This is a genomic window from Nocardioides zeicaulis, assembly GCF_042432345.1.
Taxonomy (GTDB): Bacteria; Actinomycetota; Actinomycetes; order Propionibacteriales; family Nocardioidaceae; genus Nocardioides; species Nocardioides zeicaulis.
The window spans coordinates 1-55,914 of record NZ_JBHLXH010000002.1; the positions used below are offsets into that span (position 1 = coordinate 1).

Genomic DNA, 55,914 nt, shown 5'->3' on the forward strand with positions numbered 1-55,914 from the left:
AGCGCCCCGGACCGGGGTCCGGGGCGCTCGTGGAGCGGGTGGGTCAGTGGGTGGCGGCGGGCTCGCGGGCGGGGGCGCCGTGGTCGTCGACCATGGTCGCCTCGTCGAAGCGGTCCTCGCCGGCCAGCACCCGGTCGAGCTGGGCGCGGTCGAGGGTGCCGGTCCAGTGGCCGACCAGGATGGTGGCGACCGAGTTGCCGGCGAAGTTGGTGACCGCGCGGGCCTCGGACATGAAGCGGTCGATGCCGACGATGAGGCCGACGCCGTCCAGCAGCTCGGGGCGGTGGGAGGACAGGCCGCCGGCAAGGGTGGCCAGGCCGGCGCCGGTGACGCCGGCAGCGCCCTTCGAGGCGATGATCATGAACAGGAGCAGGGAGATCTGCTCGCCGATCGACAGCGGCTTGTCGAGGGCGTCGGCGATGAAGATCGAGGCCATCGTCAGGTAGATCGCGGTGCCGTCGAGGTTGAAGGAGTAGCCGGTCGGCACGACGACGCCCACCGTGGTCTTCTCGACGCCGGCGTGGTTCATCTTGGCGATGAGGCGCGGCAGGGCCGACTCGGACGACGAGGTCGACACGATCAGCAGGAACTCGCGGCCGAGGTACTTCAGCAGGCTCCAGATGTTGATGCCCGTGACCAGCTTGAGGATCGCGCCGAGGACGACGAACACGAACAGGAAGCAGGTGAGGTAGAAGGCGACCATGATCGTGAGCAGGCTCTTGATCGCGTCGACGCCCGTCTCGCCGACGACGGCGGCGATCGCCGCGAACGCGCCGACCGGGGCGGCCCACATGATCATCGCGAGCACCCGGAACACCAGCCGCTGGACGTGCCCGATGCCGTTCAGGATCGGCTCACCCGAGCGGCCCATCGCCTGGAGCGCGAAGCCGACGAGCAGCGCGACCAGCAGGGTCTGCAGCACCTCGCCGGAGGTCAGCGAGGACAGCAGCGAGTCCGGCACGATGCCCTGGATGAACTCCGTCGTGGAGCCGTGCGCCTCAGCGGCCTGCTCCTTGCCGACGCCGGCGAGGTCGTCGGAGAGGTTGAGGCCCTTGCCCGGGTCGAGCAGGTTGCCCACCACCATGCCGATCGCCAGCGCAACGGTCGACATGGTGAGGAAGTAGCCCAGCGCGAGCCCGCCGACCTTGCCGACGCTCGCCGCGTTGGCCACCGAGCCGACGCCGAGGACGAGCGTGCAGAAGATGACCGGCTGGATCATCATCTTGATCAGGGCGACGAACGTGGTGCCGATCCACTTGAGCTCCACCGCGAAGTCGGGGAACACCAGGCCCACGACGGCGCCGAGCACCACCGCGACGATCACCGCGATGTAGAGGTAGTGGGTGCGGTCGCGGCGCGCCTCGGGCGCGTCCGGTGCCGCCGACTGCGTGCTGGTCATGGGTCCTCCTGTGCTCCGGGCACCGGCGGGTGCCGGTCAGGCCACCATCGTGGTGAGGACTGTGAAGGTCGTCACCCTTTCGTGCGTTGTGTTCGCCGTCACAGCGCGCGGACCGGTGGGGCACAATGCGCGCATGAGGCGTCGCACCGACGGCGAGAGCCCGGTGGCCCGCCAGATCCTGCTGCTGCAGGTCGCCGTCGTCGTCGTCCTCGTGGTCACCGCGGTCGCCCTGGCGTCCTGGGACGCGCGGCGCGACCTGCGCTCGGCGGCGCGCGACCAGGCGACGGCCGTCGCCCGGTCGGTGGCCGACTCGCCCTTCGTGCGCGAGGAGGTGCGTTCCCCCGACCCGACCGCCGCGCTGCAGCCCTTCGCCGAGGAGGTGCGCGTCGACACCGACACCGACTTCGTGGTCGTGATGGACACCGACCGCGTCCGCTGGACCCACCCGGACCCCGCCCAGATCGGCCGCCGCTTCGTCGGCGGCATCGGCGGCGCCCTGCAGGGGCGCGTGTTCACCGAGGAGTACGCCGGCACGCTGGGGCCGTCGGTGCGCGCCGTCGTGCCGGTCGTGGTCGACGACCGCGTGGTGGCGCTGGTGGCGGTCGGCATCACCGTCGACCGCATCGACCAGCGCCTGCGCGACGACCTGCCGGGCATCGCCCTCGCCGCGGCAGCCACCCTGCTCGCCGGGCTCCTCGGCGCCTGGCTGATCGCGCGCCGCCTGCGCCGCCAGACCCACGGCCTCGGCGAGCGCGAGATCACCCGGATGTACGAGTACTACCGCGCGGTGCTCGGCGCGGTCCGCGAGGGACTGCTGCTGGTCGACTCCGACCTGCGCGTGCAGCTCGTCAACGAGGAGGCCGAGCGGCTGCTCGCCCTGCCCGCCGACGTGGAGGGGCGCCCGCTGTCCGAGCTCGGCCTGCCGCCGGGCCTGGTCGCCGCGGTGGAGCGGCGGACGACCGTGGCGGACGAGACCTACGTCCTGGGCCAGCAGGTGCTCGTGCTGAGCACCTCTCCGGCGTACTGGGACCAGGACGAGGTGGGAGCCGTCGTCACCGTGCGCGACCGCACCGAGCTGCAGGCGGTGACCGGCGAGCTCGACCTGGTGCGCGGGCTCACCGAGTCGCTGCGCGCGCAGAACCACGAGGCCGCCAACCGGCTGCACACCGTGGTGTCGCTGGTCGAGATGGGCCGCCCCGAGCAGGCGGTGGAGTTCGCCACCGACGAGCTCCAGGTCGCGCAGGACCTCGCCGACGAGCTGGTCTCGGCGGTCGAGGAGCCGGTGCTCGCGGCGCTGCTCCTCGGCAAGACCGCGCAGGCGGCCGAGCGCGGCATCACCCTCGACATCGACGGCGAGCTGCCCGCCCGCCTGCCGGTCGGGGGACGCGACCTCGTCGCGCTCGTGGGCAACCTGGTCGACAACGCCTTCGACGCGGTCGCCGAGACGCGGGCGCTGCGCCGGCAGCGGGTGCGGGTCGCGCTCGCGGGCGACGCCGACCACCTGCGCATCGAGGTCGACGACTCGGGGCCGGGCGTCGCGCTCGACGACCGGCAGCGGGTGCTGGACCGCGGGTGGTCGAGCAAGGCCGACGAGGGCCGCGGACTCGGGCTGGCCATCGTCTCCCAGGTGGTCGCCCGCCACGGCGGCCACCTCGAGCTCGCCGACTCGCCGCTCGGCGGCGCCCGGTTCGCGCTCGTCGTCGACGCCCGCCACGAGGCCGCCCGGTGAGCGTGCGGGTCCTCGTCGTGGAGGACGAGGAGGTCGCGGCCGAGGCCCACGCGCTCTACGTCGGACGGGTCCCCGGCTTCGAGCTCGCCGGCGTGGCGCACTCCGCCGGGGAGGCGGTGCGCCTGCTCGAGCGCGACGGCGCGGTCGACCTCGTGCTGCTCGACATGCACCTGCCCGACGGCCACGGTCTCGGGCTCCTCCAGCGGCTGCGCGCCGAGGGCCGCCCCCTCGACGTGATCGCCGTGACCTCGGCGCGCGACAGCGAGGTGGTGCGCCGCGCGGTCTCGCAGGGCGTGGTGCTCTACCTCCTCAAGCCGTTCACCTTCGCTGCCTTCCGCGGCAAGCTCGAGCAGTACGCCGACTTCCGCGCGCGCCTGGCGAGCGCGCCCGGCGACGTGGTGCAGGACGACGTCGACCAGCTCTTCGGCGCGTTGCGCAGCGGACCCACCGGCGAGGCGGTGCCGAAGGGGATGAGCCTCGACTCGCTGCGCCACGTCGTGGAGGCGCTGCGCGAGGCGCCGGACGGGCTGTCCGCCGCCGAGGCCGCCACGGTCGTCGGGGTGTCGCGGGTGACCGCGCGGCGCTACCTCGAGCACCTCGCCGACGAGGGCCGGGTCACCCGGTCTCCGCGCTATGGCGGCACCGGGCGGCCCGAGGTCGGCTACGTGTGGGTGCGCGACTGAGGCACGCTCAAGTCAGGTCGAGCGACGCCAGGATCTTGGGATAGTCCGGCGGCGGCTCCGGGTCGTCGCCCATCATGACGGCGTTGACCTGCACCAGGGTGCGACCCTTGAGCAGTGCGCGTGCGAACGACATCGCCGTCTGCCCGCCTCGCTCGACGCGGATCGTGATGTCGCGACCCGGCGCCCCGTCGTAGGTCACCGTCCTCTCGGCGACGACGGTGCCGCCGGTCCGGCGCGCTGATCCGGCCGATGCCTGGTCGAGGTCCATCGCAAGGCCTCTCGGGAACGTCGTCGTCGAGACGGCGAAGGCGACCTCGCTCGAGCTGCAGCTCCACGTGCGGGTGTCCACCCGGACACCTGACGCGAGGGTGACCGGGATCGTCTCCTCCACGGTCGGACAGGGCAGGGCGACGCTGAAGCCGTCCCGTGTCAGCACACGGAAGCCCGCCGGCACCGACGGTCCTGCTGACGGGTCCGCCGTCGTGGCGGCTGCGGACGGGACGGATTGCTGGACCGGCTCGGAGCTCGGCGCAGCGCCGCTCGAGAGCCCGCAGCCACTGAGCAGCGCACCGCCGGTCACCAGCAACGTCGAGGCAATCCGTCGTCTCACACCCCACCCCCGTCGGTCTGCCCGTGCGCGCAGGCGAAGCCAACCACGGGAAGGCGCGCGCCGGGTAGTGCTTCGGCTCAGCCGAGGACGAGCCCGGGGTAGAGCGGGTGCTTGTCGAGCATCTCGGCGGAGCGAGCGGTGACGCGCTCGGCCACCCCGTCGGCGACGACGTAGGACGCCTTGCTCGGGCCACCTGCCTTGGTGGTGCCGGCCTCGGTGTTGCTGAGCACGTCAACGATCAGGTCGGCGACCGTGTCGAACTCGTCGTGGCCGAAGCCGCGGGTGGTGAGCGCGGGCGTGCCGAGGCGGATGCCCGAGGTGTACCAGGCGCCGTTGGGGTCGGCGGGGACCGAGTTGCGGTTGGTGACGACACCGGCGTCGAGCAGCGCCGACTCGGCCTGGCGGCCGGTGAGGCCGAACGACGACACGTCGAGCAGCACGAGGTGGTTGTCGGTGCCGCCGGTGACGAGGTTCGCGCCGCGGCTCAGGAAGCCCTCGGCGAGCGACTTGGCGTTGTCGGCGATGCGCTGGGCGTAGTCCTGGAACTCGGTGGTGCGGGCCTCGGCGAACGCCACGGCCTTGGCGGCCATCACGTGCGAGAGCGGGCCGCCGAGCACCATCGGGCACCCGCGGTCGACGTCGGCGGCGAACTCCTCCTGCGCCAGCACCATGCCACCGCGCGGACCGCGCAGCGACTTGTGGGTGGTCGTGGTGGTGAGGTGGGCGAAGGGGACGGGGTCCTCCTCGCCGGTGAACACCTTGCCGGCCACGAGGCCGGCGAAGTGGGCCATGTCGACCATGAGCACGGCGCCGACCTCGTCGGCGATCTCGCGCATCTTCGCGAAGTTCACCCGGCGGGGGTAGGCGGAGTAGCCGGCCACGAGGACCAGCGGCTTGAACTCGCGCGCTTTGGCGGCCACGGCGTCGTAGTCGAGCAGGCCCGTCTCCGGGTCGGTGCCGTACTGCTGCTGATGGAACATCTTGCCGCTGATGTTGGGGCGGAACCCGTGGGTCAGGTGGCCGCCGGCGTCGAGCGACATGCCGAGCAGCCGCTGGTTGCCGAGCTCGTGGCGCAGCGACTCCCAGTCGGCCTCGGTGAGCTCGTTGACGTTCTTGGCCTGGAGCTTCTCGAGGTACGGCGACTCGACGCGGTTGGCGAGGATCGACCAGAAGGCGACCAGGTTGGCGTCGATGCCGGAGTGGGGCTGGACGTAGGCGTAGGGGGCGCCGAACAGCTCGCGCGCGTGCTCGGCGGCGAGCGACTCGACGGTGTCGACGTTCTGGCAGCCGGCGTAGAACCGGTGACCGACGGTGCCCTCGGCGTACTTGTCGCTGAACCACGTGCCCATCGTCATGAGCACGGCCGGCGAGGCGTAGTTCTCCGAGGCGATCAGCTTGAGCGAGCCACGCTGGTCGGCGAGCTCCTGGCGGGTCGCCTCGGCGATCCGCGGCTCGACCGAGGCGATGACCTCGAGGGCCTGGGAGTACGCGCTGCTGATCAAGGAGTCCGTCATGGCCCACAGCCTAGAGGTCGCGCGGACGCGCGCACGCGAGGGTGGCGCCCGCTGGGCACGGCACGCTCGCGGGTGGCGCTGGTGTGACCTGGACCGCACCGGGGTGCTGCGCCACGCCTGCCGAACCGGCGCTCGTCTCACATCGTGGCGGACGATCCCACGATTCGAGATTTCATCTTGTGGAAGGGGTGTCCATCACGTGAGACTTCTTGACATGGTCACCGCCTCCACCCACACGCACCTCGTGGTCCGACGTCACGTCGACCTCATGCGTGTGGGCAGCGCGACCTGTTGGCATCGCTGACGCCGCCAGTAGTCCTCCACCGCGCCCACCGTCGCGCGCGGCACCCCCTCAGCGAACAGGATCCTCCTGACCATGCCTGACCTCCGGTTCAAGCCCCAGGCCGCCCAGTCCACCGACATCCCGCGCCCCAAGCGCGCGGAGGGGCAGTGGGCCCTCGGCTACACCGAGCCGCTCAACAAGAACGAGCAGTCCAAGAAGGACGACGACCCGCTCAACGTCCGCGACCGGATCCTGTACACCTACTCGCGGCGCGGCTTCGACTCCATCGACCCGGCCGACCTGCGCGGCCGGTTCCGCTGGATGGGCCTCTACACCCAGCGCGCACCGGGCTTCGACGGGGGCAAGACCGCCCAGCTCGAGGAGGAGGAGCTCGACGACCGCTTCTTCATGATGCGCGTCCGCACCGACGGCGCCGTCCTCGACGCGGCCGCGCTGCGTGCGCTGGGCGAGGTCTCCACGACGTACGGCCGCAACACCGCGGACATCACCGACCGCAACAACATCCAGTACCACTGGATCGAGATCGAGAGCGTCCCGGCGATCTGGGAGCGGCTCGAGGCGGTCGGGCTGACCACCCTGGAGGCGTGCGGCGACAGCCCGCGCCCCTTCCTCGGCTCCCCCGTCGCCGGGATCGCCAAGGACGAGATCATCGACGGCACCGCGGCGCTCGAGGAGATCAAGCGCCGCATCCTGGGCAACCCGGACTTCTCCAACCTGCCGCGCAAGTTCAAGACCGCGCTCACCGGCCACCCGAGCCACGACGTCGCGCCCGAGGTCAACGACGTGTCGTTCGTCGGCACCGTCCACCCCGAGCACGGCCCGGGCTTCGACCTCTGGGTCGGCGGCGGCCTGTCCACCAACCCGATGCTGGCGCACAAGCTCGGGGTGTGGATCCCGCTCGACGAGGTCGCCGACGCCTGGGAGGGCGTCGCCGGCATCTTCCGCGACTACGGCTACCGACGGCTGCGCTCGAAGGCCCGGCTGAAGTTCTTGCTGGCCGACTGGGGCAAGGAGAAGTTCCGCGAGGTCCTCGAGAACGAGTACCTCCACCGCTCGCTCGTCGACAACCCCTCCCCCGTGGCGCCCGTCACCGCCGGGGACCACATCGGCATCCACGAGCAGAAGGACGGCCGGTTCTACGTCGGCGCGGCGCCGGTCGTCGGCCGCATCGACGGCACCACGCTCAGCGCCCTCGGCGACCTCGTCGAGCAGTACGGCGCCCGCGGTGCGCGGCTCACGGCGTACCAGAAGCTCGTCGTCATCGGCGTGGCCGCCGAGGACACCGAGGCGTTCGCCGACGACCTCGAGAAGATCGGCCTCACGGCGCGGCCCAGCAACTGGCGCCGGGCCACGATGGCCTGCACGGGCATCGAGTTCTGCAAGCTCGCCATCGTCGACACCAAGGAGCGCGCCCGCCGGCTGGTGACCGAGCTCGAGAAGCGCTTCCCCGACCTGGACACCCCCATCTCGATCAACGTCAACGGCTGCCCCAACGCGTGCGCGCGCACCCAGGTCGCCGACATCGGGCTGAAGGGCCAGCTGGTCATGGACGCCGACGGCCAGCAGGTCGAGGGCTTCCAGGTGCACCTGGGCGGCTCGCTCGGGCTCCACCCCGTCATGGGCCGCAAGCTGCGCGCCCACAAGGTCACCAGCGCGGGCCTCGACGACTACGTCACCGCGGTCGTCTCCGCCTACCTCGACGACCGCGCCGAGGGCGAGCGCTTCGCCGACTGGGTGACCCGTGCCGACGAGGTGCTGCTGCGCGGGGAGCCGGTCGCGTCATGAGCGAACGCGCACAGCCCTTCCACTGCCCCTACTGCGGGGACGTGGACCTGTTCCCCCAGGAGGGTGCGGGGGCCTGGGAGTGCCGCTCGTGCCTGCGCGCCTTCACGGTGCGGATGACCGGGATGATCCGGCCGGGCGGGGGCGCGACATGAGCGCCTCCACCCAGGCCGCCCGCGACTTCAAGGGCACCCACACCGAGGGACGTACGCCCGAGGAGCTGCGCGAGCTGGTCTCCCACGTCGGTGCCGAGCTCGAGCTCGCGCCGGCCGAGGTGATCGTCGAGTGGGCGGTGGCCACCTTCGGTGACCGCTTCGCGATCACCTCCTCGATGGGCGACGCGGTCCTGGCGCACCTCGCCTCGAAGGTCGCCCCCGGCATCGACGTCGTCTTCCTCGACACCGGCTACCACTTCGTCGAGACCATCGGCACCCGCGACGCGGTGGAGGCCACGCTCCCGGTCACCCTCCGCACGGTCAGCGCCCCGCTCACCGTGGCCGAGCAGGACGAGCAGTACGGCAAGGACCTCTACAGGACCGACCCCGACCTGTGCTGCGCGCTGCGCAAGGTCAAGCCCCTGGCCGACACCCTCGCCGACTACGACGCCTGGGCCACCGGACTGCGCCGCGCGGAGACCCACAACCGGGTGATCGCGCCGGTCGTCGGCTGGGACGCCCGCAAGGGCAAGGTCAAGGTCTCGCCCCTGGCCCGCTGGAGCGACGACGACGTCGACCGCTACGTCGCCGAGAACGGCGTGCTGGTCAACCCGCTCGTGCAGGACGGCTACCCCAGCATCGGCTGCTGGCCGTGCACGCGGCGCGTCGCCCCCGGCGACGACCCGCGCAGCGGCCGCTGGGCCGGCACCTCGAAGACCGAGTGCGGGATCCACCAGTGAACGCACCCCGCTCCACCTCCCGCGACACCGTCGTCGCACCCACGAAGAACCGCTCCACCACACAAGATCGGAGGCACCCCTGATGGCTGCTCCTGCTCTGGTCGCCCTGGCCCACGGAAGCCGGGACCCGCGTTCGGCCGCGACGATCAAGGCGCTGGTCGCCGAGGTCCGGACCATGCGTCCCGACCTCCGCATCGAGACGGCGTTCCTCGAGCTGTCCAAGCCCGGCTTCGACACGGTCGTCGACCGTCTCGTCAAGGCCGGCCACGACGAGATCGTGGTGGTCCCGCTGCTCCTCACCGAGGCCTACCACGCCAAGGTCGACGTCCCCCGGGCGATCGCCGAGGCGATGGCCCGCCACGAGGGCGTGCGCATCAAGGCCAGCCGGATCCTCGGCATGGAGTCGGCGTTCCTCGAGGTGCTCGACATCCGCCTGCGCGACGCGCTCAAGGACGCCCGGGTGCGCGAGCTCGACGCGCTCGTGCTGGCCGCCGCCGGCTCGTCCGACCCGCTGGCCAACCAGTCGGTGGCCCGCATCGCCCGCGCCTGGGGCACCCGCCACCGGCTGCCGGTGACCGCGGCGTTCGCCTCGGCCGCTCCCCCGGCCACCGGCGAGGCGGTGCGCGCGTTCCGCGCCCAGGGCAAGCGCCACGTCGCGGTCGCGTCCTTCTTCCTCGCGCCCGGCAAGCTGCCCGACCGCGCCACCGAGCTCGCCCTCGAGGCCGGCGCGGTGGCGGTGTCCGACCCGCTCGGCGCCCACCCGGCCGTCGCGCGCGCCATCCTGGCCCGCTACGCCGTCGGCGCCGTCGAGCTCGTCCCGGTGTGACGCGCTGACGCCCGTGCACGACCCGTCCAGCTGACGCACCTGCACACGTACGCCTCTCGAGCTGACGCATCTGCACACGACCTGCTGTGCAGGTGCGTCAGCTCAACCGACCAGGCGCTCGCGGAGGTGCGCGAGCTGCCGGGCGGGGTCGTCGGTGACCCCGCCGTGCACCGGACCGGGCTGGAGGACGGTGCTCCGCGGGGCCTTGAGGAAGCCGAAGCGCTGGCCGAGCGGCTGGCGGGCCGCCTCACCGGCGCGCGCGTCGCCGCGGCACACCCGCTCGACGAACGCCAGCGACTCGCAGACCTGGTCGACGTCGAGCCCCGGGTCGAGGGCGCGCAGCCGCTCCCGGTCGCACGACCAGTCGGCGTCGAGGAAGTCCGCGGACTGGCAGTGCAGGACGACGCCGACGTTGAGGAACTCCTCGCGGTCGGGGCGGGGCACGCAGCGCAGCACGACGTACTGGTAGGCCATCCGCGGGGCGGTCACCGGGGAGCCTCCGGCAGCCACTGGCGCGTGCCGAGACGGGCGGTGAGGAAGGCGACGTAGGCCGCTCGCAGCTCCTCGGGCGTCTCCGCGCCGGGGACCGGTTCGAGCCAGACGTCCGGGACCTCGGCGAGCACCTCCGCGAAGACCTCGGGCCCGAGGGCGCCGCTGATCTCCTCGTCGAGCTCGCGGGCGCGGGCCGCGCACGTCTCGAAGACGTGGCCCGACACGTCCCACGGCTGCGCGGCGAAGCGGGCCGGGTCGCTCACCCCGGAGCGCCAGCCGTGGTGGAAGTAGAGCGAGGCACCGTGGTCGATGACCCACAGGTCGCCGTTCCAGACCAGCAGGTTGGGGTTGCGCCACGAGCGGTCGACGTTGGCGGTGAACGCGTCGAGCCACAGCACGCGCGCGCCCTCGTCGTCGGCCGTGGCGACCTGGCCGTCGACGCCGAACGAGCCGGGGAGGAAGTCGATGCCGAGGTTGGGCCCGACGCTGGCGTTGAGGAGGTCCTGCACCTCCTCGTCGGCCTCGTAGCGGGCCAGCTCGGGGTCGAGGTCGAGGACGACGAGGCGGGGCGTACGCAGCCCGAGACGCGTGGCCAGCTCGCTGACGACGACCTCGGCGACGAGGACCTTCGCGCCCTGGCCGGCACCGCGGAACTTGCAGACGTAGGTGCCGAGGTCGTCGGCCTCGACGACGCCGGGCAGGCTGCCGCCCTCACGGAGCGGGGTGACGTAACGGGTGACGGTGACGGTGGGGATCACTGGACCGGCGACTCCGCGGCCAGCCGCTGCTGCTCCGCCTCCACGTCGAAGTCGGCCTCGGGCCAGGCGAGGTCCAGGCCGCGCAGGGTCTCGAGGAGCAGCTGGCCGATGGCCAGGTTGCGGAACCACTTCTTGTCCGAGGGCACCACGTGCCACGGTGCGAGCTGGGTGCTGGTGCGCTCGAGCACCACCTCGTACGCCTCGCGGTAGGCCGCCCAGTGGGCGCGCTCGTCGAGGTCGCCTGGGTTGTACTTCCAGTGCTTCTCCGGGTTGGCCAGCCGCTCGGCGAGGCGGGCCTTCTGCTCCTCGGCGCTGATGTGCAGCATGCACTTGATGATCGAGTACCCCTCGCCGACCAGACGGGCCTCGAAGTCGTTGATGGCGCCGTAGCGTCGCTCGATCTCGTCGGGCTCGGCAAGGCCGTGCACGCGGGCGATCAGCACGTCCTCGTAGTGCGAGCGGTCGAAGACGCCGATGAACCCTGCCGGCGGCAGGCCCTTCTCCACGCGCCAGAGGAAGTCGTGGGCCCGCTCCTCCTCGGTCGGCGCCTTGAACGAGGTGATCCGCACGCCCTGGGGGTCCACCAGGCCGATGGTGTGGCGCAGCACCCCACCCTTGCCGCTGGTGTCCATGCCCTGCAGGACCAGCAGCACCCGCTGCTCGGAGCCCACGGTGCACTGGGCCCACAGCCGCTCCTGGAGGTCGGACAGCTCGTCGCCCATCGCGAACAGCGTGTCCTTGCCCTCGCTCTTCGAGCCGTCGAAGCCCGGGGCGACATCGGTCTCGATCGTGGTCAGGTCCACTGGACCGGCGGGCAGCCGGAGGGCCTCGGTGATGGCGGACGTCGTCATGGGCACATCATGGCCCACCGGCCCGCGCCGCCTCAGTGCGCCAGGCCGTCGCCGACCACCGGCGGCAGCACCGACCACGGGAAGTCGATCCACCGGTCGGTCGTGCGCCAGGAGTAGTCGGGGGTGATGACCGAGTGGGGCTTTTCGTAGATGACCACCGTCCGCGCCTCCGCGACGTGTCCCTCGCAGAAGTCGTGGACCAGCTCGAGGGTGCGTCCGGTGTCGGCCACGTCGTCGGCGACCAGCACCTTCAGCCCGGACAGGTCGATCGCCGCGGGCGTCGGCGGCAGCATGATCGGGACGTCCAGGCGCTGGTCGACCCCGGTGTAGAACTCGACGTTGACCACCGACAGGTTCTTCACCGCCAGGGCGTAGCCGAGTCCCATGCCCAGCGCGAGGCCGCCCCGGGCGATCGACAGGATCATGTCGGGCGCGAACCCGGAGTCGGCCACGGCCTGGGCCAGCTCGCGGGTGGCGGTGCCGAACAGGTCGTAGGTGAGGACCTCACGCTCGTCGTTCACGCCGCCCATCCCACCAGAGGACGTCGAGCGGGCGGAAGGGGGGTGATCAGAGGTCGGGCGGCTCGAGGTCGTCGACGCCCTCGACGTCGGCCAGCGCCTCGCGCACGACGGCGAAGGCCAGGCCCGAGGAGTACCCCTTGCGTGCCAGCAGCCCGGCCAGCCGCCGGGTGGCGACCTGCGGCTCGAGACCGCGCATCGAGCGCAGCTTCTTGTCCACCAGCGCCCGGGCGGCAGCGCGCTGGTCGTCGTCGTCGATCTGCTCCAGCGCCTCGGCGGCGGCCTCGTCGGCGACGCCCTTGCGGCGCAGCTCCTGCCGGAGCGCGCGTGGCGCCAGCCCGCGGCTGCGGTGGCGGCTCTCGACCCACTGGCGGGCGAAGGCGGCGTCGTCGATCAGCCCCACCTCGGTGAACCGGTCGAGCAGGCCGGCGGCGATCTCGTCGGGCACGCCCCGCTTCGCCAGCTTGTCGGCGAGCTCCTGACGCGTGCGGGCCTGCCCGGTCAGGGTGTCGAGCAGGACCCTGCGGGCGACCGCCTCGGGGTCGGCCTCGACCTCCGCGGCGGCGGCCTCCGCGCGCGCGAGCTTCGCCGCCTCGCGCTCCTCCCAGGTGCGGTGGCGGGCGCGCCCACCGGCGCCACCCTTCTGGCGGCCGGAGCGGGCCGACCGACGGGGTCGACCCGGCTCCTCGTCGCCAGTGCTCCCGGCAGGGCCACCGGGCTGCCGCGACCCCGGCGCGGTCGGCGTGGACGGGGTCTCCCCCACCCATGCCTTCACGCCGAGGCCGACGTCACCGACCCAGTCGGGCGCCGGACGGCGCTCCTCAGAAGTCATCGACCCCGATGGGCTCGTCGCTCAGGCCGTCGGCGGGGGCGTCGACGACCGGCGTCACGCCGAGCTTCTCCAGGATCAGCTTCTCGATCTCGTTGGCGAGGTCGGGGTTGTCGCGCAGGAAGTTGCGCGAGTTCTCCTTGCCCTGGCCGAGCTGGTCGCCCTCGTAGGTGTACCAGGCGCCGGCCTTGCGGATCAGGCCCGCCTCGACGCCGACGTCGATCAGGCCGCCCTCGCGGCTGATCCCCTTGCCGTACATGATGTCGAACTCGGCCTGCTTGAACGGCGGGGCGACCTTGTTCTTGACGACCTTGACGCGGGTGCGGTTGCCGACCATGTCGGTGCCGTCCTTGAGCGTCTCGATGCGGCGCACGTCGAGGCGCACCGAGGAGTAGAACTTCAGCGCGCGACCACCGGTCGTGGTCTCGGGCGAGCCGAACATCACGCCGATCTTCTCGCGCAGCTGGTTGATGAAGATGGCCGTGGTGCCGGCGTTGTTGAGGGCACCGGTCATCTTGCGCAGCGCCTGGCTCATCAGGCGGGCCTGGAGGCCGACGTGGCTGTCGCCCATCTCGCCCTCGATCTCGGCCCGGGGCACGAGCGCGGCCACCGAGTCGATTACGATCAGCGACAGCGCGCCGGAGCGGATCAGCATGTCGGCGATCTCGAGCGCCTGCTCACCGGAGTCGGGCTGGGAGACGAGCAGGGCGTCGGTGTCGACACCGAGGGCCTTCGCGTACTCCGGGTCGAGCGCGTGCTCGGCGTCGATGAAGGCGACGATGCCGCCGGCCGCCTGGGCGTTGGCCACCGCGTGGAGGGCGACCGTCGTCTTTCCGGAGGACTCCGGACCGTAGATCTCCACCACGCGACCGCGCGGGAGACCGCCGAGGCCGAGCGCCACGTCGAGGGCGATCGACCCCGTGGGGATCACCTCCAGCGGTGCACGCGTCTCGTCGCCCAGTCGCATGACCGAGCCCTTGCCGAACTGCTTCTCCACCTGGGCGAGGGCGGCGTCGAGGGCCTTCTCGCGATCTGCACCAGCCATGGCTGTGTCCCGTTCTAGTCGTCGTGTGAGGTGAGGTACGTCTGCGACGCTAGGGCGAGCCACCGACAGTCCCTGATCAGGACCGCCACGGCTGTGGACAACCTCGCCCCTCGTCGTACCTGTGGATGCACAGTAGCCCGAACAGGTGTTCGACGCGCGCTCCGCGTCGGCGTGTCGCGGCGCATCTGCCCCGACCGGCCGTCGCGGTCACCGCTCGCTGTCGGGCAGCTCGAGCTGGCGGTGCACGGCGGCCCACACCTGCTTGGGCGGCACGCCGGCGTCGAGCGCCTCCTGCGTGGTGCGGCCGTCGAGGTCGCGCAGGACGGTCAGCTCGGCCCACGTGCGGGAGTAGGCGGGTCCGAGCGCGTCGTCGAGCCGGGCCCAGAACTCGGTGTGCCTCATGCCGACACCCCATCACGGACCGCCGACACCTCGAGCCACGACTCCCCCCGCGAGCCCGGGACGCCCGAGCGCAGCCCCTCGACGGACCAGCCCGACCCGGCGACCACCCGCCGCAGGTCGTCGGCGCGCCAGTAGGTGAAGTGGCGTGGCCGGGTGACCGACCCGTGCGTCGACCATCCCTCGCCGTCACCCTCCTTCCACGACGCGCGCAGCAGGCCCCCCGGTCGCACGACCTTCGCGAGGCGGGCCAGCACGACCGGCAGGTCGTCGCGGCGGACGTGCAGCAGCGAGGCGTTGGCCCACACGGCGTCCCACGGTCCGTCGGGCGAGGAGAGGTCGTCCGCCAGCGGGTCGAGCAGGTCGCACACGTGTCCCTGCTGGCGCAGCAGCGCCACGAAGCCGGGGGTCACGTCGGTGCGGCGCACCACCAGCCCGGCCTGCTCCAGCAGGAGCGCGTCCCGGCCGCCACCGGAACCCACCTCCAGCACGCGCGCGCCGGCGCCGAGGCGCGCGGCGAACGCCGCGAGGTCCGCCCGGACCGCCTCCGGCACGGGGGGCGAGGCCTCGGCGTACGCGACGGCGTCGAGGTCGTAGGCGTGGACCGTGCGGTCGAGAGCCTCGTCCCTCACCGCACGCCCACGTCGCGGAGGTGGTGGACCACGTCGTGCAGGTGGTACGCGCCGAGCGAGGCCACGGTGAAGCGGTCGCCGTTGGAGCGCACACCGGGCCGGTCCTTCGTCGCGTCCGTGACGGAGGCGTAGACCTCGGCGACGTGACCCGCCGCCTCGACGAGCGCGGCCGACACGGCGGCCGGGTCCTGGTTGCCGTAGTCCGCCGCGACGGCCGTCGCGTCCTGGTCCCAGTTGGCGAAGGTCGGCTCGTCCTCCTCGAGCATCGAGCGCAGCCGCTCGGCGAAGAGGACGTGCACGTCGCGCACGTGGCAGCCGTACTCCAGCGCGGACCAGACGTCCGGCTCGGGACGTTCTGCGACATCGCCGCGCTCCAGCACCCGGGCCCACGTCGTCGCGGTGTCGTGGAGCAGGTCGGGGAGGTCGTCGAGGCGCTGGGCGGAGGCATCGAAGCCGCAGTCGGGGCAGGGACGCTCCAGCACCCAGGTCCAGTCCTTGGTGTCGGGCACGATGCCGTCGGGGGTCGCGGTCATGCGCCTCATCCAACCCAGCGGCCGCCGGGGGCACAATGCGCGGCGTGGACATCCGCCGCGCACTTCCTGCCGACCTCCCCGCCGTCGCCGCGATCTACGAGCGCGAGGCGCGCGAGGGGCACGCCACCTTCGACGTCGAGGGACGCCCCTTGGAGGCATGGCGCGAGAGGCTCGTCTCCGACGACCACTTCCTCGTCGCCGACCGCGACGGCGTCGTCGTCGGCTACGCGACGTCCGGCCCCTACCGGCCCAAGCCCGCCTACGGACGCACCCGCGAGACCACCGTCTACGTCGCTGCGGGCCACCAGGGCCTCGGCACCGGGCGCCGGCTGTACGACGCCCTCCTCGCGTTGCTCGCCGAGGACGGCGTCCACGTCGTGGTGGCCGCCGTCGCCCAGCCCAACGACGCCAGCATGGCGCTGCACCGCGCGTGCGGCTTCGAGGTCGTCGGGACGATGCGCGAGGTGGGGCGCAAGCACGACCGCTGGGTCGACCTGGTCTGGCTCCAGAGGCTGCTGGGCTGAGCGCCCGCGGTCAGGCCAGGCCGAGCTCGCGGGTGGACACCTCGCGCATCTCGACCTTGCGCACCTTGCCGGTCACGGTCAACGGGAACTCCTCGACCACCATGACGTAGCGCGGGATCTTGTAGTGCGCCAGCTTCCCGGTGGCGAAGGCGCGCACGCCGTCGGCGTCGAGCGGTGCGGCCCCGGGGCGCATCCGCAGCCAGGCGCAGAGCTCCTCGCCGTACTTCTCGTCGGGGACGCCCACGACCTGCACGTCCTCGATGTCGGGGTGGGTGTAGAGGAACTCCTCGATCTCGCGCGGGTAGATGTTCTCCCCGCCGCGGATCACCATGTCCTTGATCCGCCCGGTGATCCGGACGTAGCCGTCGTCGTCCATGACGCCCAGGTCGCCGGTGTGCATCCAGCCGTCGGCGTCGATCGCCTCGCGAGTCTTCTCCTCGTCGTCCCAGTAGCCCAGCATCACGGAGTAGCCACGCGTGCAGAACTCGCCCGCCTCGCCGCGCGGCAGCGTGTCGCCGGTGACCGGGTCGACGATGCGGATCTCGAGGTGCGGGCACACGCGGCCCACCGTGCCGACCTTGCGCTCGAGGGAGTCGTCGCGGCGGGTGTGCGTCGAGACGGGCGACGTCTCGGTCATGCCGTAGGCGATCGTCATCTCGTCGATGCCCGCGCTGATGAGCTTCTTCATCATCTCCTCGGGGCAGGGTGAGCCGGCCATGATGCCGGTGCGCACCGACGTCAGGTCGTAGGAGGCGAAGTCGGGCAGCGCCCACTCGGCGATGAACATCGTCGGCACGCCGTAGAGCGAGGTGCACCGCTCGTCGGCGGTCGCCCGGAGGGTGAGGGCGGGGTCGAAGCCGGGCGCCGGGATCACCATGGTGGCGCCGTGCGTGGAGCAGGCGAGGTTGCCCATGACCATGCCGAAGCAGTGGTAGAAGGGCACCGGGATGCAGACCCGGTCGACCTCGGTGTAGCCGCACACCTCCCCGACGAGGTAGCCGTTGTTGAGGATGTTGCGGTGGCTGAGGGTGGCGCCCTTCGGGAAGCCGGTCGTGCCGGAGGTGTACTGGATGTTGATCGGGTCGGTCGGGCTCAGCGAGGCCGCCCGCTCGGCCAGGTCGTCCGCGGTGACGTCGTCGCCGTCGGCGAGCAGCCCGCCCCAGCTCTCCTCGTCGTCGAGGTGCACGACGCGCTGGAGCGCGTGCAGGTCGGCCCGGGTCTCCTCGATCATCGCCCGGTAGTCGCTGGTGCGGAACGAGGAGGCGCTCACCACCAGCCGCATGCCCGACTGGTTGGCGACGTAGGCCAGCTCGTGCGTGCGGTAGGCCGGGTTGACGTTGACCAGGACCGCCCCGATGCGGGCGGTCGCGAACTGCACGAGCGTCCACTCGGCGCTGTTGGGGCCCCAGATGCCCACCCGGTCGCCCTTCGCCACCCCGGCACCCATCAGCCCGCGGGCCAGCCGGTCGACGTCGGCGTCGAGCTCGGCCCACGTCCAGCGCCGCCCGGTGGCGCACTCCACGAGCGCCTCCCGGTCCCCGTGGGCGGCGACGGTGCGCGCGAGGTTCGCGCCGATCGTCTCCTCGAGCAGCGCGGGGCTGGCCTCTCCCTGGGCGTAGGACTCCATGCCCGGCAACCTAGGACGACCGTCGCGGCGTTGGCCAGTGGTTGGTCCGGACGTGCGGCCGTCCGTCGGGCGCGCGGGTGGCGTGCGGGCTCGGACACGTGTCCGACAACGTGCCCTCGCGCGACCGGGGAAGGGGCGACATGTCGGACACGTGTGTGCTCGATGCCGGCGCCCGCGGCGACGGCGTCAGGAAGGCCACTCATCTGCCGCGATCAGTCCAACCGGACCTGCCGTCGGGGTGCTCGGGCGGTGCGCATCTGCCCTTCGTCGCGCACGTGCGGCGAATGTCGTCCCAATCCGACGGCTGGCCGGGCCAAGACCGCCGCACGTGCGCAGGCCGGGAGCTACATCTGCGCAATGACGAGCGTCCGGGTCTGCCGCGACCAGGGCGTCGGGACGAGTGCGGAATCCGTGACGCACCTGGTACGTCACCGGCACCGCACTCGTCGTGGGCACGCAGTCATCCTCGCCCACCACTCGGCGGACGGAGCCGGGAACGCACTCAGCCTCCGCTACGTCAGGTCAGGTGAGCAACAACCGGTCGAGCCGGCGGCGTACGACGACGAGGCCCACGAGTCCCATCGCCACGAGGTAGACCACCGAGACGGCCGACGCCCACGTCACGACGCCGGTGGTGAGCTCGCGGCAGAGCACGACGCCGCGGTAGAGCGGGGTGGCCTCGACGACCCAGCGCAGCACGCCGTCGCCGAACGCCTCGACGGGGAAGAAGGTCGCGGAGAACAGGAACAGCGGCATCTGCGCGAGCGTGATCTTGTCGAAGTCCTGCCAGGACTTCATCCACGTCGTCAGGGCCATGCACACGGCCGAGAAGGCGAACGCGATCAGCACCGTCGCCGGGAGCGCCAGCACCGCCCACCACGACTCGACCAGTCCCATGGCCAGCATCACGACGAGGAAGGCCGCCGAGTAGACCGAGCCGCGCAGCAGGCCCCAGATGATCTCGCCCCGGGCGATGTCGCCCGTGGAGAGCGGGGTGGCCAGCATCTGGTCGTAGAGCTTCTCGTACTTCAGCTTGAAGAAGACGTTGAAGGTGCTGTCGAGCAGGGCGCCGTTGAAGGCCGAGGTGGCGAGCATGGCGGGCGCGACGAAGGCGGCGTAGGGCACCTGCTCGCCGTGGAACTCGAAGGTGTCGATGAGCTGGCCGACACCGATGCCGATCGAGAAGAGGTAGAGCACCGGCTCGAGGAAGCCGGTGAGGAAGAGCTTCCAGGCCGACTTGTAGACGATGAAGTTGCGCAGGACGAGCAGCCGCGCGGCGCCCACCGGCGTCAGCGGAGCGGGGATCGCGACCCGGTCGAGGACGGCCACCTCACACGTCCAGCCGCTTGTCGAGCCCGCGCACCGACCACACCCAGCCGACCACGACGAGCACCACCAGGACGAGGGCGTTGACGAGGGCCAGCGGCCAGTCGACGGTGTCGAGGCAGAACATCCGCGACAGCGAGACGCCGTGCCACAGCGGGGTCAGCCGGGCGACCCACTCGAGCACCGGCCCGAGGTTGCTGATCGGGAAGAAGGCGCCGGAGAACAACGTCAGCGGGAGCACCCCGAGGCGGAACAGCAGGCCGAAGCCCTCCTCCGAGCGCAGCCGGGCGGAGTAGCCGAAGGTGAGCGTCGCGAAGGCCGTGCCCACCAGCACCTGCGCCAGCCACGCCAGCACCGGGCCCCACCACGTCTCGAAGACGCCGAACGGCGCGAGCACCAGCATGAACACCCCGCACGCCGAGGCCACGCGGAACACCACGAAGGCCAGGAACGCGTTGACCAGGTCGCGGACGGCGAGCGGCGTGGCGAGCTGGGCGAAGAACGTCTTGTGCCACTTGATCGCCCCCATCACCGGGTACGTCGACTCGCTGACCGCGATCGTCATGGCGTGCGCCGCGACCAGGCCGGGGACGATGAAGGCGAGGTAGGAGGTGGCGCCCTCGAGCCGATCGGGGTCGGCGTCGATGAAGCCGCCGAGGAGCACGCCCATCGCCAGGACGTAGAACAGCGGGGTCGCGAAGGAGTTGGCGACTCCCCCGCGCCAGGTGCGCCTGTAGACGGTGAGCCAGTAGTCGTACTGGCGGGTCAGGCCCTCCCACACGGAGAGGGTGCCGGCGGGCCGGGGCGTCGTGGTGGCCATCAGTCGGCCAGGCTCCGGCCGGTGAGGCGCAGGAAGACGTCCTCGAGGGTGGAGCGGCGCACGAGCGTCGCGACGGGCTGGAGCCCGCGCTCGATCACGGCAGTGACGACCTCCTCGCCGTGGTCGCTGTAGACCAGCAGCCGGTCGGGCAGCACCTCGACGCGCTCGCCGAGGTCCTCCACCTTGCCGGCCAGGGCCTCGTGCTCGCCGACGCCGAAGCGCAGCTCGGCGACCTCGCGGGTGGAGTGGGCGTCGATCAGCTCGCGGGGCGAGCCCTCGGCGGCGATCACGCCCTTGTCCATCACGACCAGCCGGTCGCACAGCTGCTCGGCCTCGTCCATGTAGTGGGTGGTGATGACGAGGGTGACGCCGGCCTGCTTGAGGCGGAAGAGCTGGTCCCACAGGACGTGGCGGGCCTGCGGGTCGAGCCCGGTGGTCGGCTCGTCGAGGAGCAGCACGTCGGGGTTGTTGATGAGGCTGCGCGCGATGGTGAGGCGGCGCTTCATGCCGCCGGAGAGGTCCTCGACCTTGGCCTTGGCCTTGTCGGTGATCTGCGCGAACTCCAGCAGCTCGCTCGCGCGCTCGCGGCAGGTGGCGCGGTCGAGGCCGAAGTAGCGGCCGTAGATGTAGAGGTTGTCGAAGACGTTGAGCTCGTTGTCGAGCGTGTCCTCCTGCGGACAGACCCCCAGCCGGCCGCGGATCGCCGGGCCGTCGGTCGCGGGGTCCAGGCCGAGGATGCGCAGCTCGCCCCCGCTCACCGGGCTGACGGAGGCGATCATCCGCATCGTGCTCGACTTGCCCGCGCCGTTGGGGCCGAGGAAGCCGAACGCCTCGCCCCGCATCACGTCGACGTCGATGCCCTTGACGGCCTCGAAGTCTCCGAACGACTTGCGCAGCCCCCGCGCCGAGATCATGGATTCCGTCACGTGCACCGACCCTAGACGAGGGAACGCCGCCTACCCGACAGGGCGCGGCCCCCACATCTCCTGGAGCCGCTCGTGGTCGCGGCCGTGGTCGGGGTCGATCTGGAACGTGACGTCGTCGGGGAAGCCGCCGTCCGGCGTCTCGACCGTGACGCTGATGGCGTCGATCGGTGAGATCGTCGAGCGCCAGACGATCTCGGCGACCTGCTCGGCGAGGTCGTCGACCGCGACCGTGCCGTCGGACTCCACGTCGACGTCGGCCGACGATGCGTTGGTGGGCGTGTCGCGGGCGTAGGCGGACGACAGCACCGCCGTCACCCCCGGCAGCGCGGACGCGTCGCGGGCCACCCCGCGGAACAGGTCGTGGCAGCCGTCCACCTCGCACCCGACCAGCCCGTCGGACTCGTCGGCCTCGTCGGGCACCGGCGTCCAGTCGCTCCCCTTCGGACGCGCACCCCACCTCTTCTCGAAGGCGGCACGGTCGGCACCGAAGTCGTAGGCCACCGTCTCGGCGTAGCCGTTGCGCAGGACGCCCGACACGCTCAGCGTGTCGAGCGGTGTGACCCCGGACCGCCAGGCCGTTTCGGCGACGCCGTCGAAGAGCGCGTCGAGGTCGGCGGAGACGACGTCGTCGCCGTCGAGGTCGACCCCGATGCCGAGGAACCCGCTGCCCGTCGTCGTGCGGCGGGTGCCGCGCACGTCCAGCACGGCGTCGGAGGACGTGAGCTCGGCGACCAGGTCGGCGACCTCGGCGGTGCACTCGCCGCACCCGGTCGGGACCTTCGCCGAGGACGACGGCCGGTCGAGGGGGTTGGCGCAGCCGCTGAGCACCAGCACCAGGCAGACGACGGCGGCCGAGACGTTCCACCTCATGACGGCAGCCTGCCAGACCAGCCCGTCAACGGGTGACCTGGTAGGACACCACCGGGCCGGACGCGCCGCTGCCGAGGTACCCGTCGTCGCGCATCCGGTCGATCTCGTCCTGGATCGAGCCGTTGCTGGACGCGTCGGCCGCGGCGGCACCGTTGGCGTAGTGGTCGAGCCCGTGGTTGCCGCCGATGTCGCTGCTGCCCTCGTCGAACTTGATGGTGGTCCGGTTCGGGTCGTCGGGGTTGTCCTCGCCGTCGAGCAGCGGGACCGCGTCGCCGCGGTTCTCGAAGTGGATCGCGTGCGTCCCGTCGGGCAGGTGCGGCACCTGCGCCGTCGGGGATCCGGCCGTGACGACGTGCTCGACGTTGAAGTGCTGCGTGAACGAGGGGTCCGCGGCCAGCGAGGTCGAGACCATCCCGCCCTGGGAGTGGCCGACCAGCATCACGTCCTTGCCCTCGAGCCCGGCGTCGAGCATCGCCTGCTTGATGCCGTTGCCGTAGGCGGAGTCGAGACCGCCGATGAGCTGGTAGTTGGTCTCCATGTCCCGGGCGTGCTCGCCGTCCTGCGGGATCGGGCTCATGTCGTCGGTGCCGGGGATGTAGACGATGTACTTGTCGCCGACCTGCTGGATCTGGATGGCCCCTTGGGCGTTGGGGTCCCTCGCGTCGATCTGGTTCGTCCTGTCGAGCTGCTGGATCAGGGTGCGCAGGTCGCCGGGGACCTCGCTCTCGGCGCCGACGCCCGGCGGGAGGTCGGACAGCGGGTTCACCTGGTAGTCGGTGCTGTTGCCGAGGAGCAGCGACAGCAGCCGCGCGGCGTCGTTGGTGGTGGCCTGGTCGATGGGGCCGTCGGCCGGGTCGAGGAGCCCGATGCCCGGCAGCAGCGTCTGGATCAGCCCGCCACCGCCGTTGATGAGGTGCTGCGCGAGCTCGGGGTGGTCGTGCAGGAGCTGGCCGAGGTCGTCGGCGAGCTGCTTCTCCAGCGCCTGCTGCTCGGCCGGCGACAGCGTGGAGTAGTAGGCGTAGCCTGCACCGCCCGCCAGGAGCAGCGCGGGGAGCGAGGCCAGCGCGGCCGGGAGCAGCATCCGCCCCAGCGCGTTGTCGATCATCTCCGTGGCGTGCTTCGACAGGGCGTCGCTGGCCTTGAACGCAGCCACGACGGCGCGTACGCCGAGCGCGTCGGCCTCGATCCCGATCGCGCGGACGGTGAGCCCGTCGGTGCCGGTCGTGGCGTCGAGGACCTGCACCTCGGCGTCGGCGAACGAGCCCGGCGAGAGGATCGCTGACTCCAGCAGGTCGCCGTTGGCCATCACCTTGGCACCGAGTCCGGCCATCTCGACGAAGTCGGCGGCCTGCGACTCGTAGCGCTCGGCGAGCGCGAGCATCTGCTCGTAGCCCGCCTCGACGCCGTGGGAGCCTCCGGAGACGGACTCGATGGGAGGCAGCTGTCCGGTGCTCACGAGGTCACCTCCGCGGCCCGCACGGCCAGCTCCTTCGAGAGGTCGACCGGGCCGCGCCTCTCGATGCGGACCATGCGCCACCCCTCGCGCTCGAACGGCGTGAGCGAGCGCCAGCCGTCGGCGAAGAGCACCCACTCCACGATGCCGGCGCCCGGTCGCCCGCGCTCGCTGCGGCCCATCACGGCGCCGTGCAGCCGGCCGCGGGCCGCGCTCTCGAGCTGCTCGTGCCAGCGGCGCACGTCGGCGTCGGCGGCGGCGTCGAGGTCGTCGCCCGCCCCGGAACGGGTCAGGCCGGTGTAGTCGGCGACCATCTGGTCGAGCAGCTCGGTGCGGTTGCGCTGGACGGCCTCACCGGTGGCGAGCAGCAGCTCCCACGGCGTCTCGACGACGTCGGGCAGCGGGTCGCCGGGCGGGGTGGGCCGCAGCAGGTCGGGGGCGACCCAGGAGGCACGGCCGAGCTCGAGCCACCAGTCGTCGGCGGAGAGCCACGCCAGCTCGAAGGTGCGGCCGTCGCCGGTGGACAGGCACACCACCCAGTCGTCGAGGTTGCGGTGCCAGCTGCGCACGCGCGGTCGGCCGCGACGCAGCACCAGCAGCATCTCGAGCTCGATGGCGAGCACCGGGCCGTGCCACACGGTCATGACCGCCCGGCCCTCCTCGGTGGGCTCTCCGTCCGCGACCAGGCCGGCCGCCTCCAGCAGCGCGCCGACGTCCTCGGTCCCGGCGGCCGGGCCGTCGTCGGCACCGGGCGGCTCGGACGCTGCGTCGTCGGGCGTCCCGCCCGGGGCGCCGAGCGCCCCGAGCCGCGCTCCCAGGCCCTCGATGGTGCCGCGGGACGCTGCCATCTGGGCGGCGGGCGACTCCACGCCGACCAGCTCGGCCAGGCGGTCGACGGCCGCGCGGGGCAACCGGACCCGGCGCGGGGTGACGGCGCGCTCCTCGAGCTCCTCGCCGTCGGCGCCCAGGACGACGGTGCTCATCGGCCCGCCCCCGGGATCTGGTCGGGCACGTCGAGCCAGTCCTTGTGCCCCTCGGGCGGCGGCTGGAAGGAGGAGAGCATCTCGTCGATCGGGTCGGGGGTGATCTTCTTGACCAGGTCGATCGCCTTGTCGGCCAGGGACGCCAGCCGCGACCTCGCCCCCTCGATGAGGCCGTGCACCCGGCGCGCGATCTCACGGATCAGGTCCTTGAGCCGGTCGACCTCGTCGGCGTGGTGGCGCAGCGCCCGGGCGGCGTCGTCGTGCTCGTCGGCCGTCCGGCGCAGGGCCACCGCACGCTCGGCCATCCGCTCGCGCATCGCCTGCGCGGCCCGGCCCTCCCACACGACCAGCTGCGACGCCTTCACCAGGCGGTCGGCGTCCGAGCGGATCTCCGTGCCCTGGTCGCTCATCTGCTGGGCGAGGCGGCGGATGACAGCGGTGTCTCCGTACATCTGGTCCCCTGGTCGTTCCGAGACGGCACCCGGGTGGCGCGTGCTCCTCAGATGCCCCGGAGCGGACCGCGTCAAACTCCTCGTCCTGCGCCTGTGGACGCGCGTCGCGCTCGCGACCGGTTCGTAGGATCGACGGCATGGACGAGCACGACGTCGCGCGGGGCTCCGGACGCCCACCCGAGGCGGTCACGCCCGACGCACCGCCGCTGCGCGGGACGGTCCTGATGAACCAGCACTGGCGCGACCTGACGTTCCTGCACTGGGCCGTCGACCCGCGGCTGGTCGCCGACCGGATGCCGCCCGGCGTGCGCCCCGACACCCTCGACGGGCTCACCTACGTCGGCCTGATCCCGTTCCGGATGGTCGACGCCTCGCCGTTCCGGCTCCCCGGCACCCCGTGGCTCGGCACGTTCCTCGAGACCAACGTGCGGCTCTACTCCGTCGACGACACCGGCCGCCGCGGCATCGTCTTCCTCAGCCTCGACGCCGACCGGCTCGCGGTCGTGCTGGGGGCGCGCGCCGCGTTCGGCGTGCCCTACCGGTGGTCGCGGATGCGTCACCGGCGCGACGGCGACACCCACACGTACGTCTCCCGGCTCCGGTGGCCCGGCGCGCGCGGGTCGTCGCGCATCGTCGTACGGGCCGGGGCGCGGCGGGAGCCGACGGAGCTCGACCACTTCCTCAGCGCCCGCTGGGGCCTGCACAGCTCGGTGCTCGGGCGCACGCTCTACGTGCCGAACCGGCACGATCCCTGGCCGGTGCACGACGCGGAGGTGCTCGCGCTCAACGACGGCCTGATGGACTCGGTCGGCCTGCCGGGGCTGGCGTCGCGCCCGCCCGACCACGTGGGGTTCAGCCCGGGGGTGTTCACCGAGTTCGGCCTCCCCGTCGACGCGCGCCGGCCGCGCCGGACCTGACGTCGACCCGGTCAGCGCGCCGGGGTCAGGCGCAGCAGCCGACCGGATCCCTCGTCCTCGAGCAGCCAGATGGCGCCGTCGGGCGCCTCGTCGACCGCGCGGACGCGCTCGCCGAGGTCGAAGACCTGCTGCTCGCCCGCCGTCGTCCCGTCGAGGTCGACACGCACGAGGGCCTCGCCGGACAGGGCGCCGATGAGCGCGTCGCCGCGCCAGTCGGGGAACATCTCGCCGTCGTAGACGAGCAGGCTGCCCGGGGAGATGCTCGGGTCCCACCACGCGGCGGGTGCGGCGTACCCGTCGCCCTCGGCGTGGTCGGGGATCTCGCCGCCGCCGTAGTCGCTGCCGTTGGAGACCTCGGGCCAGCCGTAGTTGCGGCCGGGTTCGACGACGTTGAGCTCGTCGCCGCCCTCGGGTCCCATCTCGGTCTCCCACAGCGCGCCGTCGGGGGCGAACTGGAGCCCCAGCGCGTTGCGGTGGCCCCAGCTCCACAGCTCGGCGCTGACGCCGCCGCGGTCCTCGAGCGGGTTGCCCGGGGCCGGCTCCCCGTCGGGAGTGAGCCGGACGATCGAGCCCAGGTTGTTCGTCGTGTCCTGCGCCGGGCTCCCCTGCTGGCGCTCGCCCGAGGTGACGAACAGGTGGCGACCGTCCGGGGAGAAGGCGATGCGGTGGCTGAAGTGGCCGTCGCCCTCGACCTTCGGGACCTGCCGCCACACCACCTCGAGGCCCTCCAGGGCCGCCTCGCCGTCACCGGTGTCGAGCCGGGCCCGTCCGACGACCGCTCCCGTGCCGCCGTCCCCCGCCTCCACCCAGCTGAGGTAGACCGTGCCGTCCTGCTCGTAGGTCGGCGCCGGCACCACGTCGCCGAGCCCGCCCTGCCCGGCATCGACGACGTCGGGCACGCCGGAGACCTCGACCTGCGCGCCCGTCCCGGCGTCGCGCAGGTGCAGCACGCCGCTGCGCTCGGTCACCAGCAGGTCGCCCGAGCCCGGCAGGAACGCCATCGCCCACGGCTCGTCGTAGCGGCCCACCTCCTCGACGGCGAAGGGCCAGTCGCGCTCACCCTCGCCCGTCGCCGGGCCGAGGGCGCCGGAGGCAGCGGTGTCGCCGCTCCCTGCCGAGCACCCCGCGGTGGCGGCGGCGACCAGTCCGGCCGCGAGGCCGCCGAGGGTGCGTGCGAGGTGTCCCATGGACCCATCGTGCGCCGGGGTGGCAAGCGACCCCCGTCGTCGGAAAAACTTCCGGGGGCGATGTCGAAGCCGGCCCCGCCCGTCCGACGTACGTGCGAGACAGCAGTCCACCCACCACCCAGGAGTTGAGAACGATGCCGCGTTTCATGGGATTCGTCCGCATGGAGGAGAACGTCGGGATTCCCCCGAAGTCGCTGTTCGAGGCGATGGACGCCTACATCGGCGAGCGCGCGGCCGACGGCCGCTTCGTCGACGGCGGCGGCCTCTACGGCACCGAGGACGCCGTGAACTTCGTCGTGCGCAAGGGCGAGGTGACCCGCGTCGACGGCCCGTACGCCGAGGGCAAGGAGGTCGTCGGAGGCTGGGCGATCACCGAGTACGACACCGTCGAGGCCGCGATCGCCGACCAGCAGCTGTTCGCTCAGCTGCACGCCGACCACTGGCCCGAGGTCACCGTGGTCGCCACCATGCGCCAGATCTCCGAGGGTCCCGAGGAGCCCACCGACTGACCGGGCGTCACTACGCTGGCCCGGTGCCGGCTGGACCCACCGACGACCCCACGAGGGCCGTGACCGCCGCGTGGCGGGCCGAGTCGGCCCGCCTCGTCGGCGTCCTGACCCGGATGACCCGCGACGTCGAGCTCGCCGAGGACCTCGCGCAGGACGCGCTCCTCGCCGCGCTCGAGCAGTGGCCGGTCTCCGGCATCCCGGACAACCCGTCCGCCTGGCTGATGACCACGGCCCGCCGCCGCGGCATCGACCACTTCCGGCGCGCGGACACGCTGCGCCGCAAGGTGACCGAGCTCGGGCACGGCCTCGCGCGGGGAGAGGAGGCCGACGTGCCCGACCTCGACGACCAGGTCGACCGGATCGAGGACGACGTCCTCCGGCTGGTGTTCCTCGCCTGCCACCCCTCCCTGACGCCGGAGTCGCGCGCCGCGCTCACGCTGCGGCTCGTCGGCGGTCTCACCACCGCGGAGATCGCCCGCGGCTTCCTCACCACCGAGGCCACGATGGGCCAGCGGATCTCGCGGGCCAAGCGCACGCTCGCCCGCGCGCGGGTCGAGCTCGAGCTGCCCACCGGCGCCGAGCGCACCGCGCGGCTCGACGACGTCATGGCCGTGCTCTACCTGATCTTCAACGAGGGCTACTCCGCCACCGCCGGCGAGGACTGGATGCGGACCGACCTCGTCGTCGAGGCCACCCGGCTGTCCCGGATGCTCGCCGACCTCGCGCCCGACGAGCCCGAGGTGCTGGGGCTCCAGGCGCTGCTCGAGCTGCAGGGCTCGCGCACGGCGGCCAGGCTCTCGGCGACCGGCGAGCCGGTGCTGCTGGAGGACCAGGACCGCGGGCTGTGGGACGAGGTGGGCATCCGCCGCGGGCTCGCCGCGCTGGAACGGGCCACGGCCCTGGCCGCCGCCGGGACGCCGGTGGGCCGCTACTTCCTCCAGGCCTCCATCGCGGCGCAGCACGCGCTCGCGCGGCGGCCCGAGGACACCGACTGGTCCCGCATCGCAGCGCTCTACGACGTCCTCGCCGAGGCTGCGCCCGGACCGGTCGTCGAGGTCAACCGCGCCGTGGCCCACGGTCGGGCGCACGGACCGGCGGCGGGCCTCGCCGTGCTCGAGGCGCTCGAGGACGGGGCGCTCGGCGACTCGCCGCTGCCGGCCGGCGTGCGCGGCGACCTGCTCGAGCGCGCCGGGCGGCACGACGAGGCCGCCGACGCCTTCGAGCGGGCCGCCGGGCTCACCCGCAACGAGGGCGAGCGGGCGGTCCTGCTCCGCCGCGCGTCCCACAACCGCACCCGGGCCGCACGCCCGGCCGCACCGCACCACGGAGGAGACCGATGACCCACCCCGCCACCCAGGCCCAGGCGGCCGCCGCGCGCCGGATGTTCGACCTCACCGAGCCGGTCTGCCTGGTGAGCTTCTTCTCCGAGGAGCCGAACGACGCCATGGCCGCGCTCGGGTTCACGACGTACTGGGACGGCTACTTCGCGGGCCGGTCGGCGCCCCTGGGACGGGTGCCGGCCGAGGTCGTGGACGCGGCGTTCTACAGCTTCGGGCCCGGCGAGGTCGCCCGGCACGTGCCGAAGGTGTGGCGGACGACCACCCCCGAGGCAGCGCGTGAGGCCCGCCAGCAGGGCTGCGTCGCAGCGCTGCGCCGGATCCTCGGCGACGAGCTGGTCGCCTCGCCCGGTCTCGCCCGCGCCGCGGACCTGCTGGCCGTCGCGGCGAGCGGCGCCCCGGTCGGCGGACGGGTGATGTACGCCGCGCTCCGCTCGCTGCCGGTGCCCGACGAGCCGCTCGCCCGGCTGTGGCACTGCGCCGACGTGCTGCGCGAGCACCGCGGCGACGGCCACGTCGTGGCGCTGGTGTCCGAGGGCGTCGGCGGCGTCGAGTCCCACGTGCTGTCCGCGCTCGACATGGGCATCCACCCGGCCGAGACCTTCGGCCGCATCCACCACCACCCGCGTGCCTTCCTCGACGACCTGATGGCCGGGCTCCGCGACCGGGGCCTCGTCGACGACGAGGGACGGTTCACTCCGGCGGGTCGTGCCACCAAGGACCGCATCGAGGCGCTCACCGACCGCCTCGCGTGGGCGCCGTACGCTGCCCTGTCGGCCGCCGAGCTCGCGGAGCTCGAGGCGTGCCTGGCACCGGTCGCGGCGCGGCTGCGGGAGACCGGCTCGCGGTAGGTGCGGCAGCGGCGCCCAGCCTCAGAGCCGGGAGGCCGTGCGCACCAGTGCGGCGACGGCCGCCGAGGTGCTGTGCGGGGGCCAGGCGATGACGGTGGTGACGCGCGGCGCGTCGGAGAGCGGCACGACCGCCAGGCCCTCGCCGAGGGAGGCGCGCACGCCCTCCGGCAGCACGATCGCGGTCCGCCCGAGGCGTACGAGCTGCAGCACCTGGGTCAGGTCGCGCAGCTCGGGCCCGGGGCCGTCGGGGTAGGTGCCGTCGAGGTGCGGCCAGCGCGGGAGCGGCAGGTCGGGCAGGGACGACGCCTCGGCGAGGGTCAGCGAGGGCCGGGTGCTGGCCGGGTGGCCGGCGGGCAGGACCAGCACCTGGTCCTCCACCTGCAGCTGCTCGGTGTCGAAGCCGCTGACGTCGTCGAACGGCTCGTGCAGCAGGGCGACGTCCGCCCGTCCGTCCCGGAGCATGAGCGCCTGGTGGCCCGGCGAGCTGAGCACCACCTCGACGGGCACGGCGTCGGGCTCGGCGGCGTGCGCGTCGAGCAGCTTGGCCATCAGCTCCGTCGACGCGCCCGCCTTCGCGGTCAGCACGATCCCCGCCGGGCCTGCGGAGGTCGACGCGCGGCGGGTGCGGCGCTCGGCGGCCTCGACGGCGGCGAGGGCGGCCCGCCCCTCGCGGAGCAGCACCTCGCCCGCCCCGGTGAGGGCCATGCCGCGCGGGGTGCGCTCGAAGAGGGCCGCGCCGAGCCGGCGCTCGAGCTGGGCGATCGCCCGCGACAGCGGCGGCTGGGCCATCCCCAGCCGCTCGGCGGCCCGGCCGACGTGCTCCTCCTCGGCGACGGCGACGAAGTAGCGCAGCTCGCGGGTCTCCACGACGCTCAGCCTACGCGCTGACCTGCGCTCATACCGCCGCGGTATCGGCGGCGACCCGATCGGTCCTGGTCCGCCGCCGTCGGCGCGCGCAGGATCGAGGCATGTCAGACACCACGAACCAGAAGAGGACGGCGCTGGTCACCGGCGCCAACAAGGGCATCGGCCTCGCGATCGCCGCCGGGCTCGCCGGGCGCGGCTTCCGCGTCGGCGTCGGCGCCCGCGACGACGTGCGCCGCGAGGAGGCGGTCGCGAAGCTCCGCGCCGACGGGCACGACGTGTTCGGGGTCGCGCTCGACGTCACCGACGACGCCAGCGTGGCCGCCGCGGCCGCCCGGCTCGAAGCCGACGGCGGGCTCGACGTGCTGGTGAACAACGCCGGCATCACCGGCGGGATGCCGCAGGAGCCGTCCCGGGTGACCGCCGCCCAGGTCCTGGGCGTCGTGGACGTCAACGTCCTCGGCGTCATCCGGGTCACCAACGCGATGCTCCCGATGCTGCGCCGCGGCACCTCGCCGCGCATCGTCAACGTCTCCAGCACGGTCGGGTCGCTCGGGCTCCAGACCGCCCAGGACGAGCCGTACGGTCCGCTCTCCGGCGCCTACTCCCCCACCAAGACCTACCTCAACGCCCTCACGGTGCAGTACGCCAAGGAGCTCGCCGGCACGGGGATCCTCGTCAACGCCGGGTGCCCGGGCTACGTCGCCACCGACCTCAACGGCCACCGCGGCACCCGCACGCCCGAGCAGGGCGCCGCGGTCTTCCTCGACCTCGCGACGCTCCCCGACGACGGGCCGACCGGGACGTTCTCCGACGAGACCGGGGTGCAGCCCTGGTGAGGTGAGGGCGGACCGGCCGGCGGGGTGTGCCGCGCCGTGCCCTGCCACGGTAGGAAGGGGGCCATGCGCATCTTCTTCACCGGTGGCAGCGGCAAGGCCGGCCGCCACGTCGCCCCCCAGCTCGCCGCCCAGGGACACCAGGTCACCAACGCCGACATGGTCCCCCTCGACCACCCCGACGTCCACGACCTCCGTGTCGACCTCACCGACGCGGGCGAGGTCTACTCCGCGCTCGCCGGGCTCGCGACCTTCGAGGAGCTCGACCTGCCCGAGAAGCCGTCCTACGACGCCGTCGTGCACTTCGCGGCAGTCCCCGCGATCCTGCGGGTGCCCGACGCCGCGACCTACGCGACCAACGTCCTCAGCACCTACCACGTCCTCGAGGCGGCCACCCGCCTCGGCATCCCGAAGGTCGTCTTCGCCTCGTCGGAGACGACCTACGGCGTGTGCTTCGCGCAGGGCGAGCGCAAGCCGCTCTACGTCCCGGTCGACGAGGAGCACCCCACGGTGCCGGAGGACTCCTACGCGACGTCGAAGGTCGCGAACGAGGTCACGGCGCGCTCGTTCCAGGCCCGCAGCGGCACCGACGTCTACGGCCTGCGGATCAACAACGTCATCGAGCCGCACGAGTACGCCGAGATGTTCCCGCCGTTCCTCGAGGACCCGTCGCTGCGGCGGCGCAACATCTTCGCCTACATCGACGTGCGCGACCTCGGCCACATGGTGCAGCGCTGCCTGGAGACCGACGGGCTGGGCTACGAGGTCTTCAACGTCGCGAACGCCGACATGTCGGTGGCCGCCACGACCGACGAGGTGATCGAGCAGTTCTACGACGGCGTGGAGGTGCGCCGCGAGATGGGCCGCGACGAGACGTTCTACTCCATCGACAAGGCACGCTCGCTGGTCGGCTTCGAGCCGCAGCACTCGTGGCGCGACGTTCTCGACGACCCTCGGGCCGGCGCATGAGCGAGCGGGTACCGGTCACCTTCGACCACCACGACCACGTCTCGGGGCCGTTCCTGCACGGCACCAAGGTCGTGCTGCGCCCCGGTGACGACCTCGTCGCGGGCTACGCCTCCAACTACGACGCCGATCGCGCCCTGCACCACATCTACTTCACCACGTTGGAGAGCACCGCAGCCTGGGACGCGCAGCTGGCGACCGCGCTCGCGGGGCTGGACGGACACGGCCACGTGTACGCCGTCGAGCCGCTCGGCCCTTTCGAGGACGACCCCAACGTCACCGACAAGAAGTTCCCCGGCAACCCGACCGAGTCCTACCGCACCCACCACGCGCTGCGCGTGCTGCACGAGGTGCACGACTGGCAGCCGCACCCGCCGGAGGCCCTGCAGGCGATGCTCGACGGCCTGGCTCGCCTGCGCGAGCAGGGCCTCGACGTCATCCTGGACTGAGCCGGGCGGCTCGGCGACCGGCGCGGTCAGAGGATTGAGAACCCCGGTCCCAGCTGGTCGCGGCCGGTCGCCGCGCGGAGGAGCGGACCGGCGGCACCGCCCGCGACGGCGAGCTCCGAGACGAGGGCGAGCGCCTCGGCCGCCGGCACGGACGGCGGCTGCGCCGGCACGCCGAGCGCTGCCGCGAGGTCGAGGGTGTGAACGACCAGCTCGAACGTGCGGGTGGGCAGGTAGTCGGCCAGCCGCATCCCGCCGGCGATGGTCGTGACCAGCTCCGTGCCGTGGCACGCCGCCACGACCGGCAGCACGCGCCCCGCGATGTCGCGGACCGCGACCTCCGGCCGGTCCCCGAGCGCCCGCCCAGCCTCGCGCCCCCGCTCCGCGACCTCGGGACCGGCGGCCATCTCCCTGGTCGCCTCGTAGTAGGCCGCGGTCGAGCCCACCTCCACGGTCTCGGCCGGCCGGGCGAGGTAGGCCTCGACCGTCAGCAGCGACCGGCTCGTGTGCCCGACCAGGCTGCGCACGTCCCACTCCCCCAGACCGGGCTCGTGCCACCGGTCCCCGACCGCGCCGGCGGTCGCCACGAACCAGTCCGCCGCCTCGGCGAACGCCTCCACCCGTCGTGCCCATGGGGTCTGCATGCGGTCGAGCCTAGGACCGGCCTCAGCCGCACCCGCTGATGGTCGTGCCCGCACCGTCGGAGTCGATCCCCCACTCGCACAGCCACCCGTCGTGCCCACCGGTCGCCTCGAGCAGCAGCAGCGCGATCAGCAGGCAGGCGAGGGAGGCCAGCACCACGCCCGCCCTCACCACCCGACGTGCCGACCGGCCCATGCTCGCGAGACTAGGGGCGCCCGAGCCGTGGGGTCCAGCGCCTGCAGGGCGGTCGGCTCGAGGAGGCTTCAGCAGTCGAGCTCGGCGCCGAGCTCACGGATCCGTCGGACCTCGTCCTCGGCCACGCCCTCGTTGTCCGACAGGCTGTCGACGTAGAAGGTGCAGTAGATCCGCTGGTTGTTGACGCGGTCCTGGTGCACCTCCCACGCGGTGATGCCGGTGAACGCCGCGCACGCCAGGGTGGCCAGCGCCACGGTCAACGGCAGGACGCGCGCCGTCGGCGGGGTGCCGGGCTCACCCGATTGCCCGGCCCTCGGCGGCTTGGGCGGTCGGCTCGACTCGATGATGTCGCGGGAGTTGTCCACCGTCCGCACCCTAGGCACCCGTGGGGCGCCTTCCGGTGACCGGCGGCGTCGCGCGGCGGGTCGCCGGCCCTCCCGCCGCCCAGCCCGAAGGGCGAGGTCCACTGTCGGACCCCGGTGACACACTGACGACCATGACCGCCCTCGACCGTTTCAGCGCGCCGACGCGCGCCTGGTTCGAGGCGTCCTTCGCCAGCCCGACGCCGGCGCAGGAGGGCGCCTGGGACGCCATCGCCGCGGGCAAGCACGCGCTCGTCGTGGCGCCGACCGGCAGCGGCAAGACGCTCAGCGCCTTCCTCCACGCCATCGACCGCCTGCTCAGCACGGAGCGGCCCGACGACAAGTCGCAGCGCACGCGGGTGCTCTACATCTCGCCGCTCAAGGCGCTGGGCGTCGACGTCGAGCGCAACCTGCGCGCCCCGCTCACCGGCATCCGCAACACCGCCGAGCGGCTCGAGGCCACCGTCCCCGACGTCACGGTCGGCCTCCGCTCCGGTGACACCAGCCCGGCCGACCGGCGCAAGCTCGGCACGACTCCCCCCGACATCCTCATCACCACCCCCGAGTCGCTGTTCCTGATGCTCACCAGCCAGGCGCGCGAGACGCTGCGCGGCGTCGACACCGTGATCATCGACGAGGTGCACGCCGTCGCCGGCACCAAGCGCGGCGCCCACCTCGGCATCAGCCTCGAGCGCCTCGACGCCCTGCTCGAGCGCCCCGCCCAGCGCATCGGCCTCAGCGCGACGGTGCGCCCGCTGGAGGAGGTGGCGCGATTCCTGGGTGGCAGCCAGCCCGTGGAGATCGTCGCCCCACCCAGCACCAAGGAGTGGGACCTGCGGGTCGTCGTGCCCGTCGAGGACATGACGATGCCGGAGGAGTACGACGAGGAGTCCGGCGACCCCGGTCGCTCCACCAGCATCTGGCCCCACGTCGAGGAGCACGTGGTCGACCTCGTCGAGCAGCACCGCTCGACCATCGTCTTCGCCAACTCCCGCCGCCTCGCCGAGCGGCTGACCGCCCGCCTCAACGAGATCGCCTCCGACCGCGCGGAGCGAGCGGCGCTCGAGGCCGAGACGGCGGCGGAGGGCACCCGCCCGAAGCGGGGTGCGCCCGCCCAGGTGATGGCGCAGTCCGGGCAGAGCGCCGGCGTCGAGACCGTGATCGCCAAGGCCCACCACGGCTCGGTGTCGAAGGAGCAGCGCGCCGTCATCGAGGACGACCTCAAGCGGGGCCGCCTCCCCTGCGTCGTCGCCACGAGCAGCCTCGAGCTCGGCATCGACATGGGCTCGGTCGACCTCGTCATCCAGATCGAGTCCCCGCCGAGCGTGGCCAGCGCCCTGCAGCGCGTGGGTCGTGCCGGCCACCAGGTCGGCGAGACCAGCCGCGGCGTGCTGTTCCCCAAGCACCGCGGCGACCTCGCGCAGACGGCGGTCGCGGTCGAGCGGATGCGCACCGGTGCCATCGAGAAGATGGCCGTGCCCACCAACCCGCTCGACGTCCTCGCCCAGCAGGTCGTCGCGGCGCTGGCCATGGAGGAGTGGCAGGTCGACGAGCTGTTCGCCCTCGTGCAGCGTGCCGCGTCCTACGCCCAGCTCCCGCGCAGCGCCTTCGACGCCACCCTCGACCTGCTCAGCGGGCGCTACCCGAGCGACGAGTTCGCCGAGCTCCGGCCTCGCATCGTGTGGGACCGCGTCACCAACACCCTCAGCGGCCGTCCCGGCGCGCAGCGCCTCGCCGTCACCAGCGGCGGCACCATCCCCGACCGCGGACTGTTCGGCGTCTTCCTCGTCGGCGAGAAGGCCAGCCGCGTCGGAGAGCTCGACGAGGAGATGGTCTACGAGTCCCGCGTCGGTGACGTCTTCGCGCTCGGTGCGACGAGCTGGCGCATCGAGGACATCACCCACGACCGCGTGCTGGTCACGCCCGCCCCGGGCATCCCCGGGCGGCTGCCGTTCTGGAAGGGCGACGCCCTGGGCCGTCCCGCCGAGCTGGGCGCCGCCGTCGGCGCCTTCACCCGCGAGCTCGCCGCCCTGGCCCCGGCCAAGGCCGTCGCCAAGGTCAAGGAGCGCGGCCTGGACGTTTACGCCGCGACCAACCTCGTCACCTACCTCACCGAGCAGCGCGAGGCGACCCAGGTCGTGCCGCACGACTCGCAGGTCGTCGTCGAGCGCTTCCGCGACGAGCTCGGCGACTGGCGCCTGGTCGTCCACTCCCCCTACGGCACCCCCGTCCACGCACCGTGGGCGCTGGCCATCAACGCGCGACTGCGCGAGCGGTTCGACGTCGACGGCCAGGCGGTCGCCTCTGACGACGGCATCGTGATCCGCATCCCCGACACCGACGCCGAGCCGCCCACGGGCGAGGTCATCGTCTTCGAGCCCGAGGAGATCGAGCAGCTCGTCACCCAGGAGGTCGGCGGCTCCGCACTGTTCGCCAGCCGGTTCCGCGAGTGCGCGGCCCGCGCGCTCCTGCTGCCCCGCCGCGACCCCGGCCGTCGCAGCCCGCTGTGGCAGCAGCGCCAGCGCAGCGCGCAGCTGCTCGAGGTCGCCTCGAAGTACCCCTCGTTCCCGATCGTCCTCGAGGCGGTGCGCGAGTGCCTCCAGGACGTCTACGACCTGCCCGCCCTCGTCGCGCTGCTCGGGCGGGTGCAGCGCCGCGAGGTCACGGTCGTCGACGTCGCCACCACCACGCCCAGCCCGTTCGCGCGCAGCCTGCTCTTCGGCTACGTCGCCCAGTTCGTCTACGAGGGCGACTCCCCCATCGCCGAGCGCCGCGCCGCTGCGCTGTCCCTCGACCAGGGCCTGCTGGCCGAGCTGCTCGGCCGCGCCGAGCTGCGCGAGCTGCTCGACCCCGAGGTGCTCGCCGAGGTGGAGGCCGAGTTGCAGTGGCTCGCCGACGACCGGCGCGCCCGCAGCGCCGAGGGCGTGGCCGACCTGCTCCGCCTCGTCGGACCGCTCGCGACCGAGGAGATCCGGGCGCGTGCCGTCGAGGGCGCCGACGTCGAGGGCTGGCTCGCCGACCTCGGCGGAGCCCGGCGCGTCCTCCCGGTCCGGATGGCCGGTGAGGACCGGTGGACCGCGATCGAGGACATCGGGCGCCTGCGCGACGGGCTCGGGGTCCCGGTGCCGGTCGGCACCCCCGACGCCTTCCTCGAGCTCCCCGAGGACCCGCTCGGCGACCTGGTCTCGCGCTACGCCCGCAGCCACGGTCCGTTCACCACCGCCGAGGTCGCCTCCCGGCTGGGTCTCGGCGAGGCCGTGGCCCGCCAGACCCTCCAGCGGCTGGCCCACCGCGGCCGGGTGCTCGACGGCGAGTTCCGCCCGTCCGGCTCGGGCAGCGAGTGGTGCGACGCCGAGGTGCTGCGCAAGCTGCGCCGCCGTTCGCTGGCGCGGCTGCGCCAGGAGATCGAGCCCGTCGCCCAGGACGCCGTGGCCCGGTTCCTCCCCGCCTGGCAGCGCGTCGGCGGCACCGGCCGCAGCCAGCTGCGCGGGGTCGACGGGGTCGTGACCGCCATCGACCAGCTCGCGGGCTGCCCCGTCCCCGCCAGCGCGCTCGAGCCGCTGGTGCTCGCCGCGCGGGTCCGCGACTACGAGCCGTCCATGCTCGACGAGCTCACCGCCTCCGGGGAGGTCATCTGGGCGGGGCACGCGCCGCTGCCCGGCAGCGACGGCTGGGTGAGCCTCCACCTCGCCGACCAGGCCCACCTGACCCTCCCCGAGGTCGAGGCCGACGAGCCGACCGGCCTGCAGCGCGCCGTGCTCGACGCGCTCGACCCCGGAGGCGCCTGGTTCTTCCGCCAGCTGGCCGACCGCGTCGGCGCCACCAGCGACGCCGAGCTGTCCGCCGCCCTGTGGGAGCTGGTCTGGCAGGGCCGGGTCACCAACGACACCCTCACCCCGCTCCGCGCCCTGGTCCGCAGCGGCACGCCGTCCCACCGCACCCGCCGTACTCCGCCCCGGCTCGGCCGGCCGGGCCGCGGCGGCGGCCGGATGCCCGCCCGCACCGGGCCGCCCGAGACCGCCGGCCGCTGGGCCCTCCTGCCCGAGCGCGACGAGGACCCGACCCGCCGCGCCCACGCCCGCGCCGAGCACCTCCTCGAGCGGCATGGTGTGGTCACCCGTGGCGCCGTCGTCAGCGAGCGCGTCGCGGGCGGGTTCGCCGGGGTCTACAAGGTGCTGAGCGCGTTCGAGGACTCCGGGCGCTGCCGCCGGGGCTACTTCATCGAGGGCCTCGGCGCGGCCCAGTTCGGCACCGCCGGGTCCATCGACCGGCTGCGCACCTTCTCCGAGCCGGCCTCCGCCTCCGGCGGCAAGCCGGAGGTCGTGGCCCTCGCCGCCACCGACCCCGCCAACGTCTTCGGCGCGGCCCTGCCGTGGCCGGAGGCCGACGCCGAGCGCTCGGGCCACCGGCCCGGCCGCAAGGCCGGCGCGATGGTGGTGCTGGTCGACGGCGCGCTCACCGTCTATGTCGAGCGCGGCGGTCGCACGCTGCTCACCTGGACCGAGGACGAGGAGGTCCTCACCCCCGCCGTCGCCGCGCTCGCCGAGGCTGCCGGCCGCGGGGCGCTGGGGCGGCTCACGGTCGAGAAGGCCGACGGGCTGCCGCTCATCGGCGGGGGTGGCGACACCCCGATCCGCCAGGCGCTGGCCGCCGCCGGCTTCGTCGCGACGCCCAAGGGACTGAGGCTGCGTGCCTGAGGGCGACACCGTGTTCCGGTCGGCCGCCGCGCTCGACCGGGCGCTCACCGGGCACAGGTTGACCGTCACCGACTTCCGCGTGCCGTCCTTCGCCACCCTCGACCTCACCGGCGGCACGGTCGTGCGCAGCCTGTCACGGGGCAAGCACCTGCTCACCCGCATCGACCACGAGCGCGCGTGGACCCTCCACACCCACCTCAAGATGGAGGGGTCCTGGCACATCTACGCCGACGGCGACCGGTGGCGCCGGCCCGCCGAGCAGGTGCGGGTGGTGCTCGGCATCGAGGGACGCCGAGCCGTCGGCTTCTCCCTCGGCATCGTCGAGGTGGTCGCGCGCCACGAGGAGGCGGCGCTGACCGCCCACCTCGGGCCCGACCTGCTCGGGCCCGACTGGGACCCCGACCGGGCGCTCGCCCGGCTGGCGAGCGAGCCCGCCCGCCCGGTGGGCCAGGCGCTGCTCGACCAGCGCAACCTCGCCGGCATCGGCAACATGTACATGGCCGAGCTGTGCTTCACCAGTGGCGTGCACCCGGCCACGCCGGTGTCCGGTGTCCGCGACCTGCCTCGGCTGCTCCGCCGCGCCAAGCAGATGCTCGAGGTCAACAAGGAGCGGGCGATCCAGTCCACCACGGGCAACCTGCGCCCGCGGGAGCGACTCTGGGTCTACCGCCGTGACAAGTCGCCGTGCCGCCGGTGCGGGACGACCATCGTGGTCGACATGCTGGGTGATCCGCCGCGCGACCGCGCGGCGTACTGGTGCCCGAGCTGCCAGCCCGCGCCCTGAGCCGGCGCTAGGCCGCGGAGGCCACCACGTCGCCGGCCTCGATCGGGGCGCTGGACACGAGACCGAGGGCGACCTCTTCGAGCGCGACCGCGTCGGCCACGTCGCGCAGCACCTCCGACAGCGGGAGGTCCATCGCCTGGCACAGCGAGGCGAGCAGCTCGGAGGACGCCTCCTTCTGCCCCCGCTCGATCTCCGAGATGTAGCCCAGGCTCACCCGGGCCTCGGCCGAGAGGTCCCGCAGGGTCATCCCGCGCTGCATCCGGGCGCCTCGCAGCACCTCACCGAGCAGTCGTCGGAAGAGAACCATGCGCGAAGTCCTTGCTCTCGTCGAGTGGAGTCGTGGGCCCAACGCTACCCGAGGTGGGTTTCTTCCCGGGGCAACATCCGTCCTTCGTCGCCGACGGCCTGCTCGAGGAGGGCCAGCGCGGCCGTGCAGGTCGCCTGGCGCACCGCGTCGCGGTCGCCGTCGAGGGTGAGCTCGCGTGTGCGTGCGCCGTCCGGTCCGGCGACCGCGATCCACACGGTGCCGACGGGCTTGCCCTCCTGCTCGTCGGGGCCCGCGACGCCGGTCGTGGACATCCCCCAGGTGGCGTCGAGACGACGCCGTACGCCGTCGGCCATCGCCGCCGCGCACTCCGCCGACACCACGCCGTGCGTGGCCACGACGGCCTCGGGCACGCCGAGCAGCGACACCTTGACGCGCGTCGCGTAGGCGACCACCCCACCGACCACCGACCGCGACGCACCCGGGACGTCGGTGAGCCGGGACGCGAGCAGGCCGCCCGTGAGCGACTCGGCCGTCGCGACCGTCTCCCCGCGCCGCGCCAGCTGCTCGAGCACGCTGTGCGCCTCCGGCATCCACATGTCGGCGACACTAGCCGCATGCCCCTCCCCATCGAGGACTACGCCCTGATCGGCGACCGCGGCACCGCGGCGCTGGTCGGCTCCGACGGATCGATCGACTGGCTGTGCCTGCCGCGCTTCGACTCCCCCGCCTGCTTCGCCGCCCTGCTGGGCACGGAGGAGAACGGTCGCTGGCTGCTGGCGCCGGCCGACGAGGTGACCTCGACGCGGCGGCGCTACGTCGACGGCACGGCGCTGCTCGAGACGACCTTCACGACCGCCGACGGCGAGCTGGTGCTCCTCGACGTGATGCCCACCGGCGACGGTCGGGCCGACGTCGTGCGCCGCCTCACCTGCACGCAGGGACGGGTGCGGGTCCGCCACGACTGGCGGGTCCGTACCGACTACGGCCGGGTGCGCCCGTGGGTCAGTCGCGAGCAGGCGCACGACGAGGACGTGGTGGTCGCCGTCGCCGGGCCCGACAAGCTGGTGCTGCGCGGGCCACGGCTGCCGCGCGGCCGCGAGGGCCACCACTTTGACGAGTTCGACCTCGCGGCCGGCGAGGAGATGACGTTCTCGATGACGTGGGTGCGCTCCTGGAGGGACGTGCCGGCCCCGCTCGGGCTCACCGAGCGGATCCGCGCCACCACCGACCACCAGCGGGCCTGGTCCGAGCGCGCGCCCGACGACGTCCCGCACGCCGCGCTGGTGCAGCGCAGCCTGCTCACCCTGATGCTGATGACGCACGAGGAGACCGGCGGCATCGTGGCCGCCCCGACCACGTCGCTGCCCGAGGACTTCGGCGGCGAGCGCAACTGGGACTACCGCTACTGCTGGCTGCGCGACGCCGCACTGACCCTCGAGTCGCTGCTCGGCGCCGGCTACGACGAGGAGGCGCTCGGCTGGCGCCGGTGGCTGCTGAGGGCGGTGGCCGGCGACCCGGCCGACCTGCAGATCATGTACACCGTCGACGGTGGTCGCGAGCTGCCCGAGCGCGAGCTGGGGCACCTCGCGGGGTACGCCGGGAGCCGACCGGTGCGCATCGGCAACGGCGCCGTGTCCCAGCGCCAGAACGACGTGCTCGGCGAGGTGATGATCGCCCTCGACCTGGCCCGCCGGGCGGGTCTGGAGGAGACCGGCAACTCATGGTCGCTGCAGCGGGCTCTCGTGGACGAGCTCGCCGACCACTGGGACGAGCCGGACAACGGGCTGTGGGAGATCCGCGGCCCGCAACGGCACTTCACCCACTCGCGGGTGATGGTGTGGGTCGCCTTCGACCGCGCGGTGCGCGCTGTGGAGGACCACGGCCTCCCGGGGCCGGTGGAGCGGTGGCGCGCGCTGCGCGACCGTGTCCGGCAGGAGGTGCTGGACAAGGGCTACGACGCCGAGCGCGGCACGTTCACCCAGCACTACGACACCCGTGAGGTCGACGCCTCGCTGCTGGTGATCCCCCTGGTGGGCTTCCTGCCCGGCGACGACCCGCGCGTGCTCGGCACGATCGAAGCGGTGCAGCAGGACCTACTCCGCGACGGCCTGCTCCTGCGCTACCGCACCAGCTCGGGCGTCGACGGGCTGAGCGGGCACGAGCACCCGTTCCTCGCCTGCTCGTTCTGGCTGGTCTCGGCGCTCGCCGTCGCTGGCCGGCGCGCGGAGGCGGGCGCGCTCTTCGACCGGCTCTGCGGGCTCGCCAACGACGTCGGGCTGCTCTCCGAGGAGTACGACGCCGACGGCGGACGGATGGCCGGCAACTTCCCCCAGGCCTTCAGCCACCTCGCGCTCGTGCAGGCAGCGCTCGCCCTGAGGGGGACGCAGGACGGCCCGGCCACCGCGGACGATGACCGGGCCCTCACCTGACGGTGCTGCGGGTGCTGCGACGGCTCACTGCGAGCCCGACCCCCCGGGTGCCGGGAGCCGCAGCCCCACGACCTCAGGGTTGTGGTCGGAGGCCGCGAACGGACCGGTGGAGTAGAGGTCGGTGCCGACGTAGTTGTAGCGGCTGTACTGGTAGTAGAGCGGCTCGTTGGCGTTGATCTCCCACACGTCGACGCCGGTCACGAGGCGGCGCGCGGCGACGTTGGCGAAGACGTGGTCGAGCGAGCCGGACGTGCCGCCGAAGCTGTAGCTCTCCTCGTCGGCGTCGTCGGTCGACTCCAGGGACTCGAAGCCCGCGGCCTCCAGGACCTGCACCGGGTCCTCCATGGAGTAGGCGTTGAAGTCGCCGGTCAGGAAGACCCGGTCGGTGCCGTGGTCGGCGGCGAACTGGTTCGCGAACGACGCCAGCGCCGTGGCCTGCGCCACCCGGTCGGGGTTGGCGTTGCCCTGACCGGTGCCGTCATCCACACCCGAGCCCTTGGACTTGAAGTGGTTGACGATGACCGCGAACTTCTGCGACGACCGGCTCTTGCGGCCCATGAACAGCTGCGCCAGCGGGTCGCGCGCGTTGTCGAACGCCGGACCGTCGTAGATGACGCTCTCGTCGACCGGCTTGACGGTGGCGGGGTCGTAGATGAAGCCGGTGCGGATGACGTCCTCGGTGGCGGGCAGGGTGGACGGCGACTTCACGTAGGCCCACCGCTTCGACCCGGCCGCGCGGTTGAGGGCGGCGACCAGCGTCGAGATCGCCTCGTCGCGGTCGGCGCCGTCGACGGTGCGGGAGTTCTCGAGCTCCTCGAGCGAGACCACGTCGGCGTCCATGGTGTTGATGGCGTTGACGATCTTGGCCTGCTGGCGCTCGAAGTTCGCCAGGTCCCACGCACCGCGGGGGCCGTTGGGGCCGCTGCAGCTGCGGGTGGCGATGGGGTTGTCGTCGCGGTCGACGTAGGCCGAGCACCCGGCGACGTCACCCCCGAGCGTGGTGAAGTAGTTGAGCACGTTGAACGTCGCCAGGCGGATGTCGCCGCCGACCGGGGCAGGGGCCGCGGGCCGGTCCTGCTCGAACGTCACCAGCCCGGTGGGTGCGCCGACCACCTGGCGCTGCGGCTGCAGCTTCCAGCCGAAGCGGTAGTCGAGGACGACCGGCTGGTCGAAGCGGACGGCGGCACCCACGCGCACCGTGTGGTCCTTGGTCAGCCACGGCACCGGCTGGTCCTGGGCTCCGGCGGTGTTGCTCGTGTTCCAGTAGGTGGCCGACGAGCCGTCGTCGAGCACGACCAGGTGGGCGGTGTTGTAGCGGGTGCGGGCGGCGATGCCCTCGGTGTCCTGGGCGTCGACGACCTCGGTCGGCGTGACGAGCGGGATGTCGGAGTCGGCAGCGAGACCGATCTCACCGAAGAAGCTCGACGAGGTGGCGCCGAAGTCATAGGCGTCGGTCACCGTCATCGGGTCCGACGGCAGGAAGGCCTCGCCCTCGTGCGCCTCTCGCGCGGCGTCGAGGGCCGCGCCGGTCAGGCAGCCGTCGCCCGGGAGGGCGCAGTCGGTGCCGGGCACGACCGTGCGGGGCACGACCGGGGCCAGAGGCTGGGCGAGCTCGGTGACGGTGGTGGCGTCGAGCTCGGTGAGCGAGCCGAACTCCTTGACCACGCCCTGCACCTCGACGGAGTCGCCCACCCCGATGGTCGAGGCGAAGCCGGGCTCGTGGACGAAGAGGCCGTCGGAGGCGTCCGGCGTGGTGTCGGGACCGCCGGTCTGGATGTAGAAGCCGTCGAAGCCGCCGGTCGGGAACGCCGCGGTGACGACTCCGCGGGTGGTGACGGTGGAGCCGACCAGTGGGCTGGCCGCACTGGTGCCCTGGATCTCGGCGATGGTGCGGTCGGACGGGGCGGGCGGGTCGGTGGGCGGGTCGACGACGCCGCCGTTGACGGCGTCGGGCGTGGGCGCGAGGGCGGAGAAGTCGGCGCTGTTGACGTCGGTGTCGCCCGCCGCCCTGCGCGAGAGCGACAGCGCGACCGAGTTGCCGGCGGCGGCGGTGCCCTCGGGGGCGTTGCTGGTGCCCCAACCGAGCTTGTCCACGACGCCTTGGCCCTGGGACGGGTCGACGGCGGACGTGGTGGAGGCGAGGGTCAGCGTGCCGCCGGCGGCACCGGGGTTGATGCCGGCTCCCGTCTGGTCGACCCCGGGCACGGGCTGGCCGTTGGAGCCGTTGCTGCCGCCCTGGAAAGTGAAGTACCCACCCGGGGCGATCGTGCCCGTGAGCGCGACGACTCCGGTGGAGGGTCCGCTGCTGCCGGCGGCTCGGTACTGCAGGGAGTACCCGGCGAGGTCGACGGGTGCTCCCGAGCGGTTCTGCAGCTCGACGTACTTGTGGGTGTAGGCGGCTCCGGCGGATCCCCCGTTGACGTAGGCCTCGCTGATGACGAGGGAGGTGCTCGCTGCGGTGGCCGGCGCGGTGAGGGCGCCGGTGAGGGCCACGGATCCTGCGAGGAGGGCTAGGCCCGACGCGGCCGCGAGGGGCCGGTGGAGAGGTGTGTGCCGAGATGACATGGAAGAGCTCCCAGAGTGAGGTGTGCTGGACCCGAGTCAGGCCCACCACTGGGCGAGAGGACCAGAGGCCCGACCATCACGCGGACGGCCGGGCCTCTGGGTGTGGAGCAGGGTGCTGCGGGTCGAGCCAGGGCCCACCGCTCAGCGGCGGTGCACCTTGACCATGACGACCTGCTTGGTGCCACGGATCTTGCGGTTGCCCAGGTAGGACACCACGATCTTCTTCTTGCCCGCCTTCGCGAAGCGGTCCAGGCGCAGGAACGCCTTCCCCTTCTTGAGCTTGACCGTGTAGGTCTTGCCGCCGGCCTTGACCTTGATCTTGCCGGTCACCTTGGCGATGCCGAGGGCCGAGGCCTTCAGCTTGAGGCGGGTGCGGGTCTTGCCGGCGACGATGCGCTCGGGCTTGGTGCGTGCCTTGAGCTCGCCCTTGGCCTTGCGGACCTCGATCGGCAGCGAGAACGACGTGCCGGTGGTGGCGCCGGTGAAGGTCAGCATCTGCTTGCCGGTCTTCGTCTTGCCCTTGAGCTTCACCGAGACGGCGCTGGTGCCGTAGGTGTCGAACGGGTCGTTGCCGATGGTGTTGTCGACCGGCGTCGGGGCCAGCGCGACGTCACCCGCCTTGATGGCGAGCGAGGCGTCCTTGGCGTCGGCCGGGGTGCTCATGGCCAGCGAGGAGAGGGTGAGCTTGACGTCCTGGCCGATGCGGTAGAAGCGCGGGGCCTGGGCCGGCCAGCTGACGCCGACCTGGCGCTGGTCCTTGTTGACCGCGAGCGGCGTGGTGGCGGCCTTGGCCGCCATGTAGTCGACCATCGCCTGCAGGTCGACCTTGCCGGTGTCGCGCTTGGCGGTGGCGGCGTTGAAGCCCCGGAAGTTGTCTCCGCCTCCGGCGAGGAACGAGTTGGCGGTCACCGAGTAGGTGGCCGCCTTGTCGATCGCCTTGCCGTCGAGCCACATGCCGGTGATGCGGTCGCCCTCGGGACGAGAGGCGTCGAAGGTGCTGAAGAAGCCGTTCGAGACCCCGAGGCGCAGGAACGGGCGCGACGGGACGCCGTTCTTGTCGTCACGCTGCCACTGCTGCTCGAGCACGGTCTTGATCTGCGCGCCGGTCATCTTCATGTTGACCAGCGTGTTGGCGAACGGCTGGACGACCGCGGCCTGCTTGTAGGACAGGTTCGAGGGGAAGCCACCGGCGGCACCGGTCATGTCCTGGCGGAGGCCGCCGGGGTTCATGAAGGCGATCTGGGCCGCACCGGCCTCGGGGGACGAGGTGGCCCAGCGGTGCACCTCGGCGACGAGGTTGCCGATGGTGGACTCGCCACCACGGTTCTCGCTGCCGTTGGCCAGCTTGGCGCGGTTGAACGGACCCGCGAGCTTGCCGAGGACCTTGGCGCCGAGCACGTCGGACTGCGCCACGGCGGCGTCGACGATCGTCTTGACCTGGGCCTTCTTGTCGATCGCGGCCTGCGCCGTCAGGGCGACGGTGTTGGCCGGGACGATGGCGTGGGTGTCGACCGACACCGTCTTGGCCGTGGTGTCGACCGTCATCGTGAGCACGTTGAAGTTCGTGCCGTACTGGCCCGACGAGACGACCGGGACCCCGTTGACGTTGCAGTCGTAGGCGAGGTGGGTGTGGCCGGAGATGATCGCGTTCACGTCGGTGCCGACACCCTTGACGATCTTGCCGAACGCGGAGTCGTCGGAGACGCCGCTGCAGCTGGAGGTGGCCGAGCCCTCGTGGACCAGCATGACGACGACGTCGGCACCCTGCGCCTTGAGCGAGGCGGCACCGGTCTTCACCTCGTCGACGATCGAGGTGATCTTGAGGTCGGCGATGCCTGACGGGGACACCAGGGACGGCAGGTCCTCGGTGACCGCCCCGACGAAGCCGACGTTCACGCCGGCGACGTTCTTGATCCAGGTGGCACCGTCGGACGTGCCGGGCGAGGCCGCGACGTCGGGGAGGGCGTAGGAGTTGTCCGACTTCTTGCGGACGTTGGCCGCGAGGTACTGCCAGTTCGCGCCACCGACCGGGTTGGTCGTGGCGTCATAGGGCTTCATGATGCGGTTCGTCAGGTCGCTGTAGCCCTGGTCGAACTCGTGGTTGCCGGCAGCCGAGACGTCCAGGCCCATGGCGTTCATCGCGTCGAGCGTCGGCTTGTCCTGCTGGATGAAGGACTCGAAGGTCGAGGCTCCGACCAGGTCACCCGCGGCGGCGAAGATCGTGCCGTCGACGTTGGGGTCCGGAGGCGCCTGGCGGTACTGCTCGATGGCCCCGGCGAACTGCGCGGCGCCGGCGACCGTGGTGGCCGTGGTGCCCTCGGAGACCAGTCGACCGTGGAAGTCGTTGGTGCCGAGGATCTGGATCGTGGCGGTGGCGGCGTGAGCCGGCGATGCCGTCGCGAGGACCGCCAACGGGGCTGCGAGCAGTCCCGTCAACGACGTCGCGAGGGCGATCCCGCGACCGGTTCGTGATGCTGACACGAGGTGGGCCTTTCGTCCGAGTGCTGTGAGTCGGCTCACCCTAACCCGATGCGCCGACACCGACGTCTCGGCGCGGCAACGATTTCCCGACCCGCCGGTCGGTCGTGCGCAAGGGCCTCGGACGGCGCCCCGGACGGGCCTCAGGCGGGGCTGACCCGCTGCCGTCGCACCTCTCGCACGAACTCCCAGCCCGACCACAACGTCATCACGACGGCGCCGGCGAGCATCACCTGGCTCAGGTAGAAGAGCGCCTCGCCGAGCGGGCCCGGCCAGAAGTCGAACGCCCCGCCGTGGGCGTCGCCGTGGGGCAGGGGCCAGGTCAGGCCGGCGAGCGCGAAGGCCTGCAGCACCGTCTTGATCTTGCCGCTCTGCGCCGCCGGGATGACGACCTGCTTGAGCACCGAGAGGCGCAGCAGCGTGACGCTCCACTCGCGCAGCAGCACCACGACGGTGACCCACCACCAGATGTCGCCGACCAGCGAGAGGCCGATGAAGGCCATGCCGGTGATGGCCTTGTCGGCGATCGGGTCGGCGATCTTGCCGAAGTCGGTGACCAGGCCGTGCTTGCGGGCGAGGTCGCCGTCGACCTTGTCGGTGACCATCGCGACGGCGAAGAGCGCGAAGGCGACCCAGCGCCACAGCGGGGAGTCGCCGCCGTCGTGGAGGAGCGCCCAGCCGAAGAACGGCACCATGACGATGCGCAGCGTCGTCAGGAGGTTGGGCACGTTCCAGTTCGACACCCGGTCGGTCCCGGTCGTCATGCGCGTGCTCCGTCCACCGGTGCGCCCGGACGGGCGACCAGGTCGACGCCGTCGGTGCCGGTGACGGTCGCGGTGACGAGGTCGCCGACGCGTGCGTCCGCGTGGAGGAGCACCGTCGTCCCGTCGACCTCCGGCCCCTGGTGGGCCGCACGGCCCTCGACCACGCCGTCCTCGACGGACTCCACGAGCACGACGACCTCCTCGCCTATGCGCTCCTCGGCGCGCTGCGCGTTGAGCTCCTCGACGAGCATCGTGACGTGCTCCGCGCGGGCGCGCACCTCGTCCTCGTCGAGCTTGAGGTCGTCGGCGAACGAGGCCGCCTCGGTGCCGTCCTCGTCGGAGTAGCCGAAGACGCCGGTGACGTCCATGCGGGCCGCGACGAGGAAGTCGCACAGGGTCTGCAGGTCGTCCTCGGTCTCGCCCGGGAAGCCGACGATGACGTTGGCGCGCACGCCCGCGTGCGGTGCGAGCACACGCACCTGCTCGAGCAGGCCGAGGAAGCTCTCCGGGTCGCCGAAGCGACGCATCCGCCGGAGCACCGCGGCGCTGGCGTGCTGGAACGACAGGTCGAAGTAGGGCACGACCCCCGGGGTCGTGGCGATCGCCTCGATCAGGCCCGGCCGCGTCTCGGCGGGCTGGAGGTAGGACACCCGCACCCGCTCGACGCCGTCGATGCCGGCGAGCTCGGGCAGCAGCGTCTCGAGCAGGCGGAGGTCGCCGAGGTCCTTGCCGTAGGAGGTGGAGTTCTCGCTGACCAGGAACAGCTCCTTGACGCCCTGCGAGGCGAGCCACTGCCCCTCCTGCAGCACGTCGCTCGGGCGCCGGCTCACGAAGGAGCCGCGGAAGCTGGGGATCGCGCAGAACGAGCAGCGCCGGTCGCAGCCGGACGCCAGCTTGAGCGGAGCCATCGGCCCGGCGCCGAGGCGACGGCGCACGGCCCGGGGGCCGCTCGCGGGCGCGCCCGCGCCGATCTCGCTGACGTCGGACGCGACGGGCTCGTGGCCCGGCACCGAGATGCCGGACGCGTCCCGGTCGACCGGGGAGATCGGCAGCAGCCGGCGGCGGTCGGACGGCGTGTGCGGGTGGTGGGCCTCGCCGGCCACGATCGCGCGGAGCTTGGCCGCGATGTCCGGGTAGTCGTCGAAGCCCAGCACGGCGTCGGCCTCGGGCAGCGACTCCGCGAGGTCCTTGCCGTAGCGCTCGGCGAGGCAGCCGACCGCGACGACGGCCTGCGCGCGCCCGCCGTGGCCGGCGGACGCCTTGAGGTCGGCCGCCTCGAGGAGCGTGTCGACCGAGTCCTTCTTGGCGGCCTCGACGAAGCCGCAGGTGTTGACCACGACGGTGTCGGCGTCCTCCGGGTCGTCCACGAGGAGGAAGCCGCCGGCCTCGAGCCGGCCGGCCAGCTCCTCGGAGTCGACCTCGTTGCGGGCACATCCGAGGGTGACGACCGCGACCTGCAGCGGGGAGGCCTGGTCGCGGGAGTCTGGGGCAGCGTCAGTCGTGGTCATCGCACCGGTGAGTATGCCGGTTCACCCCTCCGCTGCCCGCAACGACGACACGTGAGCACGCTCACCGGCGCCGCGCTCAGTCCGCGACGAAGGTGCCCTGCCCGGCGACGCCCGCCTCCCCGACCGGGCGCGTCTTGCCGCCCGCGACCGACACCGTCACGGCGCCGTCCGTGGACTCCACGCGGACCGGCGGCGAGGCCTTCAGCTCCTGGCTCTGGCCGACGGCGAGGCTACCCTTGAACACGATCGTCCCGGCGCCGTCGCGGACCAGCACCCGCGCCCCGCCGGACGGGGCGCTGACCACGACGGCGACCGGATCGGCGACGGGCGCGGAACCGCCGCCCTTCGGCCCGCCGGAGCCGTTGAGCACCGGCGTGGCACCGCGCAGGTCGGGCGGGGTGTCCATCACGAGACGGGCGATCGACCACGCGAGCACGAGCGCCATCACCACCGCGACCAGGACCGACCAGTTCGGCCCGCCGCGGGTCCCGCGGATCGAGCCGTTGGCACCGGTGGCGAGCTCGGCCTCGAAGACCCGGCGCGGGTTGATCGGGGCGTGCGCGTAGCGCTCGTCGTACGACGCGAGCAGCGGGGCGGCGTCCACGCCGAGCACGCGGGCCAGCGTGCGCAGGTGGCCGCGGGCGTAGAAGTCACCGCCGCAGGGCTCGAAGTCGTCGACCTCGACTGCCTCGATGACGTGCGGGCGGATCCGCGTGCGCTCGGCGAGCTGGTCGACGCTCAGGCCGAGGCGGGTGCGGGCCGCGGCGAGCTCCGGGCCGATGACCGGGTCCTCGGCCGGCTCGACCTCGAAGTCATCGAGGACCAGCGGCTCGACGGGCTCGCCCGGGCGAGCGATCGCGCGGACCCGGTCGCCCCACGACTGCGTCTCCTCCACGAGGCTGACCCGGCCCGGGCGGCGCAGCTCGCGCCCCTCGGGCTCCTCGTCCTCCACCTCGACCTCGCGGTGGACCTCCGAGCGGCGGGCCACGCCGGTCTCGCGCAGCGCGGCCGGGGTCGGGCTGGCCACCACGGCGGGCGGTGCCTCGGGCTCGGCGACCTCGGCGACCTCCTCCACGTCCTCGACGTCCTCGACCGGTGCGTCGACGGCATCGCTGACCTCCGGCTCCAGCACGACGACCTGGCTGGCGTCGCGCGCGACCCGGGCGAGCGCCTCGGTGAGGTCGCCGTCGGCTCCCGTCACGCGGGTGGCCAGGCCCAGCGGGACGGCCAGCGGCGCACCGTGCAGCAGGCGCGAGATGCTCGTGTGCCGCTTGCCGGCGCCGGTCAGCTCGGACTCGATCAGCTCGAGGTTGTGCGGGACCACGACGAGGCGGCCGTCGTGCAGCGGACCGCGGCGCGGCAGGTGCTCGACGTGGTGCACGGCCGTCCACGGCAGGCCCCGCCAGGTGCGGCCGAGCCGGATCCGGATGCCCTGGACGTCGGCGACGAGCAGGGGCGTGCGGGCGTCGACCAGGCCGGCGAGCCAGTACGCGCCGAGCAGGCCCATCACGACCACGAAGGCCCAGTCGAGCGCGGACCCGGACTGGGTGGCGCGGCCGAGGTAGGCGATCGCGACCGCGGAGGCGGTCAGCCCGACCCCGGCGGCGACACCGGCGTGACGGCGCACCTCCACGGCGTCGGGGGCCACGCCCAGCGGCTCGGCGGGGACGTCACGGTCATCCCCCTGCGCTCCGTCGTGCTCGCGGGTCTGGTCCTCGTGCAGTGCTGCGGCGCCCATCAGGCTCCCCCCTCCAACGTGGCGATCACGGAATCGATCTCGTCCGGCTTGACCAGGACGTCGCGTGCCTTGGAGCCCTCGCTGGGCCCGACGACCCCGCGGCTCTCCATGATGTCCATCAGGCGGCCGGCCTTGGCGAAGCCCACGCGCAGCTTGCGCTGGAGCATCGAGGTCGACCCGAACTGCGTGGAGACGACGAGCTCGATGGCCTGCACGACCAGCTCCATGTCGTCGCCGATGTCGTCGTCGAGCTCGCGCTTGGACTCCTTGGGAGCCGTCACGTCCTCGACGTAGGTCGGCTCGAGCTGGTCCTTGCAGTGCTTGACGACGGCGTGGATCTCGGCCTCGGTGACCCAGGCCCCCTGGATGCGGGCGGGCTTGCTGGAGCCCATCGGCAGGAAGAGGCCGTCACCCTGGCCGACGAGCTTCTCGGCACCGGGCTGGTCGAGGATGACGCGGCTGTCGGCCAGCGACGAGGTGGCGAACGCCAGTCGCGAGGGCACGTTGGCCTTGATCAGGCCGGTCACCACGTCGACCGAGGGCCGCTGGGTCGCGAGCACCAGGTGGATGCCTGCGGCACGCGCCAGCTGGGTGATGCGCACGACGGCGTCCTCGACGTCGCGCGGCGCGACCATCATGAGGTCGGCCAGCTCGTCGACGATGACGAGGAGGTACGGGTAGGGCGAGAGCACCCGCTCGCTGCCCGCCGGCAGCTCGACCTTGCCCGCCCGCACGGCCTTGTTGAAGTCGTCGACGTGGCGGAAGCCGAAGTTGGCCAGGTCGTCGTAGCGCATGTCCATCTCGCGCACGACCCACGCCAGCGCCTCGGCGGCCTTCTTGGGGTTGGTGATGATCGGGGTGATCAGGTGCGGGACGCCCTCGTAGGCGTTGAGCTCCACCCGCTTGGGGTCGACCATGATCATCCGCACCTCGTCGGGCGTGGAGCGCATCAGGATCGAGGTGATCATCGAGTTGATGAAGCTCGACTTGCCGGAGCCGGTCGCGCCGGCGACCAGCAGGTGCGGCATCTTGGCGAGGTTGGCCACCACGAAGCCGCCCTCGACGTCCTTGCCGAGCCCGGCGACCATCGGGTGGTGGTCGGAGCGGGCCGTGCTCGAGCGGAGCACGTCGCCGAGGGAGACGATCTCCTTGTCGACGTTGGGGATCTCGATGCCGATGGCCGACTTGCCCGGGATGGGGCTGAGGATCCGCACGTCGGCCGACGCCACGGCGTAGGCGATGTTCTTCGACAGCGCGGTGACCTTCTCCACCTTGACCGCGGGGCCGAGCTCGACCTCGTAGCGGGTGACCGTCGGGCCGCGGGTGTAGCCGGTGACGGTCGCATCGATGTTGAACTCGTCCATCACCTGCATGAGGCGCTCGACGACCGCGTCGCTGGCCTTGGAGCGCGCCTTGTGCACCGATCCCGGCTTGAGCACCTCGTTGGCGGGCAGGGAGTAGGTGATGTCGCCGGACAGGGCGAGCTGCTCCACGCGGGCGGGGAGCGGCGTGTGGGGCGGCGGCTCGAGGGCGCCGGCCTCGTCGCGACCGGCCGGCGCGTCGACGGCCGGCGTGACCTCCGTCGGGGCGTCGGCGAACAGGTCGATGCCGTAGTCCTCGACCGGCTCGGCGTCGGCCTTCCTGCGACGGCGCTTGGTGAGCTCGCGCTCGGCCAGCACCGGGCTGTCGTAGGCCGGGTCGCCCATCTCGGGGTCGACCTCGTCGTCGAGCATCGAGCGGCGACGGGTCCGCACGGGCGCCGTCGGCTCGTCGTGGGGCTCGTCGGCGTGCGTGCGGCCGAGCGCACGGTCGCGCAGCTCGGCGAGCCGCGCAGGCACCTGGTAGACGGGCGTGGCGCTGATGATGAGCACGCCGAACGTCATGAGCAGGGCCAGCAGCGGCACCACGACGTAGGGCGTCTGCATGAGGTCGAGCAGCAGGCTCGAGGTGACGTAGCCGACCGCGCCGCCGGCCGACTGGAGGTCGGTGGCGTCGCCGAGGACCGGCTGCGGGTTGCCGTTGGCGATGTGCACGATGCCGAGCAGGCCGAGCGTGAAGGCGGTCCAGCCGATCACCTGGCGGCCCGCGGGGCCGTTGCGCTCGGGGTCGCGCAGCGTGCGCCAGCCGGCCCAGACGAGGAACAGCGGCACCAGCCAGCCGACCTTGCCGACCGCGCCCGAGGTGACAGAGCGTGCGAGGTCCATCACGCCGCCGGGCAGCTGCCACCACACGGCGGCGGCCACGACGGTGGCCAGGCCCAGCAGGAACAGGCCGACGCCGTCGCGGCGGTGCTCGGGGTCGAGGTCGCGGGCGGACTGCCCGACCGAGCGCGCGACCGAGCCGACGCCGTGCGCCAGCCCGAGCCACACGGCGGCGATCCCCCGCCACAGCGCGCCGAACAGCCGGGACACCGGCCCGGGCCCGTTGCGCACGGCCCGCGGCGCCGGCCGTGCGGCCGGCTTGCGCGAGGACGCGCTCGAGCCCCCCCGGCCCTTCGCCGCGGAGGCGCGAGGGGCGGGACGCTTGCTGGTGGAGGTACTCCGTGATCGGGTGCTCGACCCACTGGTGCTGCGCTTGGATCCAGACGTGCTCGAGCTCCGCGACCCCGGCGGGGAAGACGTACGGGTCGCCATGGTCCGACCCTACGGCCCCGTCACACCCGCCACATGGATCACACAGGTGCGTGTCGCCACCATCCCTACCGTCCCGACGACCCGTGGCGGGATTCGTGCGCGACCCGGGCGGTTCCGGCGGACGATCTCCGGCGGGGATGCCGCTCTACCACCAAAGTCGGAAAAATTGGGGTCTTCCGGTTGAACGCTGCGGTACTTAGGGTGGCCCAGATCACTCGGGCGTGGAGTTCCGGGTGCGAGCGAGAGGTCCACTCTTTTGAAGCAGCTCAAGCGAAGCCAGGGACTGTCCCTCGGCCTCACTCTCATCGCCGCTGGCCTCGCCGCCCAGCCGGTGCTCTCGGCCCAGGCGGCCGAGACGGGCAAGGCGGACCAGTCGGTCATCAGCCGGATGAAGGACGCCGCCTCGGGGAAGGTGGACCTCAGGTCCAACCCCGCCACCGGCCGCGTCGGGTTCGCCCGCGCCGACGGCGCCCAGGCCGACCTCCTCCCGTCCGTGTCGGGCGAGGGCCGTCAGGGCGCCATCGCCAAGGCGACGGCCTACCTCGACGACTACTCCGCCGCCTTCGGCGCACGCCCGGGCGAGCTCAAGCAGTCCGAGGTCTACGCCGGCAAGAACGGCTGGTCCATCACCTTCACCCAGTCCTACAAGGGCGTCCCGGTCTTCGCCGGCGAGATCAAGGCCCACGTCGACGCCGACGGTGACCTGACCTCGGTCAACGGCTTCGCCGCCCCCGACGTCTCCCTCGACACGACCCCCGCCCTGTCGCGGGAGCAGGCCTCGGCCAAGGCGCTGGACATCGTCCGTGCGAAGCCGGCCGGCTACGAGGACGGCGGCCCGCGCAACTACCGCGCCGGCCTCGCCGTCCGCGACGCCAAGCTCGTGGTCTACCGCACCGGCTCGCCGCGCGGCATCGCCGGCGAGTCGAAGCTCGCCTACGCCGTGGAGGTCTGGAACAAGAAGACCATCCGCGAGTCGCTCATCATCGACGCGGTGACCGGCAAGCCGCTCAACCGCTGGTCGATGATGGCCGACGCCCTCGACCGCGAGCTCTACGAGGCCTACCTCGACGACAACGGCACGCCCGACGACCCGGACGACGACTTCCCGAACGCCGACCTCGTCTACACCGAGGGCGACGACGACGCCCTCGCCGACCTCGACGCGGACCAGCTCAACGAGGTCCTCGGCACCGGTGAGGCCTACTGGCTCTTCCGCAACTCCTTCGGCTACAACGCCTGGGACGGCCGGGGCGGCAAGATGATCACGGTCAACAACGACCCGACCATCGACTGCCCCAACGCCAACTGGAACGGCGTCACCACCAACTACTGCACCGGCGTCACCGGTGACGACACCGTCGCCCACGAGTGGGGTCACGCCTACACCGAGTCGACCTCCGGCCTGATCTACCAGTGGCAGGCGGGCGCGATGAACGAGGCCTACTCCGACATCTGGGGCGAGACCGTCGACATGCTCAACGACCGCCTCAACGAGGAGGGCGAGCCCAACTCGCAGGACGGCACCGTCTACCGCACCCCCGGCAACTGCTCGCAGTTCACCCGGTCGCTGACGGACATGGCCATCACCTCCCCCGCCTACGTCGCCGGTCCGTGCGTGAACGTCCCCGCCTCCTTCGGCCCGGTCATCACCGAGACGCCGGTCGACGCGACTGCCGTGGTCGGCGACGACGCGGCCACCGGCACCACCTCGGACGGCGAGACGCCGGACACCTCGCCGACCAACGGCTGCCAGGAGTTCACCAACCCGGGCGAGATCGACGGCAACTGGGTCTACGTCGACCGCGGCGCGTGCTCGTTCGCGGACAAGATCGCCAACGCCGAGGACGCCGGTGCCATCGGCATCGTGGTCGGCAACACCACCACCGGTGCGCTGGGCTCCATCGCCGGTGACTCCGACCTCTACGGCGTGATGGTCTCCAACGCCGACGGCGCCAAGTTCAAGCAGGCTGACGCCCAGGGCGACCCGGTGGAGTTCACCATCGCTGCCCAGCCCTCGGACGCCGACCCGACCCACCGCTGGCTCTCCGGCGAGTCGGACCCGGCCTTCGGCGGCGCGATCCGCGACATGTGGAACCCGAACTGCTACGGCGACCCGGGCAAGGTCTCGGACGAGGAGTACGTCTGCGGTGACGAGGAC

51 protein-coding genes (1 of these 51 only partly in view) are annotated in these 55,914 nt (G+C 72.7%); 18 read left to right on the forward strand and 33 right to left on the reverse strand.

All coding sequences use genetic code 11. The features are described 5' to 3' along the window. Window positions 1-43 precede the first annotated feature (43 nt). Window positions 44-1,399 (reverse strand): cation:dicarboxylate symporter family transporter, encoded by a 1,356-nt coding sequence (locus ACFFJG_RS14555; protein ID WP_378519503.1) that lies wholly within the window; start codon window positions 1,397-1,399, stop codon window positions 44-46. A 133-nt stretch (window positions 1,400-1,532) separates the two neighbouring features. On the opposite strand from ACFFJG_RS14555, the gene ACFFJG_RS14560 reads away from it, so the two are divergent. Beyond that, a complete protein-coding gene (locus ACFFJG_RS14560; protein ID WP_378519504.1) occupies window positions 1,533-3,128 on the forward strand; it encodes a sensor histidine kinase in 1,596 nt (531 codons plus the stop codon). Further along, complete coding sequence (locus tag ACFFJG_RS14565; protein ID WP_378519505.1) at window positions 3,125-3,811, forward strand: response regulator; 687 nt, start codon at window positions 3,125-3,127, stop codon at window positions 3,809-3,811. The genes ACFFJG_RS14560 and ACFFJG_RS14565 overlap by 4 nt, the downstream gene beginning before the upstream one ends. Window positions 3,812-3,818: 7 nt before the next feature. Here ACFFJG_RS14565 and ACFFJG_RS14570 read toward each other — a convergent pair whose 3' ends face one another. Together ACFFJG_RS14570 and ACFFJG_RS14575 are read right to left on the reverse strand one after the other, a co-directional pair. Beyond that, window positions 3,819-4,079 carry a hypothetical protein gene (locus ACFFJG_RS14570; RefSeq protein ID WP_378519506.1) on the reverse strand — a complete coding sequence of 87 codons (261 nt, stop codon included), beginning with the start codon at window positions 4,077-4,079 and terminating at the stop codon, window positions 3,819-3,821. Between the two features lie 419 nt (window positions 4,080-4,498). Beyond that, window positions 4,499-5,935, reverse strand: coding sequence for a glycine hydroxymethyltransferase (locus ACFFJG_RS14575; protein ID WP_378519507.1), 1,437 nt, complete (start codon window positions 5,933-5,935; stop codon window positions 4,499-4,501). Window positions 5,936-6,311: 376 nt separating this feature from the next. Between ACFFJG_RS14575 and ACFFJG_RS14580 the strand changes: the two genes are divergently transcribed. The 4 genes from ACFFJG_RS14580 (at window position 6,312) to ACFFJG_RS14595 (ending at window position 9,742) form a co-directional block, all read left to right on the forward strand. Next, window positions 6,312-8,024, forward strand: a complete 1,713-nt coding sequence (locus ACFFJG_RS14580) for a nitrite/sulfite reductase (RefSeq protein WP_378519508.1) — start codon at window positions 6,312-6,314, stop codon at window positions 8,022-8,024. Then, a complete protein-coding gene (locus tag ACFFJG_RS14585; protein WP_378519509.1) occupies window positions 8,021-8,176 on the forward strand; it encodes a hypothetical protein in 156 nt (51 codons plus the stop codon). The genes ACFFJG_RS14580 and ACFFJG_RS14585 overlap by 4 nt, the downstream gene beginning before the upstream one ends. Continuing rightward, window positions 8,173-8,916 carry a phosphoadenylyl-sulfate reductase gene (locus ACFFJG_RS14590; RefSeq protein ID WP_378519510.1) on the forward strand — a complete coding sequence of 248 codons (744 nt, stop codon included), beginning with the start codon at window positions 8,173-8,175 and terminating at the stop codon, window positions 8,914-8,916. Before ACFFJG_RS14585 ends, ACFFJG_RS14590 begins: the two co-directional genes overlap by 4 nt. An 82-nt stretch (window positions 8,917-8,998) precedes the next feature. Continuing rightward, entirely contained in the window at window positions 8,999-9,742 is a 744-nt protein-coding gene (locus ACFFJG_RS14595) for a sirohydrochlorin chelatase (RefSeq protein WP_378519511.1), read from the forward strand. Between the two features lie 102 nt (window positions 9,743-9,844). Here ACFFJG_RS14595 and ACFFJG_RS14600 read toward each other — a convergent pair whose 3' ends face one another. The 9 genes from ACFFJG_RS14600 to ACFFJG_RS14640 form a co-directional block, all read right to left on the reverse strand. Then, window positions 9,845-10,231 carry a DUF3037 domain-containing protein gene (locus ACFFJG_RS14600; RefSeq protein WP_378519512.1) on the reverse strand — a complete coding sequence of 129 codons (387 nt, stop codon included), beginning with the start codon at window positions 10,229-10,231 and terminating at the stop codon, window positions 9,845-9,847. Then, window positions 10,228-10,992, reverse strand: coding sequence for a HipA family kinase (locus ACFFJG_RS14605; RefSeq protein ID WP_378519513.1), 765 nt, complete (start codon window positions 10,990-10,992; stop codon window positions 10,228-10,230). Before ACFFJG_RS14605 ends, ACFFJG_RS14600 begins: the two co-directional genes overlap by 4 nt. After that, entirely contained in the window at window positions 10,989-11,843 is an 855-nt protein-coding gene (locus tag ACFFJG_RS14610) for a PPK2 family polyphosphate kinase (protein WP_378519514.1), read from the reverse strand. Before ACFFJG_RS14610 ends, ACFFJG_RS14605 begins: the two co-directional genes overlap by 4 nt. A gap of 32 nt (window positions 11,844-11,875) precedes the next feature. Further along, window positions 11,876-12,364 (reverse strand): phosphoribosyltransferase, encoded by a 489-nt coding sequence (locus ACFFJG_RS14615; protein ID WP_378519515.1) that lies wholly within the window; start codon window positions 12,362-12,364, stop codon window positions 11,876-11,878. A 46-nt stretch (window positions 12,365-12,410) separates the two neighbouring features. Next, the gene (locus tag ACFFJG_RS14620; RefSeq protein ID WP_378519516.1) at window positions 12,411-13,193 is read right to left on the reverse strand and encodes a regulatory protein RecX; all 783 of its coding nucleotides are present in this window, start codon (window positions 13,191-13,193) and stop codon (window positions 12,411-12,413) included. Beyond that, window positions 13,183-14,235 carry a recombinase RecA gene (recA, locus tag ACFFJG_RS14625; RefSeq protein ID WP_378519517.1) on the reverse strand — a complete coding sequence of 351 codons (1,053 nt, stop codon included), beginning with the start codon at window positions 14,233-14,235 and terminating at the stop codon, window positions 13,183-13,185. Before recA ends, ACFFJG_RS14620 begins: the two co-directional genes overlap by 11 nt. 207 nt (window positions 14,236-14,442) lie before the next feature. Then, window positions 14,443-14,637, reverse strand: a complete 195-nt coding sequence (locus ACFFJG_RS14630) for a DUF3046 domain-containing protein (RefSeq protein WP_378519518.1) — start codon at window positions 14,635-14,637, stop codon at window positions 14,443-14,445. Continuing rightward, window positions 14,634-15,266, reverse strand: a complete 633-nt coding sequence (locus tag ACFFJG_RS14635; RefSeq protein ID WP_378519519.1) for a class I SAM-dependent methyltransferase — start codon at window positions 15,264-15,266, stop codon at window positions 14,634-14,636. The genes ACFFJG_RS14630 and ACFFJG_RS14635 overlap by 4 nt, the downstream gene beginning before the upstream one ends. Then, the gene (locus ACFFJG_RS14640; protein ID WP_378519520.1) at window positions 15,263-15,799 is read right to left on the reverse strand and encodes a DinB family protein; all 537 of its coding nucleotides are present in this window, start codon (window positions 15,797-15,799) and stop codon (window positions 15,263-15,265) included. The genes ACFFJG_RS14635 and ACFFJG_RS14640 overlap by 4 nt, the downstream gene beginning before the upstream one ends. A gap of 44 nt (window positions 15,800-15,843) precedes the next feature. Here ACFFJG_RS14640 and ACFFJG_RS14645 point away from each other — a divergent pair, with 44 nt between their 5' ends. Next, the gene (locus ACFFJG_RS14645) at window positions 15,844-16,323 is read left to right on the forward strand and encodes a GNAT family N-acetyltransferase (RefSeq protein WP_378519521.1); all 480 of its coding nucleotides are present in this window, start codon (window positions 15,844-15,846) and stop codon (window positions 16,321-16,323) included. A 10-nt stretch (window positions 16,324-16,333) separates the two neighbouring features. Here the strand turns inward: ACFFJG_RS14645 and ACFFJG_RS14650 are convergent, their stop codons facing one another. The 8 genes from ACFFJG_RS14650 to ACFFJG_RS14685 all read right to left on the reverse strand — a co-directional run bounded on the left by ACFFJG_RS14650 (window position 16,334) and on the right by ACFFJG_RS14685 (window position 24,780). Further along, window positions 16,334-17,950 (reverse strand): AMP-binding protein, encoded by a 1,617-nt coding sequence (locus tag ACFFJG_RS14650; RefSeq protein ID WP_378519522.1) that lies wholly within the window; start codon window positions 17,948-17,950, stop codon window positions 16,334-16,336. Window positions 17,951-18,472: 522 nt separating this feature from the next. Next, window positions 18,473-19,279, reverse strand: coding sequence for an ABC transporter permease (locus ACFFJG_RS14655; RefSeq protein ID WP_378519523.1), 807 nt, complete (start codon window positions 19,277-19,279; stop codon window positions 18,473-18,475). A 1-nt stretch (window position 19,280) separates the two neighbouring features. Then, window positions 19,281-20,096, reverse strand: coding sequence for an ABC transporter permease (locus tag ACFFJG_RS14660; protein ID WP_378519524.1), 816 nt, complete (start codon window positions 20,094-20,096; stop codon window positions 19,281-19,283). After that, window positions 20,096-21,022, reverse strand: coding sequence for an ABC transporter ATP-binding protein (locus ACFFJG_RS14665; protein WP_446686235.1), 927 nt, complete (start codon window positions 21,020-21,022; stop codon window positions 20,096-20,098). The genes ACFFJG_RS14660 and ACFFJG_RS14665 overlap by 1 nt, the downstream gene beginning before the upstream one ends. 30 nt (window positions 21,023-21,052) lie before the next feature. After that, window positions 21,053-21,892: a hypothetical protein gene (locus ACFFJG_RS14670; RefSeq protein ID WP_378519525.1), complete on the reverse strand. Its 840-nt coding sequence runs from the start codon at window positions 21,890-21,892 to the stop codon at window positions 21,053-21,055. A gap of 25 nt (window positions 21,893-21,917) precedes the next feature. Further along, the gene (locus tag ACFFJG_RS14675) at window positions 21,918-23,348 is read right to left on the reverse strand and encodes a PGAP1-like alpha/beta domain-containing protein (RefSeq protein WP_378519526.1); all 1,431 of its coding nucleotides are present in this window, start codon (window positions 23,346-23,348) and stop codon (window positions 21,918-21,920) included. Further along, window positions 23,345-24,328: a hypothetical protein gene (locus tag ACFFJG_RS14680; RefSeq protein WP_378519527.1), complete on the reverse strand. Its 984-nt coding sequence runs from the start codon at window positions 24,326-24,328 to the stop codon at window positions 23,345-23,347. Before ACFFJG_RS14680 ends, ACFFJG_RS14675 begins: the two co-directional genes overlap by 4 nt. Next, on the reverse strand, window positions 24,325-24,780 hold the full coding sequence (locus tag ACFFJG_RS14685) for a WXG100 family type VII secretion target (protein WP_378519528.1): 456 nt from the start codon (window positions 24,778-24,780) through the stop codon (window positions 24,325-24,327). The genes ACFFJG_RS14680 and ACFFJG_RS14685 overlap by 4 nt, the downstream gene beginning before the upstream one ends. 137 nt (window positions 24,781-24,917) lie before the next feature. Between ACFFJG_RS14685 and ACFFJG_RS14690 the strand changes: the two genes are divergently transcribed. After that, entirely contained in the window at window positions 24,918-25,697 is a 780-nt protein-coding gene (locus ACFFJG_RS14690; protein ID WP_378519529.1) for a YqjF family protein, read from the forward strand. Window positions 25,698-25,708: 11 nt separating this feature from the next. Here ACFFJG_RS14690 and ACFFJG_RS14695 read toward each other — a convergent pair whose 3' ends face one another. Next, a complete protein-coding gene (locus tag ACFFJG_RS14695; protein WP_378519530.1) occupies window positions 25,709-26,884 on the reverse strand; it encodes a PQQ-dependent sugar dehydrogenase in 1,176 nt (391 codons plus the stop codon). A 146-nt stretch (window positions 26,885-27,030) separates the two neighbouring features. Here ACFFJG_RS14695 and ACFFJG_RS14700 point away from each other — a divergent pair, with 146 nt between their 5' ends. From ACFFJG_RS14700 to ACFFJG_RS14710, 3 genes are read left to right on the forward strand one after another with little or no spacing between them, the layout of a single operon-like run. Then, complete coding sequence (locus ACFFJG_RS14700) at window positions 27,031-27,393, forward strand: YciI family protein (RefSeq protein WP_378519531.1); 363 nt, start codon at window positions 27,031-27,033, stop codon at window positions 27,391-27,393. 23 nt (window positions 27,394-27,416) lie between these two features. Further along, window positions 27,417-28,733: an RNA polymerase sigma factor gene (locus ACFFJG_RS14705; RefSeq protein WP_378519532.1), complete on the forward strand. Its 1,317-nt coding sequence runs from the start codon at window positions 27,417-27,419 to the stop codon at window positions 28,731-28,733. After that, window positions 28,730-29,581 (forward strand): SCO6745 family protein, encoded by an 852-nt coding sequence (locus ACFFJG_RS14710; protein WP_378519533.1) that lies wholly within the window; start codon window positions 28,730-28,732, stop codon window positions 29,579-29,581. Before ACFFJG_RS14705 ends, ACFFJG_RS14710 begins: the two co-directional genes overlap by 4 nt. Window positions 29,582-29,602: 21 nt before the next feature. Here the strand turns inward: ACFFJG_RS14710 and ACFFJG_RS14715 are convergent, their stop codons facing one another. After that, complete coding sequence (locus tag ACFFJG_RS14715; RefSeq protein WP_378519534.1) at window positions 29,603-30,448, reverse strand: LysR family transcriptional regulator; 846 nt, start codon at window positions 30,446-30,448, stop codon at window positions 29,603-29,605. A 101-nt stretch (window positions 30,449-30,549) separates the two neighbouring features. On the opposite strand from ACFFJG_RS14715, the gene ACFFJG_RS14720 reads away from it, so the two are divergent. From ACFFJG_RS14720 to arr, 3 genes are all read left to right on the forward strand, one after another. After that, a complete protein-coding gene (locus tag ACFFJG_RS14720; RefSeq protein ID WP_378519535.1) occupies window positions 30,550-31,284 on the forward strand; it encodes an SDR family oxidoreductase in 735 nt (244 codons plus the stop codon). Window positions 31,285-31,347: 63 nt separating this feature from the next. Continuing rightward, complete coding sequence (locus ACFFJG_RS14725; RefSeq protein ID WP_378519536.1) at window positions 31,348-32,250, forward strand: NAD-dependent epimerase/dehydratase family protein; 903 nt, start codon at window positions 31,348-31,350, stop codon at window positions 32,248-32,250. Then, window positions 32,247-32,696, forward strand: a complete 450-nt coding sequence (arr, locus tag ACFFJG_RS14730; protein ID WP_378519537.1) for an NAD(+)--rifampin ADP-ribosyltransferase — start codon at window positions 32,247-32,249, stop codon at window positions 32,694-32,696. Before ACFFJG_RS14725 ends, arr begins: the two co-directional genes overlap by 4 nt. A 26-nt stretch (window positions 32,697-32,722) precedes the next feature. Here the strand turns inward: arr and ACFFJG_RS14735 are convergent, their stop codons facing one another. The 3 genes from ACFFJG_RS14735 to ACFFJG_RS14745 all read right to left on the reverse strand — a co-directional run bounded on the left by ACFFJG_RS14735 (window position 32,723) and on the right by ACFFJG_RS14745 (window position 33,895). Then, window positions 32,723-33,337: a maleylpyruvate isomerase N-terminal domain-containing protein gene (locus ACFFJG_RS14735; protein WP_378519538.1), complete on the reverse strand. Its 615-nt coding sequence runs from the start codon at window positions 33,335-33,337 to the stop codon at window positions 32,723-32,725. A gap of 22 nt (window positions 33,338-33,359) precedes the next feature. Further along, on the reverse strand, window positions 33,360-33,530 hold the full coding sequence (locus ACFFJG_RS14740; RefSeq protein WP_378519539.1) for a hypothetical protein: 171 nt from the start codon (window positions 33,528-33,530) through the stop codon (window positions 33,360-33,362). Window positions 33,531-33,598: 68 nt separating this feature from the next. Next, entirely contained in the window at window positions 33,599-33,895 is a 297-nt protein-coding gene (locus tag ACFFJG_RS14745) for a hypothetical protein (RefSeq protein ID WP_378519540.1), read from the reverse strand. A 131-nt stretch (window positions 33,896-34,026) separates the two neighbouring features. On the opposite strand from ACFFJG_RS14745, the gene ACFFJG_RS14750 reads away from it, so the two are divergent. Both ACFFJG_RS14750 and ACFFJG_RS14755 read left to right on the forward strand, forming a co-directional pair. Beyond that, window positions 34,027-38,589 (forward strand): ATP-dependent helicase, encoded by a 4,563-nt coding sequence (locus tag ACFFJG_RS14750; RefSeq protein ID WP_378519541.1) that lies wholly within the window; start codon window positions 34,027-34,029, stop codon window positions 38,587-38,589. Beyond that, entirely contained in the window at window positions 38,582-39,373 is a 792-nt protein-coding gene (locus ACFFJG_RS14755; protein ID WP_378519542.1) for a DNA-formamidopyrimidine glycosylase family protein, read from the forward strand. Before ACFFJG_RS14750 ends, ACFFJG_RS14755 begins: the two co-directional genes overlap by 8 nt. A gap of 7 nt (window positions 39,374-39,380) precedes the next feature. Here the strand turns inward: ACFFJG_RS14755 and ACFFJG_RS14760 are convergent, their stop codons facing one another. Together ACFFJG_RS14760 and ACFFJG_RS14765 are read right to left on the reverse strand one after the other, a co-directional pair. Next, complete coding sequence (locus ACFFJG_RS14760) at window positions 39,381-39,680, reverse strand: helix-turn-helix domain-containing protein (protein ID WP_378519543.1); 300 nt, start codon at window positions 39,678-39,680, stop codon at window positions 39,381-39,383. A 44-nt stretch (window positions 39,681-39,724) separates the two neighbouring features. After that, entirely contained in the window at window positions 39,725-40,237 is a 513-nt protein-coding gene (locus tag ACFFJG_RS14765; protein WP_378519544.1) for a CinA family protein, read from the reverse strand. A gap of 18 nt (window positions 40,238-40,255) precedes the next feature. Between ACFFJG_RS14765 and ACFFJG_RS14770 the strand changes: the two genes are divergently transcribed. Then, window positions 40,256-42,070, forward strand: coding sequence for a glycoside hydrolase family 15 protein (locus ACFFJG_RS14770; protein WP_378519545.1), 1,815 nt, complete (start codon window positions 40,256-40,258; stop codon window positions 42,068-42,070). Between the two features lie 24 nt (window positions 42,071-42,094). Here ACFFJG_RS14770 and ACFFJG_RS14775 read toward each other — a convergent pair whose 3' ends face one another. From ACFFJG_RS14775 to ACFFJG_RS14800, 6 genes are all read right to left on the reverse strand, one after another. Further along, window positions 42,095-44,563, reverse strand: coding sequence for an ExeM/NucH family extracellular endonuclease (locus tag ACFFJG_RS14775; RefSeq protein ID WP_378519546.1), 2,469 nt, complete (start codon window positions 44,561-44,563; stop codon window positions 42,095-42,097). A 213-nt stretch (window positions 44,564-44,776) separates the two neighbouring features. Continuing rightward, complete coding sequence (locus tag ACFFJG_RS14780) at window positions 44,777-47,116, reverse strand: bifunctional metallophosphatase/5'-nucleotidase (protein ID WP_378519547.1); 2,340 nt, start codon at window positions 47,114-47,116, stop codon at window positions 44,777-44,779. Between the two features lie 140 nt (window positions 47,117-47,256). Continuing rightward, window positions 47,257-47,877 carry a CDP-diacylglycerol--glycerol-3-phosphate 3-phosphatidyltransferase gene (gene pgsA / locus ACFFJG_RS14785; protein ID WP_378519548.1) on the reverse strand — a complete coding sequence of 207 codons (621 nt, stop codon included), beginning with the start codon at window positions 47,875-47,877 and terminating at the stop codon, window positions 47,257-47,259. Beyond that, on the reverse strand, window positions 47,874-49,337 hold the full coding sequence (rimO, locus tag ACFFJG_RS14790; RefSeq protein WP_378520343.1) for a 30S ribosomal protein S12 methylthiotransferase RimO: 1,464 nt from the start codon (window positions 49,335-49,337) through the stop codon (window positions 47,874-47,876). The genes pgsA and rimO overlap by 4 nt, the downstream gene beginning before the upstream one ends. 124 nt (window positions 49,338-49,461) lie before the next feature. After that, window positions 49,462-51,123: a helix-turn-helix domain-containing protein gene (locus tag ACFFJG_RS14795; protein ID WP_378519549.1), complete on the reverse strand. Its 1,662-nt coding sequence runs from the start codon at window positions 51,121-51,123 to the stop codon at window positions 49,462-49,464. Beyond that, window positions 51,123-53,756: an FtsK/SpoIIIE family DNA translocase gene (locus ACFFJG_RS14800; RefSeq protein ID WP_378519550.1), complete on the reverse strand. Its 2,634-nt coding sequence runs from the start codon at window positions 53,754-53,756 to the stop codon at window positions 51,123-51,125. Before ACFFJG_RS14800 ends, ACFFJG_RS14795 begins: the two co-directional genes overlap by 1 nt. A 256-nt stretch (window positions 53,757-54,012) precedes the next feature. Between ACFFJG_RS14800 and ACFFJG_RS14805 the strand changes: the two genes are divergently transcribed. Then, window positions 54,013-55,914: part of a M4 family metallopeptidase coding region (locus ACFFJG_RS14805; protein WP_378519551.1), annotated on the forward strand (this coding region is incomplete at its 3' end). 939 nt of the annotated region lie beyond the right edge of the window; the window shows 1,902 of its 2,841 annotated nt.

What these genes read in the sequence shown, in the direction of transcription:
- ACFFJG_RS14685 (WP_378519528.1), bottom strand. Translation starts at nt 24,780, where the DNA reads ATGTACGGAGACACCGCTGTCATCCGCCGCCTCGCCCAGCAGATGAGC.
- ACFFJG_RS14660 (WP_378519524.1), bottom strand. Translation starts at nt 20,096, where the DNA reads ATGGCCACCACGACGCCCCGGCCCGCCGGCACCCTCTCCGTGTGGGAG.
- ACFFJG_RS14735 (WP_378519538.1), bottom strand. Translation starts at nt 33,337, where the DNA reads ATGCAGACCCCATGGGCACGACGGGTGGAGGCGTTCGCCGAGGCGGCG.
- ACFFJG_RS14800 (WP_378519550.1), bottom strand. Translation starts at nt 53,756, where the DNA reads ATGGCGACCCGTACGTCTTCCCCGCCGGGGTCGCGGAGCTCGAGCACG.
- ACFFJG_RS14620 (WP_378519516.1), bottom strand. Translation starts at nt 13,193, where the DNA reads ATGACTTCTGAGGAGCGCCGTCCGGCGCCCGACTGGGTCGGTGACGTC.
- ACFFJG_RS14690 (WP_378519529.1), top strand. Translation starts at nt 24,918, where the DNA reads ATGGACGAGCACGACGTCGCGCGGGGCTCCGGACGCCCACCCGAGGCG.
- ACFFJG_RS14760 (WP_378519543.1), bottom strand. Translation starts at nt 39,680, where the DNA reads ATGGTTCTCTTCCGACGACTGCTCGGTGAGGTGCTGCGAGGCGCCCGG.
- ACFFJG_RS14595 (WP_378519511.1), top strand. Translation starts at nt 8,999, where the DNA reads ATGGCTGCTCCTGCTCTGGTCGCCCTGGCCCACGGAAGCCGGGACCCG.
- ACFFJG_RS14750 (WP_378519541.1), top strand. Translation starts at nt 34,027, where the DNA reads ATGACCGCCCTCGACCGTTTCAGCGCGCCGACGCGCGCCTGGTTCGAG.
- ACFFJG_RS14720 (WP_378519535.1), top strand. Translation starts at nt 30,550, where the DNA reads ATGTCAGACACCACGAACCAGAAGAGGACGGCGCTGGTCACCGGCGCC.
- ACFFJG_RS14560 (WP_378519504.1), top strand. Translation starts at nt 1,533, where the DNA reads ATGAGGCGTCGCACCGACGGCGAGAGCCCGGTGGCCCGCCAGATCCTG.
- ACFFJG_RS14765 (WP_378519544.1), bottom strand. Translation starts at nt 40,237, where the DNA reads ATGTGGATGCCGGAGGCGCACAGCGTGCTCGAGCAGCTGGCGCGGCGC.
- ACFFJG_RS14725 (WP_378519536.1), top strand. Translation starts at nt 31,348, where the DNA reads ATGCGCATCTTCTTCACCGGTGGCAGCGGCAAGGCCGGCCGCCACGTC.
- ACFFJG_RS14795 (WP_378519549.1), bottom strand. Translation starts at nt 51,123, where the DNA reads ATGGGCGCCGCAGCACTGCACGAGGACCAGACCCGCGAGCACGACGGA.
- ACFFJG_RS14555 (WP_378519503.1), bottom strand. Translation starts at nt 1,399, where the DNA reads ATGACCAGCACGCAGTCGGCGGCACCGGACGCGCCCGAGGCGCGCCGC.
- ACFFJG_RS14650 (WP_378519522.1), bottom strand. Translation starts at nt 17,950, where the DNA reads ATGGAGTCCTACGCCCAGGGAGAGGCCAGCCCCGCGCTGCTCGAGGAG.
- ACFFJG_RS14590 (WP_378519510.1), top strand. Translation starts at nt 8,173, where the DNA reads ATGAGCGCCTCCACCCAGGCCGCCCGCGACTTCAAGGGCACCCACACC.
- ACFFJG_RS14670 (WP_378519525.1), bottom strand. Translation starts at nt 21,892, where the DNA reads ATGAGGTGGAACGTCTCGGCCGCCGTCGTCTGCCTGGTGCTGGTGCTC.
- pgsA (WP_378519548.1), bottom strand. Translation starts at nt 47,877, where the DNA reads ATGACGACCGGGACCGACCGGGTGTCGAACTGGAACGTGCCCAACCTC.
- ACFFJG_RS14695 (WP_378519530.1), bottom strand. Translation starts at nt 26,884, where the DNA reads ATGGGACACCTCGCACGCACCCTCGGCGGCCTCGCGGCCGGACTGGTC.
- ACFFJG_RS14700 (WP_378519531.1), top strand. Translation starts at nt 27,031, where the DNA reads ATGGGATTCGTCCGCATGGAGGAGAACGTCGGGATTCCCCCGAAGTCG.
- ACFFJG_RS14630 (WP_378519518.1), bottom strand. Translation starts at nt 14,637, where the DNA reads ATGAGGCACACCGAGTTCTGGGCCCGGCTCGACGACGCGCTCGGACCC.
- ACFFJG_RS14740 (WP_378519539.1), bottom strand. Translation starts at nt 33,530, where the DNA reads ATGGGCCGGTCGGCACGTCGGGTGGTGAGGGCGGGCGTGGTGCTGGCC.
- ACFFJG_RS14680 (WP_378519527.1), bottom strand. Translation starts at nt 24,328, where the DNA reads ATGAGCACCGTCGTCCTGGGCGCCGACGGCGAGGAGCTCGAGGAGCGC.
- ACFFJG_RS14585 (WP_378519509.1), top strand. Translation starts at nt 8,021, where the DNA reads ATGAGCGAACGCGCACAGCCCTTCCACTGCCCCTACTGCGGGGACGTG.
- ACFFJG_RS14580 (WP_378519508.1), top strand. Translation starts at nt 6,312, where the DNA reads ATGCCTGACCTCCGGTTCAAGCCCCAGGCCGCCCAGTCCACCGACATC.
- ACFFJG_RS14575 (WP_378519507.1), bottom strand. Translation starts at nt 5,935, where the DNA reads ATGACGGACTCCTTGATCAGCAGCGCGTACTCCCAGGCCCTCGAGGTC.
- ACFFJG_RS14610 (WP_378519514.1), bottom strand. Translation starts at nt 11,843, where the DNA reads ATGACGACGTCCGCCATCACCGAGGCCCTCCGGCTGCCCGCCGGTCCA.
- ACFFJG_RS14640 (WP_378519520.1), bottom strand. Translation starts at nt 15,799, where the DNA reads ATGACCGCGACCCCCGACGGCATCGTGCCCGACACCAAGGACTGGACC.
- ACFFJG_RS14710 (WP_378519533.1), top strand. Translation starts at nt 28,730, where the DNA reads ATGACCCACCCCGCCACCCAGGCCCAGGCGGCCGCCGCGCGCCGGATG.
- recA (WP_378519517.1), bottom strand. Translation starts at nt 14,235, where the DNA reads ATGGCTGGTGCAGATCGCGAGAAGGCCCTCGACGCCGCCCTCGCCCAG.
- arr (WP_378519537.1), top strand. Translation starts at nt 32,247, where the DNA reads ATGAGCGAGCGGGTACCGGTCACCTTCGACCACCACGACCACGTCTCG.
- ACFFJG_RS14770 (WP_378519545.1), top strand. Translation starts at nt 40,256, where the DNA reads ATGCCCCTCCCCATCGAGGACTACGCCCTGATCGGCGACCGCGGCACC.
- ACFFJG_RS14570 (WP_378519506.1), bottom strand. Translation starts at nt 4,079, where the DNA reads ATGGACCTCGACCAGGCATCGGCCGGATCAGCGCGCCGGACCGGCGGC.